Origin of the sequence: Belliella kenyensis (assembly GCF_022549675.1) — a bacterium.
Classification (GTDB): Bacteria; Bacteroidota; Bacteroidia; order Cytophagales; family Cyclobacteriaceae; genus Belliella; species Belliella kenyensis.
In genome coordinates this window covers 173014-230684 of sequence record NZ_JAKZGR010000006.1, presented here as the reverse complement: position 1 = coordinate 230684, position 57671 = coordinate 173014, and the positions used below count along the sequence as shown (strand labels likewise).

Genomic DNA, 57671 nt, shown 5'->3' with positions numbered 1-57671 from the left:
ATCAAAATCAATATTTGTTTTGTGACAGCTTTTTGATAGCCCCAGTCGATAGTCATACCCTTATTACCAAAGTATATCTACCTGAAGGAGATTGGTATTATTTATATGATGACCTTTTTTATAATGGTAAAAGTGAAGTATACATAGAAAGCCCTTTGAGTTACTTACCCGTATTTGTCAAATCTGGTGCAGTTTTCACAATGCAATCGTCCATACAGCATACAGGTGAAGCCAATGACGGAAAACTACACATACATTTGTACCATGGAAAGGGGCAATTTACCTATACCCATTATGAAGATGATGGGGTTTCAAAATCCCATTTAGATGGAAACTATCACATGAGGGAGATCATCTGGGACTCCACAATAAAAGTACTTAGCATCGGTTCATCCGAAGGTGAATTTCCATCAGCATATGATACCTTGGTTATACATCTCCATGGATTTTCTTCAAAGACAATTCAGCATAAAGGCCAGGATATTAAGTCAAGCCAAGGTGAATTTGCATTTTTGGATAAGCTTACAGAATTTGATCCATTACCAGACCATTTTCATCCTTATCACAAAATCAGCGATCTAAAAACATTTATGATCCCAAATCAGCAAGATTCATTTACAATTCAGTTTTAGATTACATTAAGCAATTAACATTTAACCCATAATATGCAATTAGAATACAATAAACCAAAGCTGAGCTTTTGGCAAATTTGGAACATGAGTTTCGGATTTCTAGGCATCCAATTTGGATTCGCCCTTCAAGGTGGTTTTATGTCTAGGATCTTCCAGACTCTGGGTGCTGAAAAAGATGCTATTCCTATGTTATGGATTGCGGCTCCTTTGACAGGACTTATTGTACAGCCCATAGTAGGGTACCTAAGTGATCGTACTTGGCATCCTATCTTGGGAAGAAGAAGACCATTTTTCTTCATAGGTGCTGTGCTTAGTACATTGGCATTATTTTTTGCTCCTTACTCCAGTGCGCTATGGATGGCAGTTGGGTCACTGTGGATTCTGGATGCCTCCATCAACATCAGCATGGAGCCGTTCAGGGCTTTGGTAGCAGACAAACTTCCTGATAGTCAAAGATCTTACGGATTTGTGATACAAACATTAATCATTGGTATAGGGACTTGGATAGCGAGTAATTTACCATGGTTTATGACTCAAATAGGAGTCCCAAACACGGCTGAGCCAGGAATCATCCCTGATTCTGTTAAGTTTGCTTTTGGTATAGGAGCTTTTGTATTGTTTTCTAGCATTTTGATCACCATTCTCACTACCAAGGAATATCCGCCCGAAAATCTAGCTGAATTCAAAGCAGAAAAAGAGAAAAATCAAGGCTTCTTCAATGGGTTTGTAGAAATTTTCAAAAATATCATAGGCATGCCCAAAGTGATGTTCCAACTGGGGCTTGTTCAATTCTTTTCTTGGTTTGCCTTTTTTACCATGTGGAGTTTTGCTACCCCTGCCATTACTGAGCATGTCTTTGGTGCCACAGATCCGACATCCTTAGCTTACAACAATGCCGCAGATAGTGTGGGAAACTATTTAGGTACCTATGGCCTGACCTCCATGTTTTTTGCGTTGACACTAGCTATGATTACCAGTAAAATTAAAATTAATAGAAAACTTGTCCACATGCTTAGTCTCATTGCTGGCGGAATTGGATTTATAAGTATTTATTATGTAGATCAAGCGTGGATGCTTCACATAAGCTTCTCTTTAGTAGGTATAGCTTGGGCAAGCATACTTTCAATGCCTTACGCCATGCTCTCCAGCTCAGTGGATCCTAAGAAAATGGGCGTTTTTATGGGAATTTTCAACATGTTCATCGTACTTCCTCAGATTCTTGCTGCCTTAGGAGGTATCAATTTCTTATACAAACTTTTATTTGGCGAAGATGTAGTATTTACGATGGTTTTGGCTGGCACATCTTTGTTCATAGCAGGTCTATGTACCTTATTGATTACTAACAAAGCTGTGACTCATGATGGGTAAAAAGTCAACTACAAATCTTTAAAAAAATTATTTACACCCTTTGTGAAGGTTGAAAATCAGCATTCGGTCTTTAAATTTTGATTGTATGATACGTTAATGGTATGCTTAATTATAAACACACTATTAACGTATCTATTTAAATAATAATTTCCAATACATAAGATTTAATCCTCTACTATTTCATCAATTTGATACATTCCTGTAGGACTAATCTCTATCCAAGCACCTTCAATTTCCTTGGTTTCAGAGGTACTTTTACTTTTAATGGTAAGCTTATAAGAAACTTTTCTTTTTCTCATTTCTATACTAGTCGAGAATACTGAGTTCCCAGCTGGCGCATCCAAAGTTGTAAGTTGATTTGACAAGTATGGTGCAGTAGCAGGTTCTTTACTGTAAATTCTTTGAACCCCTGAAAAATAAATATTTCCTTCATGTATCTCTGATGGTACTTCCACTTCTAAAGATTCACTTTCAAACCAAACAAAGGCATCAGGACTATCACTCTCAAAATACGAATTTATCAGAACATCTACCCCATTGAATGGAGAGACTTCAACTTGACGAGGTTCCAAAAAGTCAAAATAGTAGCGAAACAAATCATTTCTCATGTATAATGAATCCTCATCATTTTCGCCAAGATAAAACTCAATTTGCTCAAATTCATAACCTGCCGAAGCTTCTTGATCAACAAAAATCCTCCGATTTTGATTCTCATTTTGAAGTGTTACGATAAATCCAAAATGTTGACCAGAGGCATTTTCATTTAGCATAATTTCAAAGACACCAGGGGTTTCATGTCTTATTTCAAAGCCAACTTTTGATCCTGTAAAAACCACATAGCCAAGTCCATCTAAAGCTAACAGCCGGTTTTCTAACAAAATTTCATCATTTAAATCAAAAGCATCTCCAAAAAGCCTATGCATTCCATCTAAACTTTCGATACTCATGGTTTTCCAACCTTCAGCCCCTAAATCCACTACTTCTATCCCTCCTTCACCTACATATTCAAGGTGGACATCAGACACATCTTCTAATGATTCATCATCTGTAACACAAGCTGTAAGCATAAAAATAGTAATACAAATTACCTTAAGACTAAAAGGTATATAACGTAAATTTTTCATTTGAAAGAATTTTAGAGTTGGGAGGTATTGAAATGTAATTATACATAAAATTAAGATTAGTCAATAAATTCTATAGGTTTTTGATTATAATTAGACATAAAACTCATAATATTTAATATTTTTTCAATGTATTGTTAAATTTATTAAAGGTTCCTTTACCAGTGATTTCAATTCATTGGTTAAACTGGTTGGTATTGATCAATTCCATCAGTTTCATTTTAAAATTTTGCAGAATTTGACTTAGATTTACACATGCAAAAAATCAAAATCACTGGAGTTCCTGAGCATTTTAATTATCCTTGGATCAAAGTTATAGAAGAGCAGCCTTTTTTGGATGAAGGTTTTGAACTTGAATGGATAGAAGAGTCAAGAGGGTCAGGTGCGATGAACAAAGCATTGAGAGATGGTAGTACAGACCTAGCATTGGTGCTCACGGAGAGCTTTATCAAGGATCGAATAGAAGGAAACCCAAGTAAAATCATAGGGCTGCACATTGCATCTCCCCTTACATGGGGAGTCCATATTTCTGCAAAATCTCAAGAAGAATCACTTGAAGAACTGAGTCAAGCACCCTTTCTAATTAGCCGATATGGATCAGGGTCACACTTGATGGCTTTTTTACTGGCCAAACAGCAAGGATGGGATCAAAGTAAATTAAATTTTGAGGTTATTGACAACCTTGGAGGTGCTAAAAAGGCTTTTGAAAAAGAAGAAGCTAAAATGTTCCTTTGGGAAAAATATACAACCAAGCCACTTGTGGATGCCGGACTTTTCAAGAGAGTTGGTGAAATTCCCACACCATGGCCCTGTTTTGTAATTGTAGCTACTGAGCAAATCTTAGAAAAGCAACAACACCTGCTTATCAAGTTGAGGAATCACGTTTATGCTTATGCGGATGAGATGGTTAAAAACCCTAATTTTGCTTCACTTATCGCCCAAAATTACGGACTCCAAGAAGCCGATGTAGTCGCTTGGCTAAGTCAGACAAAATGGGCCACTAGCCCATCAATTGAAAAATCAGAACTTATACAGACTATGAAGATACTTTCAGATCTCAACCTTATTAGTGAACAGACAAGCTATGAGCATCTTGAAGCAGATTTATTGTAGGGTTTTGAAATTATGATAAACAATCTTTCAGTAAAAAAAATATTTCATAATTGAAATGAGGAAAAATTCATTTCGATACCCCAATTTTCAAATAGTATAAAACACAAGGACAAGCCTTTTGACTTGTCCTTGTGTTTTAGAATTTCTCCCAATCCCAATCCTCATTCATCAACTTGATGGCATGGTGAGCAGTTAAATCATACTGACAAGGAACAATGGATACAAAATTGTTGGCGATTGCCCATTCATCATTATCTTCTCCTTTATCAAAATTGACAAAATTACCTGCCATCCAGAAATATTTTCGTCCATTTGGATCGTACCTTTCTGAGAATTCTTCTTGCCATTTGGCATGGGCTTGACGGCAGATTTTTACACCTTTGATTGGTTCATTTCTTTTTGGGGGAAAGTTGACATTCAATGCCACTCCTTTGGACATCCCATGATCCAGCACTTGTCTGGCTATTTTATAGACATATTCTTCAACATGACTAAAATCTGCATTGGAAGAATAATCACAAAGACTAAAACCAATAGAAGGATATCCTTCCAGAGCACCTTCGATGGCAGCAGACATAGTACCTGAATACAGCACAGAAATAGAGGTATTGCTCCCGTGGTTGATGCCACTGACGATCAAGTCTACTTTTCTGTCTTTTAAAACGTAATGTTTGGCCAACTTAACACAATCTGCGGGAGTCCCACTCGACTTATAAGCAACAACATCGTCAAAAATATCTTCCTCATATAGTCTGAGTGTTTCACCGATGGTAATGGCATGCCCCATTCCTGACTGAGGACTATCTGGTGCGACTACCACCACGTCCCCTAATTTTTTCATTACATTTACTAGTACTCTTATTCCTTTTGAAGTGATTCCATCATCATTGGATACTAGAATCAAGGGTCTTTTTGACATAAAATTTATTTTATTTGATTGTAATAGGCGGTGATGCGGAGCAAGTCTCCTCGCTTGTCATGTGCTAGCCTGTTTTTTCTCATATACAATTTTACTTCATCTTCTCGGTCATCAAAAAAGTCCATCAAGTCCTTTTTCTTTTGAGAGTACTTCTGGATTTTACCATCCTTAAAAAAGAAAAAATTGAAGGCTAAGCGATGACCTCCCATCATGGGTCCGCCCCACATTGGATTCATCATCATAGGGCCATACATTCCCATACCTCTATTATCCGTGGCGATATATTCTCTACATAGCAACGCTATATCTTCTCCCTGAGTCAAAACCTCAAAGAAAACTGGTGTCTCATAATCCGTAGATTGAGCGTATGGTAAAGAATAAAATGTCCTGATACCTCCATAGACTTCGTCATAAATCTCAAATTGGGTGACATTTGAAGCTCCAAAAGTCTGTACACTTTCTCTTTGCAGCTGTACTACATTATTATCCAAATCATACATCAACAAACCAGAAATCGCCTGACCATCCGTAGTAGAAATTTTTCCCCTGTGCCATACTTGGGATGGAAATTTGTTTTGTGCATCTGCATAAATTGAAATCACAAAACTCAAAAAAAGAAGTATACATGCCTTTTTCATGATTGCTGCTATTTTGGTCTAACTTAAAGAATAACGAATTTCATTTGAATTTGGTTGAAATCCATGGTATAAAATTCAAAGGTAAATATGTGTGAGAAGGTCATTACCAATAGACTAAATGAAAAATCCTCTCTTTGTAGAGAGGACTATTTAATGTAGTTCATTATTTTTTCAAAATACTATGTCCCATTTTATCTCTTTTGGTTTGGAGGTATTTTTCATTGTGAGGATTAGTCTGAATTTCTATTGGCAATTGCTCCACAATTTCCAAACCGTAGCCTAAAAGCCCGACCCTTTTGGTTGGGTTGTTGGTTATTAATTTGATTTTGCTAATATTTAAATCTCTCAAAATCTGAGCACCAACTCCATAGTCCCTTTTATCTTCAGGAAAACCCAAAGCTAAATTGGCTTGAACAGTATCCATGCCCTGTTCTTGAAGTTTATATGCTTTCAGTTTGTTGATCAATCCAATACCTCTCCCCTCTTGATTCATGTATAGAACCACACCTTTCCCCTCTTTCTCCACCATTTCCAAAGCCCTATGCAACTGTGGCCCACAGTCACATCTACAAGAGCCAAATATATCTCCAGTCACACATGAAGAGTGAACTCGAACCATCACTGGCTCATCCGCCTCCCAAGTTCCTTTGATGAGTGCCATGTGAATATCCTCTGTATTGGTCTGACGAAAAGCAATCAGCTCAAAATCTCCAAAAGTCGTAGGCATGGCCACACCAATTTCTCTTTTGATGAGTGATTCGTTTTTGAGTCTATAAGCAATCAAATCTTTGATTGAAACCAATTTCAAATTAAATCTTTTGGCCACTTCAACAAGATCTGGAAGTCTTGCCATGGTTCCATCTTCATTCATGATCTCTACCAGTACACCTGCTGGCTGTAAACCCGCTAGTCTCGAAAAATCTATAGAAGCTTCTGTATGTCCTGCTCTTCTCAGTACACCTCCCCTTTTTGCTTTAAGAGGAAAAATATGCCCAGGTTTACCTAATTCATCTGGATGTATCGAATCATCTACCAGTGCCCTGATAGTCTTTGCCCTATCACTTGCAGAAATACCTGTGGTACACCCATGCCCCACCAAGTCTACAGAAACTGTAAATGGTGTTTCAAAAGCGGCTGTATTGCTACCAACCATCAGTTGAAGGCCCAATTTCTCACACCTATCCTCAATCAAGGGTGCGCATATCAATCCTCTACCATGAGTAGCCATGAAGTTGATGATTTCAGGCGTAACCTTCTCCGCAGCACATACAAAGTCACCTTCGTTTTCTCTATCTTCATCATCTACTACGATGATTACTTCTCCATTTCTAATGGCTTCTATTGCTTCCTCGATGGAATCTAATTGGTAGGGTAAGGATGTCATTTTTGAAGTATACTTTCTTTCGGACTGCAAAATTACGAGATTTATCCCTGAAAAACGCCTTCTTTCTATTTTAAGTTTCTCAATTGCTAATTACAATTCCTAACTGTTTGTCTATCTCCACTTGATATCGCTTCAATTCCATGTAAACGCGCAACTTCTCATCCATTGCCTCTGCACTTTCATTTTGATCCTGCGCTGATTTTATCTTGATCCTTGCTTCTTCTAGCATCTTTTTCACCACCTTTTGCTTCAGCCTGAGAATATTATCATAGACAGATTTGGCAAGATCGTCTGCTTCTGTGGTTGTGAAAATTTGAAAACGCTCTTGCCAAAGTTTTGAAATCTCATGCTTCTTGGTGATCATATTGATCACCTCTTGCTTGACTTCTCGGTCGTTTGATTCAAGAAAATATTGGGGCTGAGGTAGGATTCCTTTTGAAAGTGCTTGTTTGTATATCCCCAGAATCTTATTGAAAACTGGTATGGTAAACTCTAAATCTTCAGTCTCCTGTAGTAAATATTCGCAAACGCTGAGCTCATCAGAAACCATCTCAAAGCCATAGTTTACCAACATCCTCATCATCTCACGCTCTTGTGCTTCAAGTTGGGTGGAATATGGTACTTTTTCCTCTTCAATGGGAAGAAAAAGATCCACTGGTGGTGCCATATCAGCTTGATCATGCTGATCTCTTTGCTCTTTGAAGTATTGATCCTTTTGTACTTTGAGAAGTATCTTATTCAATTCAATATGAATAATCTCCTCATCTATTTCAAGCAATTTGGATGATTGCCTTATATAAACAGATCGAATGATGGAATCAGGGATTTTTGATAAGCTCAGAATCACTGATCGTATCAATTCTGCTCTTTTGACTGGATCTGTAGCTGCTTCTTCTGCAAAAAGTGAAATTTTGAATGCAATAAAATCTTGAGCACTATCACTCAAATAATCCGAAAATACCTGAGAACCAACTTTTCGAGAATAGCTGTCTGGATCATCACCATTAGGAAAAACGACAGCTTTTACATTCAATCCCCCTTCCAAAAGCATGTCAATCCCTCTCAAAGACGCTTTGATCCCAGCAGCATCTCCATCAAAAAGTACAGTGACATTATCTGTAAATCTTTTGATGACTTTGATCTGATTTTCGGTTAGGGATGTTCCAGAGGATGCCACTACATTTTCAATTCCCGCCAAATGCATCGAAATCACATCTGTGTAGCCCTCTACCAAGTAGCAATTATCCTTCTCTCGTATAGATTTCTTTGCCTGAAACATACCGTAGAGTACATCACTCTTATGATATACTTCTGTCTCAGGTGAATTTATATATTTAGGTTGCTTCTTATCTTGGGTCAATATCCTGGCACCAAACCCTATGGGTTTTCCTCCAAGATTGTGAATTGTGAAAGTCACCCTTCCTCTAAATCGATCATATATCCGACTTGGATCACCTTCTTTCTGTAAGACTAAGCCCGCCTTGAGTAAAATATCTTCAGAATGCCCCGCTGCTTTGGCAGCTTTGAGCAAATGATCCCAACCATCCAAAGTATATCCAAGATCAAACTTATCAATGATGGCTTGATTGAATCCCCTTTCTTTAAAATAACTCAGCCCTATCGCACGACCCTCTTCGGTCTGAAGGTTTTTTACAAAAAAATCCTTGGCATAATTCAGTACAATATAAAGACTCTCTCTTTCATTGTATGCTTGCACATCTTCTGGAGTGACAGCTTTATCTTCCTCTACCTCTATCCCGTATTTTTGAGCAAGGTGTCTGATCGCTTCATTGAATCCCACACCTTCGATATCCATCACAAATTGTATGGGATCTCCAGCTTTTCCACAGCCGAAGCATTTGTATATTTGCTTTGCAGGAGACACAGAGAAGGAAGGAGATTTTTCGTTGTGAAAAGGACAACAAGCCCACAAGTTTTGCCCCTTCTTTTTCAAAGGCACATAATCATTCACAACGTCTTCTATATCCGCCCTATCTCTTACTTTATCTGCCGTTGCTCTACTGACTACCATGCTTTATCCAAATCAAAGTTCAAATATAATAAGTATTCAGCTATTCTGAGATTTTAGATTTTAGATTGTAGATTTTTGTCTTGATAGCTCAGGATTAGATTTTAGAAAGGATGAAGGTAGAAGGATGAGGGAGAAATACGCAAAAGCGAAATAAAGTGGAAATATGCCTGCAGCGAAAGGGAGGGGAAATTCTCTCCTATCCTAGGGGGAAACCTATTCATAATTCTAAGTTCTATTGTGTCCCGAGTCTTGTTTCTTGTTTCTTGATTCTTGTTTCTCTCGCTTCTCGTTTCTATTCTCTCGCTTCTAGCCTCTCGTCTGTTTTTTATTGATTTTTGTTAAACCTTAATACATGTTAAAGGTTTTATTTAGAATATTTATAGATTAACTTGCGCACAAATTGAAAAAGCAGTTCATGACGATTACAAAAGAGCAAATACTAAGTGCACTATCTAAAGTTGAAGACCCTGATTTGAAAAAAGATCTGGTGACTTTAGGAATGATTCAAAATATACAAATTGAAGGGAATAATATAAGCTTCAAAGTGGTATTGACCACTCCAGCTTGTCCACTCAAAGAAGTAATCAAAAACAATTGCATAGAGGCTATTGAAGATGAAATTGGAAAGGATATTTCCCTTGACATTTTCATGACCTCTCAAGTAACGACTACCAGAGACAACACACCTCTGCTTCCCAATGTAAAAAACATCATTGCCATAGCATCAGGAAAAGGAGGAGTAGGTAAATCCACTACTGCTAGCAACCTTGCAGTAGCTCTTGCTAATTCAGGAGCAAAAGTTGGGCTGATAGATGCAGATATATCTGGTCCATCTGTACCTACGATGTTTAATGTAGAAGCTGAACAACCAGCTGTAAAACAAGAAAATGGCAAAAACCTTATCATACCTATAGAGCAATATGGCGTAAAATTGATGTCCATTGGATTCTTGACACCATCAGACTCCGCAGTGGTATGGCGTGGTCCAATGGCTAGCTCTGCCTTGAAACAATTTATAGGAGATGTAGAATGGGGCGCATTAGATTACCTCTTGATAGATTTGCCTCCAGGTACTTCCGATATTCACCTAACGATGGTACAAACTATACCCGTAACAGGTGCTGTCATAGTCACTACTCCACAGAAAGTAGCTTTGGCAGATGCCACCAAAGGACTATCGATGTTCAGACAGGCTCAAATAAATGTTCCTATCTTAGGTGTTGTTGAAAATATGGCTTATTTTACACCAGAAGAATTGCCCAATAATAAATATTATCTATTCGGAAAAGAAGGTGGAAGAAGGCTGGCTGAAAAGTTTGAAGTCCCCTTTTTAGGCGAAATTCCAATCGTGCAAAGTATAAGGGAAAGTGGGGATTCTGGCTTTCCAGCAGTGATGAAAGCAGGAATCACAGAAAAGGCATTCTCAGAATTGGCAGAATCAGTAGCTCGTCAAGTAGCGATCAGAAATGCAGAAAAAAGTAAGACTACGGTAGTACACGTTAATGAATAAAAAGAAATCAGTGCACCGAAAAGTGTATTTGAAAAAATAACAATATGGAAATGAATGATAAAATAGAACATGCCTTGGATAGCATCAGACCATATCTCGAAGCTGATGGTGGCAATGTAAAAGTAGTAGAATTGACGGATGACATGGTGCTAAGATTAGAACTTACTGGAGCATGTAGCTCTTGTCCTATGTCCACAATGACACTGAAGGCTGGAGTAGAAGAAGCTATCAAAAAAGCAATTCCGGAGATTGTAAAGGTAGAAGCTATCAATATCACAATGGCCTAAGTCCAGAAAATAATCTTTATGATAAGAACATCTAGCCAACTAAGGGTAAACAATTGTTTTACCCTTTTCTTCTTTCTTTTGAGTTTTTCAATCAAAGCACAAAGCTTTTTTGGTCAACCTCTTCAGCATATTCATGATGAAAAGTGTGCTCATGTTTATTTTGAAAAACTACAAGAAGAAGCGCTAGGTGTGTATGGTTCTAGAGACTACTTCGAAAGTTGGATAAGTGGAAAACTAGAAGAAGTAGCCAAATCTCCAAGGATTCAAAGCAGAATGCAGAATGATCCAAGGGTAATACCTGTAGTAGTACACGTAATTCACGGAGGTACACCCATAGGTCAAGGTTCCAATATACCAGTTTCTCAGATAGAATCTCAGATTAGAATTCTCAATGAAGATTTCAGAAGGGAAAACTTGGACAGAAATCAAACGCCTAGCGAATTCCTGAATGTAGCTGCAGACGCAAATATTGAATTCGTCCTTGCTAAAGTTGATCCTAGAGGACTACCAACAAATGGGATAGTTCGAGTCCTAGGCACAAAAAATCTATACGACCAGACAGATGCTGCATTGATTTCAGAGCTGTCTATCTGGCCACCAGAGAGTTATCTGAATATTTGGGTAGTACCACTTCAGCAACCATTCATAGGTTATGCTACTTTTCCTGTTTCAGATTTACCTGGCTTGAACTTTATACCTACTCAAAGAGAACTCGATGGTATCACGGTTGACTACAGGTATTTTGGACAAGGAGGAAATGCAATCTCGGGGTCTAGAGGCAGGACTGCAACGCATGAAGTAGGTCACTTCTTCGGACTCAGGCACATATGGGGAGATGCTCAAAACCCTGCCAATGGCTGTGATGTGGATGACTTTGTAGAAGATACTCCAAACCAGCAGAACGCAAACAACTCCTGTAGAATCAACATTCCAATTTTTTCATGCGGTAGCAGAGATATGACTGAAAATTTTATGGATTATAGTCCTGATGCTTGTATGAATTTATTCACACAAGGTCAAGTGAATAGAATGAATGCAGTGCTTGAATTTAGTCCAAGAAGGAATTCTCTCATAAATAATTTTGCCACTCAAGATCCAAACCTATTTGGACTCGATCTATCCATTGAAAGAATTATCGACCCACAAGACCTCATTTGTGAAAGTACAATCGTACCAAGTTTAGAAATTCTTAATAGAGGGACTACAACTATAACGTCCGCAGTTATTGAAATTAGGCTGAATGGTGCCTTACTTCAAAGTAGAAATTTCAGTTTCAACCTAGCTATAGGTGAAGTAGCTTTAGTAGAATTCAATCCAATTACTTTGACTGGAAATGGGCAAGACCAGTTCCAAGCTATCATCACGCAAGTGAATGGGCAGGACTCTGATGACAATACATCTAACAATGTGATTAGTAGTCTTCCAGTATTACAGACAGCGCTTACACTACCTTATGCATTGAACCTATCGAGCGATACAAATAATTGGATCATAAGAAATCCTGACAATTCTTTCACTTGGGAAAAAATTTCTCTCCCAATTTCTGGAACAAATCAAGATCTGATGAGAATACAAAACTTTTTATATGAAGCCACAGGTGCTTTGGATTTCTTTATCTCACCTTCGATCAATCTCAATAATTTCCCAAACGCACAATTAACCTTCAACATGGCCCATGCGCCTTATAACTCCGCAGGTATATCCGACGCTATGTTTATCGCTGTGTCAACTGATTGTGGCAATACATTCAATATCCTTGATGCTCCATACAGCAAAGAAAGCTTCCAACTTCAAACAGCTAACCCTACCCTGAATGAATTCATCCCAAGTTCAAACGCACAATTTAGAAGGGAGATCGTAAATCTGGAAGCATACAATGATTTTGACAATGTAAGAATAGCTTTTATTGCTAGAAATGGTTACGGCAACAATATATACCTAAAGGATATTGAAGTCTTAACAGAAGAGACATATAGCTATAAACTTGATCTGATTAAGCTAATCAGTCCAGGCCCCATAAATAATGGTACACAGAGTGAGGAAGTACTTCAAGTTTTCAACTCGGGTAATCTCAGTATCAATTCTTTTACTTTAAATAGACAAACTAATAATAGTACAGTACAATCATTTGTAGGGACAGGCTTCAATATTGGTCCCAACCAATCTTTTGACTTAGAACTTGACAATTCCTTGAATAGTAATGGAACTTCGAGGATCTCTTACGAAATTACATCTCCGAATTTTGACCAAAATCCTGGAAATGAATCTTCTTTGATACAATTTAATGTCAGAAATACCAACACCATCACCGTACCATGGCGACAGAATTTCAATAATTCTACAGCTTTGGAACCTTGGACTAGTGTAAATATCAATAGCAATCAAAATAGTTGGGAAGTAATACCTCTTCAAAGTGAAACCCAAAACAACCTGATCAGGTTGAGAAATGATAATGCAAATGAAGAGCATTGGTTAGGATCTCCAACTTTTGACCTCTCTGGAAGCAGACAAGCTAGTGTATTCTACAGAATAGCTGCAAGTAACCAATCACCAAGTACCATATTCAAAATTATGGGAAGCATAGATGGTGGTGTGAACTACACCGAGTTAGACAGAAAATCTGGAGAAGAAATCAACACACTAACTTCTGGCATAGTAAATCCAAATATGAGAGAGCATTTTAGTAGAGGATTCGTAGATTTAAGTTCTCTCACTGGAAGCGGCAGGACAAATGCAAGAATAGCTTTTGTGGCTGAAAATGGAAGCACTACCAATGATCCTATATACATAGATGATATTGAACTATTCCTCTCTGCAAATCCAGATCCTGTTGACCCAGGTCTAGGAAATACGGTGATCTATCCCAATCCAGCAAGAGATGTGTTTAATGTAACGTTTAACTTAAGAACTAATGAAGAAGTAAATATCCAAGTAATTTCTTCTACTGGAGCTATGGTACAGGATATTAATTATCCTAATACCTTGAACCAAACCTATACTTTCAGTACCAGTTTATTCTCCAAAGGTGTATTTATTGTAAAGATCACGAGCAATTCCATTACAGAAACACGAAAACTGATCATTCATTAAGGAATTTCAAAAACATTGGCTCCCATGATGGATTTATATGATTTTTGAAACGCGTCAAACTTTTTGAAGGTTGAAAAAAATAATCTTAAATACAAATTGTATGTCTGAACTGTTGGAAAGTGATCGATAGTGAAAAAAGATTGACATACATTTTTAGATCAAAAGGGCACATTTATTGGAGAAGGTTAAATATAATTTTACCTTTATACGTTAGCTTAAAAAAAATCTATCTTCATGAGTGAAATCAAAGGTTCCATAAAAAAAATTGGGATACATATACTGATCATATTTGGGGTGATCACCCTGTTTTCATTTTTATTTTTAAAAGTATTTTTACCATCTTACACGAATCATGGACAGACTGTATCAGTGCCTGACTTAGAGGGCTTTGGACACGACGAATTAGAAGACTACTTAAAAAGTAGAAACTTGCAATATGAAGTTGAGTTAGACAGTGGATTCAATGCTGACTTACCATCCTTGACAGTTTTGAAACAAATCCCAAAAGCAGGAAGTCAAGTTAAATCTGGGAGGAAGATTTATGTCACGCTGAACTCAAAGAATGCACCTATGATCAAGATGCCAAATTTGGTACATAGTCAATTGAAAAATGTCCAAGAAATTTTGGCCAACATCGGCTTAGTTAGAGGTGAGATAAAATACGTTCCAGATATTGGAAACAACGTCGTTTTAGAGCAAAAGTATAGGGGTAGAAATATCCCAGAGGGCTTCGAAATCCCAAAGGGATCTCAGATTGACTTGGTCGTGGGTGATGGATTGGGAAATCAAATCCTAGATGTACCAAACTTGATCGGGATGGATGAAGTAGATGCAGAATTCTTGATCATAGGATCAGGGTTGAGAATGGGAAGGATCAATTATGTAACTACTGATTCTGTACCTCAAGGTACTATAGTGAGGCAAATTCCTCCAGCAGGTGCAGAAGTAAAAACAGGTGAACCACTTGATCTATGGATTTCTGAAATATCAAAAGAAAGAGATTTTGAATGACAAAGCTTAAAACAATCTTTATTTTTTCACTTATACTACTTTTTCAAAGTACAAGTGACCTACTTGCTCAATTTAAACAACTCGGTATTCCTAATCCTACTGACCAAAATCAATTACAAAATGCTAGAGTGAGAGAAGACATAGTTTTGAATCTTCCATTTTGGGATGATTTTAGCACCAGAGGGATAGATGATACCAAATGGATCAATCAAGGAGCCTCTCATTCATATACCGTCGCCAATTCTGCACCTAGTATAGGAGTGGCATTACTTGATGGAATTGGTTCAGATGGTCAACCTTATGCAGATAGTCCATTGACTCAAGGCGTTGCTGATAGGTTATCATCTCATATGATTGATTTGAGTGACTTAACAGACTCAGAAAAACAAACAGTCTTTTTGAGCTTTTATTGGCAACCAGCAGGGAAAGCTGAAATGCCAGATGCCAATGATTTTATCACATTGGAATTTTTGAACGCCAATGGAGACTGGATGGAAGTATGGAGGCAAAATGGAGAATTGGAAGCTAATCGCCTCTTTTTTACGCAAGAGATGGTTCAGGTCACTGAATCATACATGCATGAATCCTTTCAGTTTAGATTTCAATCACGTGGAAGACTGTCTGGACCTTTCGATACTTGGCTAATAGATTATGTATATTTGAATAAAAACAGAAGTTCACAAGACCTAAATAGACTTGACCGGGCTTTGACACAGGCAAACACTCCCATATTCAATCGATACAGTTCCATTCCTCTGTTTGAGTTAAAAGCTAATCCAGAGATCTATCTGAACAGAACTGGGAATGAATTTAAAAATCTAGAAAATAGATTCCGAGCGATGGAATACTCTGTAGAAGTAAGAAATAAAGAGACGCAGACCGTATTGCAAAGGATCAATAACAACACACCGATCAACCCTGTACCTTTGGCTTTGGAAAGGAGGACAATTTCTTCGAACCTGATCACCTCAGAAGCACTACCTGAAGGAGAGGCGGATCTTGAGGTGCTTACTTATCTGAGTACTGGTGATCGATCTCTGTTTCAATTGATAGAAGGTGATAGTATAATTTTTCCAGAAGTAAATTTAAGGATCAACGATACGGTAAGAACAACTGTGGCAGTTAGAGATTTTTTAGCTTATGATGATGGAGAGCTAGACTATTCAGCTGGTATCAATCAACGATCTGGCATGCTTGCTGTAAGATTTGAAAAGATTCAAGAAGCATTTCTCAAAGGAGTAAGCATCAATTTCACTAACTTCCGACAGTTTGGAAGAGGTATAGACATTATGGTATGGACAGATCTAAATCAAGCACCCATATACGTTTTGGAAACAGTTATTCCATCAAAAGAAAGCTTGGGAGACTTTAGTTATTTTGAGTTTGATGAAAATATTCAGTTACCAGAAGAGTTTTATGTAGGATTTATGCAATTTTCCAATGATTTTGTATATGTAGGTTTAGACAAAAACAGAGATAATGGAGACCAAATTTATTACAATGTTACAGGAAGTTGGCAGCAAAATGAAATTGTCGAAGGCTCATTGATGATTAGACCACATTTGAGCGAATCAGCACCTTTCGAATCTGGAGAAATTATCCCAAGAGGTGGTATAAAAATCTATCCAAATCCTGCTACAGAATATGTGCTAATAGAAGGTGATTTTCAGCTGATTAGTATTATTGATCAATATGGCAGATCAATTAATGTTCAAATGGAAGAAGCTGAAAAGGGTAAAATCCTTAATTTTGGAAATCAAATGAGGGGTATATATTTGATCAATGTATATGAACAAGGAAAACCTCAATCTTATAGAATAATCGTAAAATAATCATGGAAGATATTCAAGTAGAAGAATTAAAAGAAAGATTGGAAAATCAAGAGAACTTTGTATTCATCGATGTCAGAGAAGAATGGGAATATGAAGAGGACAACTTAGGCGCATTGAACATCCCTTTGGGAACTTTGCCTCATCAACTTGATGAAATAAATCAGTACAAAAATCAGGAGATCATCATTCATTGCAGATCAGGTGCAAGAAGTGGTAATGCTAAGAAGTTTTTGGAAACGAAAGGATTCTCCAAAGTAAGAAATGTAATCGGAGGTATCAATGCTTATAGAGCCTTAGAAGATTAAGATAAAGTAAATTCGAACCCATTAAAAAAAGGTGTCCGATCAATCGAGACACCTTTTTTATTTTTCATCAAAATGGAGCTGGCTCATTGTTACCGAAGCCTCCAGGAAAGGGACTATCTTCATCACCTCCATTAGCTTTAGATTGTACCCTGATCATATTGCCTGAATCAAAGCCTTGTCCACTTGCACTACTTGGGAATTTGCTCCCATACAAAGCATCTTGGGGTTTGTATGGAACATTAAGTTCCAAATCTGTAAATCGGGTATACTTACCTATAAACCTCAACTTCACGGTCTCTAAAGAGCCATTTCTATGCTTGGCTATGATAACCTCACCCACACCCATGGTTGAGTTACCATCTTCATCCTCATTGATTCCATAGTATTCAGGTCTGTAGAGGAACATTACCATATCGGCATCTTGCTCTATGGCTCCAGATTCTCTCAAATCAGATAATTGTGGTCTCTTATCTCCTCCCCTAGTCTCTACCGCCCTTGAAAGCTGAGACAAAGCTATCACTGGCACTTCCAATTCTTTGGCAATCATCTTAAGTGATCTAGAGATGCTGGCGATTTCTTGTTCTCTGTTTCCACCTCCACTCGACTTTGAATCTCCAGACATCAGCTGCAAGTAGTCAATGACAATCATTTGAATGTCATGCTGCGCCTTGAGCTTCCTACACTTTGCCCTAAGTTCAAGAATGGAAAGAGCTGGTGTGTCATCTACGAAAAGTGGCGATTTGGAAAGTTTTGCTGTTTTATGAACTAATTGCTCCCACTCATAATCCGCTAGATTACCCTTCTTAATTTTCTCTGAATCAAGTTCTGCCTCAGAAGAGATCAACCTATTGACCAGCTGTACAGATGACATTTCTAGAGAGAATATGGCTACTGGTCTATTGTGGTCTACAGCGGCATTTCTCAATACAGAAAGTACAAATGCGGTCTTACCCATCGCTGGCCTAGCTGCAATAATCACCAAATCTGATTTTTGCCAACCTGAAGTCACCCTATCCAAAGCAGTAAATCCACTCGGAACACCAGTAAGCCCATCTTTCTGGCCTTTTTTAGACTCCAACTCCATGATAGCAGCTTTCATGATGGATCTCATATCTGAATAATTTTTTCTGATGTTTTTCTCAGAAATCTCAAAAAGTGAGGATTCCATTTTATCCAAAAGCTCAAAGACATCAGTAGTATCCTCAAAAGCCTCCTTTTGTATCTCTGAGGCAATACTGATCAGATCACGCTTCATCGCTTGCTCTGTGATAATCCTCGCATGATATTCAATATTGGCAGCAGAAGAAATCTTGGATGTAAGTTCTGTGATAAAAAATGCTCCTCCTGCAATTTCCAATTTACCATTTTTCCTGAGCTGATTCGTCACAGTCAACATATCAATCGGTTGACTATCTCCAAAAAGATCTAAAATGGCTGAATAAATCACTTTGTGAGATTCTTTGTAAAAACTCTCTGGACGCAAAATATCCACTACTTGTGTCAGTGCATCTTTCTCAAGCATCAACGCACCTAATACTGCCTCTTCCAATTCAATAGCTTGAGGGGGCAATTTCCCTACTCCTGAGATACTTGCCAAATCAGGCTTCTTTCTTCCTAAAATTCTATCTTTTCCCTGTGATTTTTGCTCTGCCATAATAACAAATGTAAGCTGTTTGTTTCAAAGGTTTTAAACAAATTATACACCAGTTATCAACAGCTCTCTTAATCTCCATAAAATCAATACCATAGAACATTACTTGGTTTGAGAATAAAAAAAGCCAGAGAAAAATCTCTGGCTTCTGCTTAGCTAAGAAGTATATCAAAACAAATATACAATGCAAAATAAAAATCTATAAATCACTATATATCATTTACTTACGAATCACTTTATCCTTATTAGTTACTCACTCCTAACTTTGATTGATGATTTAGCTGAAAGACTTCATCTGGCAGACCATCAGTACGTACGGTCAGTTTCAGATTTTGATTTGCTGACTTGATTTTGATATAAGCTTTTACTTTGCCTTGGTAGGTATATCTACTTGAAGCTTGGTATTTTTCATGGCTACTCAAATCCCCGCTTTCCATGGCCAATACTTCTGCTCCTCCATCTATTTCTATAGAGACCAGATGAGATCCATCTTCTATCAAGTTTCCATTGCGATCTACAATCTGCAAGTTCAATTCTATCACTTCTCCTGCTTTTTCATAGGTTGGAGTAGAAAGTTGACCTGTTACTTTTGATGGATCACTTGGAGTATTTAGGATGTAGGTGGCTACTTCGTGATCATCTTTATAAGCTATGGCCTTCAAACTTCCTTTTTGAAAAGGAACTTGCCAGCCAGGCATAAGATCTACTTTATAGCTCATCTTTTGCTTACCGAGTGATTGATCATTGAGAAAAAGCTCAACTTCATCTGCATTGGAATATACGACCACCCATTTTGACTCACCTTCTGCACCACTCCATGTGTTTGATATCCCCGCTCTACGAGTGACTTGCCTTTCATTTTGAGCTATTCCGATATAAACCATAGGTTCATCTGACCAAAGACTTTGTCTAAAATAGAAATCAGGCTTAGGATTGCCAGCCAAATCTATAATTCCAGCCCCACTACTTCTCGAGGGCCATGGTCTAGCTTCGCCGATGAAATCAAATGCTGTCCACAAAAATTGTGAAGAGATAAACTCATTCTCTGTCACTGCAAACCAAGCATCCAAACCATCTCCATTTTCACTTCCATAAATCACCCGATCAGGAAATGTTTCATGATCTTCTTTATACCTATACTCTTGATAATTGTACCCTACAATATCCAAATTGTCAGGATAATCTGTAAAATTGGACATGGCTACTCCTGCAAGTGCCGCAGTCACTGGTCTTGTCGTATCCCATTTTTTTACCGCTTTAGCGAGTATAGCTGATATTCTTCCCAATTCAGCAGCTGGGGGATTACTGGGCTGATATCCTTTACCATATATCTGCGGATTCCTGCCTTCGTCTAGGATTGGATGGCTATAAGGGTCATTAGGATAATCGATTTCATTACCAATACTCCACATGATGATCGAAGGTCGATTCCTATTTCTCCTTACCATATCCTCCACATCTCTCTCAGCCCATTCTTCAAAAGCATTATGATGCCGATCATTGCCTGGAGTTCCTGCATTCCATCCTTCTATCCATTTATTTTTCCCAAGCTCCCATTCATCAAAAGCTTCATCTTGAACCAAAAAACCCATTTCGTCACAAAGCTCATAGATATAATCCTGGTGCGGATAGTGGCTCATTCGAATAGCATTGCTGCCCAAAGCTTTTAATGTTTCCAACCTATTTCTCCATACTTCTTCAGGTACGGCCGCTCCAAGTGCACCTGCATCATGGTGTATGCAGACTCCCTTGAGTAGCATGGTTTCTCCATTGAGTGAAAAACCTTTTTCTGCATCAAAATTAAAACTCCGAACACCTACGTTTTCATTCCACTCATCTAGCTTCTTGGATCCATCCCAAATAGAAACTTGCAAAGCATAAAGATTCGGATCAGCGGGAGACCAAAGTTTTGGAGTAGGTATATCGAAAGACAATTCCTGTATACTGTTGGAATTTGAAGTCAAATCAAACTCATGATGCTCACTGATGACCTCCTTTCCAGAAGGGTCACGTAAAGAAACCTTCAATTGGATCGGATAGTCAGCATGTTTCTGATGATCAATTGTTACTTCAAGTAAGGCCTCAGCTGAACTATGACTAACTTCTGGTGTATGAAAATAAACTCCCCACTGAGCAAAATGAATGGGTGAAGATTTGATCAAATATACATTGCGGTAGATTCCAGAACCAGTATAATACCTTGCGTCAGCAAATTCACTGTGATCTACTTTGACGTAAAGCGTGTTTTTTCCAGTATTCAAATGGCTTGTGAGTTCATATTGGAAAGGGATAAAGCCAAAAGGCCTCTTTCCTAAATGCTGACCATTGAGCCATACTTCACTGTTTTTGTAAACTCCATCAAAGTATATTGAATAAACCTGATCTGCATCAAAATTCTCAATTTCGAATTCTTTCTTATACCATCCAATGCCACCTGGCAAATATCCTGTGCCACTTGCCCACTCCGAGCTAAACGGCCCTTCAATACTCCAATCATGTGGCAAATCTAAAGTTCTCCAGCCTGCATCTACTTTTTGAATTTGTTCCCAGCTTGCATCGTTGAGTTGAAACTGCCATTGATCATTGAACAGCTCTTTACCCGATTGCTGAGCCTTTGCTAAGGAGAAGAAAAAAAGAAAGAAAATGATTAGATAAACTTTTTTATTCATTTTTCTAGTCATGAGTTTTAGTTTTGGGTGATCAAAGTAAGTATAGATCTTGCTGGCAGCTTGATTGGTTCTCCTGCAATTATTTCATATGATGCCAAGTCATGCTCATGGTCTGTCAAATAACCTTGCAATTCACTATTTGAGTAGTCGCCAGATAAAGGAAGTTCTATATTCACTTCATTTGTCGAGGAATTGATAGCCACTATCACTAGTTCGCCTGTCTGTGGATTCTTATAGGCTGAGCAAAGCAAGTTCTGGTCTTGTGCTTGCTGCTGCTCTATAGTCAATCCCACACGAACAAACCCCGGTCTGATAAACTTGCTATAATTTCCCAAAGCCCAAAGCATTTTGCTTGTTTCATAGGTTCCATCAGTCTTTGATTTAGAAATATAAACCAAGCCATCTTTATAATCATATGGAGAAATCCCAATCCACCAATGCCACGCAGAAGCTTGAGCAATCGTAAGATCATTATGAATCACCCTTGCCATGTACAAGGCTGGTGTTATTCCTAAATCTTTTCCGTTTCCTTGAATTTCACCATCATTATCACCCAAGATACAGTATTCAGACATCCAGTATTTCAAACCTGGAACACTTGACATGGCTTGAGCTAGCTGATTCCTTTTACTCACTGCCATCTGAAATGGAGAAGTAGTAAAATAGCTATGCCCAGAAATATTATTACTCAAGTGCTTGAGGTCAGCAATATAATTATCAGATCCTGGTGTGAAAAAATCAGCTATCTGATTGGATCTTCCCGGTCTATTATGAACCTCATACAAGTACTCAATTTGACCAGACTCAGCAATATCAATCTTGGTAGAAAGTCCATTTTCTTCTAACTTCTTATCCAAAGCTCTCACAATTCCCGCAATTTCATGGTTCCAAAAAGGTGTACCCTCTTGTCCTCCATCTATCCAATCCCACTGAGGTTCATTGATTGGAGAAATATAGTCTACTTTTAATCCTTCTTGTTCTATACCCTGAATAGCCTTGGCCATGTATTCACCAAAAGCATCGTATTGCTCACTTGCTAAATTAGATTCGTTGGCATTGGATGCAAAGGCTTTTCCATTCCTAGTCAACCAAACTGGCGGGCTATTGAGAAATACAAGCAAATGATCTACTGACCTTTCTTTGGCAGCTTGAGCAAGCCATAACTGAGCCGCTTGTCGCTCGGGACTGAATTGCCCTTGAGCATCCATAACTGATGAAGCCCTTCTCCATTCGTCTCCGATACCACTGTCAGATCCCTGCGCTGCACTTCCAGCTCCAAGGTTGAATCTCCAAAGTGAAAGACCAATCCCTTTTGGATTTCCTTGTGCGTCAATCTCTTGGCTAAATAAGAGATCCGCAATGGCATTTTTCTTGGCATCTGACCAAGCACCAACAAACTGTCCAGACCAAGCATCTGATGCTCCAAAGTGATCAATTTGTTGGAAAGTTTCATTAGGCTCTAGGTTAAGCTTAACTACATTCCCCTGTTTGTCATTGTCTTGATCTTGGGGATTATTGTCATTGCATGAACTGAAAGAAAGCATCATCCATGAAGTAGCAAGAAGTAACTTAGTGCTGATTTTTTTATTAAGTCTATTTTTCATGTTCGTTGGATTAAAAAAAGAAAGGGGGAAAATCCCCCTCCCGTTGGTTGCTGAAGCCAATTTAATTATATCCTGGATTTTGCTCCAATGCATTGTTTGAAGCTAAGATCTCTTGTCTAGGAATAGGTAGCCAATAATGTCTCTGTAAGAACCTTCTACCTTGTAGAGCAATTTTTCTTTGATAAGTGAAAGTACCATCTGATGCCCTTCTGATATCAATTCCGTATGCAGGTTCGTTTTCTGTATCCTCTGCAATCATCCATCTTCTGACATCATAGAATCTATGCTCTTCAAATGCCAGCTCGATTCTTCTTTCATGTTGGATTCTTTCTCTCATTTGATCCTTGGAAAGTCCGGCAGGTAAAGGAGGCATGTTCACACCATTTCTTCCCCTGATGCTGTTAATAGCTTCATACACCGTAGCGTCAGGCCCACTGGCTTCGTTTCTGGCTTCGGCATAGTTGAGAAGGATCTCAGCGTACCTGAAATATAGCCAGTTTTGAGTACCAGCTACTTGCCATGGATTCTGAATAGGAAGAGATTCATCGATGAATTTTCTCATGTAATATCCCGTTCTGCTAGTATTCCAGTTGGAAGGACCATCTTGACTATCCCTTCCACCGGGAAGGAATGTTTCCACATTCCTTCCGCGATAGGGAGCTCCATTGTGTAGAATGGTCTCATAGAATCTAGGGTCACGGTTTGCATATGGATTAGCTGCATGAGTTGGGTTATCCCAATCAAATGAAGAACCATCCATCATTTCATAATCATCTATCAGGTTTTGAAGAGGTGCATTTCCACCCCAAGCATCATAGCCATTTGGGCCATTGGCAATCTCTAATGCAGTATGCCTCTGGTTCAAGTTGTAAAATCTCGCAAAAATCACTTCTTGATGACTTCCTGATGCAGTAAACATCTCACCATATCCTTGCTGATACAAAGAATATTGACCTAGGTTCATCACATCTTGTGCAGCTTGTGCTGCCCTCTGCCATTGCTCTGTAGAGCCAGTTGTACCTCCGTTATAAAGAGGACTAGCAGCATAAAGAAGTAATCTGGACTTCAATGCCATAGCCGCACCTCTTGTAGCTCTACCTTCAAGCCAAGACCCACTATTTTGCGATGGAAGTCCAGCAATAGCTTCATCTAACTCAGCAAGCACGTAACTTAAGCCTTCTTCTATACTGGCTCTTGTAAACAATGCAGGATTGCTAAAATCATCTCCAAGCATAGATACTTCATCACCTCTCAAGACAACTCGACCATAATTTCTGATTAGGTCATGATACCTGTAAGCCCTGATGAATTTCAGTTCTGCTCTAAGACGTGATTTCCCAGTCTCTGACATGTTAATGTTTGGAAGATTGACTAAGGCAAAGTTACACTCCCTGATACTTCTATAACTTCTGCCCCACAGAGTACCAGCAATACCAGTATTTTCAGGAGAAAGTAGCCCTTGCTGTATTACCCAAGTGTTGTCATCATTATTGTAAACTGATTCATCTGTAAGAGAAGACCAAAGTGCATATTCAAATCCTCTACCAAAACCAGGCACAGAACCATCTCCTTCTTTGTCTCCTAACCTAACGCCCAAATATCTATTGATCACATAGGCTTCAAACAATGTCGTATCCGAAAGAATAGAGGCATCTGAGACCCTATCTGGTGGTACAATATCAAGAAAATCTTCATTACATCCAGCTAAAGCGATACCGATAACAAGGATGATATAGTACTTTAAATTTTTCATTTTGTAAATGGCTTTTCGGGTTTAAAACTGAATATTGACACCTAAATTGAGAATCCTCTGCTGAGGGTAGAATTGACCGCTGTTGCTTGAACCTTCTGGGTCAAAGTCCTTCACCTTGGTTATGGTCAATAAGTTGAATCCATTAGCATACACTCTTAGATTTCCTACTTTATATCTTTCCAATAAGTGCTTTGGAATATTGTATCCTACTTCCAAGTTTTTCAATCTCACGAATGAAACATCTTGGAGCCAAAAATCAGATGGAAAAAGTCCACCACTTACAGCAGAAGAAGATCTTTCACTAACTCTTGGGAATGTTCCATTAGGATTGGTTGGACTCCATCTGTTGTCTGACCATGAGCTGTAATAGTTACCTACAGTTCCAGACTCAGGAAGGACATATTGTCTTGCACGACCTTGACCAGAGAATAGCATCGCAAAGTCAAAATTCTTGTAAGTCGCATTCAGGTTCAGACCAAAAGTGATTTGAGGAATATTACCCAAATTGGTTCTATACATGTCGTCAGCAGTGATTTCACCATCTCCATTGATATCTTCATAGATCAAGTCGCCTAGACGTGCTCCAGGCACATGAGGAAACTGATCAAATTGCTCTTCTGAGGTGAAAATTCCAATTGCTCTGTACAACAAGTAAGTATTCATCGGTCTACCAGTCAGCCTTTGATAGTCAAGTACACCTGCTGCCTCATCCATGAAAATGATCTCGTTCCTAGCAAATGTAAAGTTACCTGCTGCTCCGAAAGTAAAATCCTTGCCTCTGTGCTCATACCCTAGAGTAGTCTCAACACCGCGACTTTTAACCCTTCCGATATTCTCTGAAGGAACCAATGATTCACCACCATATGGATTAACTATTCCAGAAGACCATGGGATTGAAGCATTCCTAGTTGTCAAGATATTTGTTCTGTCTTCATAGAAATAGATCGCTTCAAAATTGAATTTTCTTGCAATAACTGCATTCAATCCAATATCTGTTTTGTTAGCCGTCTCCCAAGTAATGTTTGGATTCCCAAGTCTAACCAAATCTATCCCTGGTCTTACGACATCACCCAGTACATAGCGATTGTTGAATGTATAATTGTCAAAAAACTGGAATTGCCCCACATTGTCGTTACCTAGCTGACCATGTGAAACCCTGATTTTCAAGTCATCCATGAAGCTAAAGCTATCTCTGAACCAATCCTCTTCTGATATCCTATAACCTGCTGATACAGCTGGGAAGAATCCGTATCGATTACCTCTTGGGAAGATCGAAGATCCATCTACCCTAGCTTGGAATTCCAAAAGATATTTCTCGTTGTAGTTGTAGTTAAACTTACTGATAAAAGATCTTCTGGTAAAATTGTAGCTTCTTCCCCAGTTGTTGTAGTCCGTAGCTGCTGATCCACCTTGAGATAGCTCTGGAGTTTCCGCAGTAGGAAAGTTAATCCTCGCTGCACCAAATTCTTGCTCTTTGTTTTCACTTTGCTCAAAACCTACAAAAGCATCTACGAAGTGATTTCCAAACTGCCTGTTAAAGTTCATTTTGATGTGACTTACAATCATAGACGTATTGGTATGTCCTTGATCCAAAGAAGGTCTTTGATTTGGCCCACCGCCAATTACAATAGGGTCAAAAGTATCCGCTGTCCTATTGTAGTTGTATAAAGTGTAAGGCACTCGGAAAGTTCTATACCTATTTGAGCTTTCATCCACAGAATAAAAACCATCTACGGAAAGTCCTTCTAGTACTGGAAGATCATATTTCGCTCTCAAAATACCATTGAATACATATCGTGGGTTATCATTTGTACCTCCAAGATCTGTTGCTAATATCGCTGGATTGGCATTTTCAATGCCCGATGATGGGAGTCCGTTAGGATAAAATGCATTCACTGTAGGATATGCACGATAGATAGATCTAAAGATTTGACCTGCTCCTTCAGTTGGGAACATTCTTGCTTCTTTTCTTCCTGCCAAACCCAGTCCTACTGTCAAACGCTCGTTTACAGTTGCATCGATGTTTGATCTAAAGCTATACTGATCAAATTTTGCAGCGCCATTTCTATAGAGACCATCCTGAGACAATTTACCCAAAGAGACGAAATAATTCACATTATCGCTACCTCCTCTGATGCTCAGGTTATGTTGATTTTGCAATGCAAAATCTTGTAAAGTCTCTCGTTGCCAATTCGTGTTCGGGTAATTAAGAGGATCAGAACCATTTCTAAAGCGCTCTATTTCTTCTTGGCTATAGACTTGATTCATTCCATTCTGATTGTTATTGTAGAATGCAATCTCGTTTCTGATCGTAGCATAAGTAGCTGCGTCAGCCAATCTTGGTAGCCTAGTTGGAGAAGAGAAACCTTGGTTATAGCTGTAAGAGATCACAGGCTTACCTGATTTACCTCTTTTGGTAGTGATGAGGATCACACCATTAGCTGCTCGGCTACCATATACGGCAGCAGAAGCATCCTTAAGTACAGAGACACTCTCAATATCATCAGGGTTCAACCTTTCCAATCCACCGATCTGACCTGGTACACCATCGATTACCACAAGGACATCATTATTACCGGTAGTAGCAAGACCCCTGATAGAGATACTAGATCCATCATAGCCTGGCTCACCACTTCTATTGCTAGCTATAAGTCCAGAGAATCTCCCTGCAAGTGAATTGGAAACGTTGGGCTGAGGGCTTCTTGTAAGTTCCTGACCATCTATTTGAGAAACAGAGCCAGTTAGGGTCACTTTCTTTTGCTCACCATAACCCACTACTACAACTTCACTTAGATCATCCATATCGGATTCCATGTTTATTGTAAATTGGGTTTGAGACCCTACAGAAACTTCCTGGGTCTTGTATCCTATAAAGGAGATCCTTAAAACAGATTGGGGGGTGACACTGGCATTGATTGTAAAGTTCCCATCAATGTCCGTAACTGCACCTGAGGTGGTGCCTTTGATAATTACAGATGCCCCTGGTAGGGATTCACCAGTTTCATCTAGTACTTTTCCTCTAATGGTCGTCTGCTGAGCAAACGCCATTTGGTGAAAAGTGAAAGTTAGTATCAATACCATAAATGATACCCAGCTAGTATAAGCTTTTTTCATCTTTCTTTTGGGTTAAATTGTTAATAAGATAAATTTGAAATGTAAGAACGAACACAGAAATTTCTCCCTGAGATTGATTACAATATTCCTCATTGTACATTTGTATGTGGGGTGATAAACCGACAAAAAAAGGGGTATAAATCGTCCAAATCCTCTCAAAATTATCAAATTCCATCATATGAGGGAATTTTCTATAAAAATATCATCATGTACAAGCCCTTCATCCTAATCTTGATCAGTATAACATGTAGCATATTTATAGCTAATGGTCAGGATGAAAACACCATAATCACCAAGCCCCAAAATCCACTAAATTTTTACCTTTTAGATATGGAGCTTGGACTAGCTCATAATGTCATCAACAGTATCACACAAGATGAATTGGGCTATATTTGGATAGGTACCAATGAAGGTATGAGCAGATACAATGGAAGCAAATTCCAGAATTTCAAACAGAACTTAGATAATCCTGAATCTTCTCTTGCCAATAATTTTGTCCAACAAATCAAAGCTATCGGAAACAACAAACTTATGATGGCTACCGATGGTGGGCTTATCACCTATGATATTCTAAAAGAAAAGTTTGATGTCTTACAGCAAAAAGATGGACTTATAAGCAATAGCATCAGTGCATTCCAGCATACACCTGAGGGTAAACTTATCTTGGGTGGATACAGGTACGGTGTACAAGTGATCAATAAAAATGGGAAAATAGAACATACCATCATCCACAATCCCAATAGTCAGTCAGGACTTTCATCGAATCAGATCTCTTCAGTAGCACTTCAAGGTGATTCCATTGCATGGATTGGGACATACGATCAAGGGCTAAACAAATTGAACCTGATAAACAAAGCGAACCAGAGGGTTAATCTTAGCATTTTGGGCAAAAAGGTTTCTCAAATAAATTCCCTTTATTCAGACATTGATGGGAATATATGGATAGGAACTAATGAAGGTCTTCGTGTAATTACTGTCAAAGGTGATACGTTGGCTTTGAAAGCAGGTAAAAATCAAAACTCTGGACTATCAGATACAGATGTATTGTGTTTTGAAGAAGATGGTGATGGCAATATATGGATAGGCACTAGAAATGGTGGCTTGAATATCCTTGAAAAATCTCATTTTTTGCAAAGTAAACATTTAAATCTGGTATGGCATCTTCCAAAATCAGATGGCTCAAGTGTCTACAATCGTACAGTATCTGCAATAAAAAAAGATGAAGATGGAAATATGTGGCTCGGAACCAGTACTGGGCTCAATTTCGTAAATCCAAAAGGAGAAGCCATTACTTTAATACAAAAAAATCCAATGGCAGACCACTCGATCTCTCATGAAAGGATCGGATCTATAGCCACGAGCATGTTTTCGAATAGGATTTGGATAGGCACCGATGGAGGTGGTTTGGACAAATACAATCCAGAAGACCGAAGTATCTCTAATTTTCGAAGCCATCAGGCTAACTCCAATAGTCTCACCAGTGACTATATCATTGCGCTAAAAGAAGACTCTAAAGAAAGGCTGTGGATAGGCACTTACCAAGGAGGATTGAACAAGCTGGATGTCAAAACTGGTAAAATAAAACGGTACCTTCAGGGTCATGTTCGAGACGGTGCAGATGTAAGGGTGATTGCTGAAGATGTATTGAGCAATATATGGGTAGGGACCAACCAAGGAGGTCTTTACAAATATGATGAAATTAATGATACGTTCGAATACATCAGAGAGCTTGGCAAGCTGGATATCAGAGGAATTGCTTTCGATGAAAAGGGCAATCTATGGTTGGCTACTTTTGGCTCAGGAATCATACGCTATGATCCAAATAGTGGGTCATCTAAATCTTTTCTAACCAAAGAGTTAGCAGCGATCAATGTATACTTTGGAATAGCAATTCTTCCCAATCAAGATGTACTTATTGGAAGCAGGTATGGTGGATTGATAAGACTTGACCCTAAAAATGAAACTTACAAAGCCTTCACAGAAGCTGATGGATTGAGCAACAATACCATCGTCAGTATGCAGATCGATGATCAGGGTGTGGTATGGCTCGGAACAAATAATGGCATAAGTTATTACCATCCAACTAGCAATCAAATCGGTCATTTGAATGCATTTGACAATATCCAAAAAAGCGAATTTAATATTGGGGCAGTTGCATTGAGTAGAGATGGAAATTTAATTTTCGGAGGAAATAAAGGAGTGAACATCATTCATCCGCAAAAAATCACACAGAAATTAAATCAACGCTTGATTATTGAGAATCTAAAACTCTTTAATGATAAAATTTATGCTGGAGATGTCTTCCTAGATTCAGCAATTTCTTACAAGCAAAAACTCCAATTCAATTACTTACAAACACTCATTTCTATTGACTTTTCACTTTTGAAATTCCCTTTTGCGCAGCAGGTCAACTATGCTTATAAACTTGAGAATTACCACGACCATTGGATACAGGTACAAGGTAACGGCTCCGCAAATCTGAGTAACATCCCACCTGGAAATTATACCTTGAGGGTAAAAGCAAGAATCGGAAACGAACAAGAAGTGGAGCGTAAGATACTATTAACCATTACCCCACCCTTTTGGAAAACGCCCCCAGCATACTTTTTATACTTTGTGTTGATTTTGATAGTCATCATTTTAAGTCTCAGGTATTATAATGACAGACTGAAGCTAAAAAACTCCCTTGAATTAGAAAGACAACAGCGTATACTAGAACATGATGTGAATGAGGAAAGGATAAGGTTCTTTACGAGCTTTTCACATGAACTCAAAACACCACTCACGCTGATATTGGCTCCGATAGAAGATCTAATCGGTCAAATAAAGTCCAAAAGTCAGCTCTCTAAATTATCCATTGTCCAAAAAAATGCAGCATACCTTCATCAATTGATAGGGAATCTCTTGGAGTTTCGAAAAGCTGAAACAGGACTAAGCCAACTAAATGTAGGCGAATACAATCTTTCAATGTATCTGGAGCAATGGGTTCAGAACTATAAACCGCTCGCAAAAAAACAACACATAGAACTTTCATGTGTACTTTCAGAGAGAAACATGATGGTAAAATTTGATTTTGAAAAACTACAAATCATATTCAACAATCTGGTATCTAATGCGCTAAAGTATGCCCAAAAAGATGATAAAGTTTTAATTAGCCTAAGCTCAGACCAAGAATATTTTCGACTATCTGTAGCCGACTCAGGCCCTGGAATCGCACTAGAGGAGCGCAAGCGAATTTTTGAGTGGTTTTATCAAACGGGCAATAAACATAAAAAAAGTGGCACTGGTATCGGATTGGCATTGGTCAAAAGCCTTACTGAGCTACATCATGGAACTGTAGAAGTAGACAGCGAGCCAAAAAAAGGAACAATATTCACCATCAGTATTCCCAAAACACTTGAGATTTCAAATACTGATTATCTCCCAATCAATCAAACGAACATGGATTTCGATCATATGACTGAAATGTTACTTATTGAAGATCAGCCCTATCAAGAAGTGTTGGTAAATGCAGATGAAGAGAGACCAATAGTGCTTTTGATAGATGACAATATTGACATTTTGTCCTACTTGGATAGCCTGCTGAAAAAACATTATGATCTCATACATGCTCAGAATGGAGAGGAAGGTGTAGAGAAAGCACTGAAATATGTACCTGATTTGATCATTTCGGATATCATGATGCCCCTCAAAGATGGACTGGACTTGTGTATTTACCTCAAGCAAAATGACATCACTTCGCATATTCCCATCATCTTGCTATCAGCAAAGGGAAATATTGAAAGTATGCAGACAGGATACAAAGAAGGTGCTGATGACTACATCACCAAGCCATTCAATAGCATGCTACTTCAAACAAGGGTTCAAAATTTGATTGAAAACCGGAAAAAGTTAAGAAAACATTTTGCCGCTCAGGAACAAGCAGTAGACACTTCGCCTCTTGATGCCAAAGATCATGACCTGCTGCATGTAGAGAAAAAATTTCTTCATAAACTGGATCAAATCATCCTAGAACAAATCGGAAAAGAAGAGACACAAGTAGACAACATAGTCGCCGAAATGGGCATGAGTAGAACTTCTCTTTTCAGAAAAATAAAAGCTATCACAGGATACAATATCAACGCCTATATTCGAATGATCAAAGTAAAAAGGGCCGCTCAGCTCATTTCTGAACATAAAATACCTGTGTCTCAAGCTGCATACGAAGCCGGATTCAATGACATCAAGTATTTCAGAAAAGTCTTCAAAGAGCACTTTGGCGAATTACCTTCGAGTTACAAAAGTTAAGCTTTTCGATAGATATTTAGTATTTTTGATCAAATGCCTAGGTAATCAATCTTTTTGGCAAGCATGACTTACTGGCCATTAAAGCGAGTTATGCCTCAAAACTATTGTTTCCTGCCCAGTATTTGATCTCAAACCTACCAATAAAACCTATCAAATGACCTACAAAAATCCATTAATTTACGTTTTTGGCATATTCTACTTTTGCTGTGCCTGCTCTCAAGAAAACCAATATGAATTCCCCTATCAAAACCCTGATCTCCCTGTCTCTGAACGAGTAGATGACCTAGTCTCTAGGATGACGCTGGAGCAAAAAGTCAGTCAGATGGTGAATGAATCTGTCGCTATTGATGAGTTTGGAATTCCAGCTTACAACTGGTGGAACGAAGGACTTCATGGGATGGCTCGAGCTGGTATTGCCACAGTGTTTCCACAAGCCATCGGAATGGCAGCATCATGGAACACAGATTTGATTTTTGATGTGGCTACAGCAATCTCAGATGAAACGAGAGCAAAACACCATGATTTTGTAAGAAAAGAAAAGCGATATCTTTACCAAGGACTCACACTTTGGTCTCCAAACATCAACATTTTCAGAGATCCACGCTGGGGAAGAGGGCAAGAGACTTATGGAGAAGATCCATTCTTGAGCGGTTCACTTGCAGTACCATTTATCAAAGGACTGCAAGGTGATGATCCTGAGTATTTCAAAACCATTGCCACCATCAAGCATTTTGCAGTGCATAGTGGTCCAGAGCCAGAACGGCATGAATTTGATGCTAAGGTGAGCTTGAAAGATATTAGGGAGACATATTTACCACAATTCAAAATGGCCATTGAGCAAGCCCACCCCTATTCTGCCATGTGTGCTTACAATAGGCTTAATGGTGAAGCCTGCTGTGGAAGTGAATGGTTGTTGCAGACTACTTTGAAAGATGAGTTGGGTTTTGATGGGTTTATTGTATCTGACTGTTTTGCGATCACAGATATTTGGGAATTTCACAAAATAACTGACTCTGAAGCTGAGGCCTCCGCACTTGCAGTCAAATCTGGAACTGACTTGAGCTGTGGAAACGAATACCTGTCACTTGTCGAAGCTGTAGCTAAAGGCTACATTACAGAAGAGGAAATAGATGTCTCCGTAAAAAGATTACTTACAGCAAGGTTCAGGCTCGGCATGTTTGATCCCATAGAAAAAGTGAAATATGCTCAAATTCCATATGAAGTAGTCGATCAAGATTCCCACCGGAAATTGGCCTTACAAACAGCAAGAGAATCAATGGTACTCTTAAAAAATGATAATCAAACATTGCCTCTATCCAAAGACCTCCATAACATTGCTGTCATTGGTCCCAATTCAGATCAATGGCTTATGCTTTTAGGTAACTATAATGGTGTCCCTTCGGAAGCAATCACTCCACTTCAGGGGATCAAAGATAAGGTCGGTAATGGTACAAAAGTTGAATTTGCTCAAGGTTCAGAGTATGCAGATGGCTTGCCGATGTTCTATACCATAGAGAAGTCAGCGATAAAAGGAAGGATTCAAGCAGAATTCTTCGACAATAGCAAGCTAAAAGGAAATCCACTATTCACAGAGGAATTTGCAAACATTGACATCAATTGGAGTGACCGAGCGCCGAGGAAAGATATGGACGATGATGATTTCGGTGTAAGGTGGAAAGGTGAATTGATAGCCAATAAAACGGGTTACCACCAAATAGGTGTCATCACCACTTGCAATACACAGCTTTATTTTGAAGGTGAATTGGCAGCCAAAACCAGTTATCATTTTAGAGATGAATATGGAGATCCAAGGCTAGTTCATGGAGAATCGATCTGGCTCGAAAAAGGACAGACTTATAGTTTCCGAGTAGATGCTGGAGAAACTTATGCAGATGCGATGGTTCAGTTGGTATGGGCAGAGCCAAAACCTGATTTAGAAAAAGAAGCCATTGAAGTAGCCAAAGATGCTGACGTTATAGTCATGTTTATGGGTTTGACACCTCGTATGGAAGGTGAAGAAATGGACATTCAAGTCGACGGCTTCCGAGGTGGAGACCGTACCAAACTTGGATTACCGGAAACCCAGCTGAAACTGATTAAATCCATGCATGCATTGGGTAAACCTGTTGTATTGGTCTTGTTGAATGGCTCTGCTATTGCCGTAAACTGGGAAAACGAACACATTCCTGCCATCTTGGAGGCCTGGTATCCAGGACAAGCAGGAGGTGCCGCTATAGCCGACATCCTTTTTGGTGATTATAATCCTTCTGGGAAGCTGCCGATTACATTTTACAAGTCTGAAAAAGACCTTCCTGACTTTACTGACTACACCATGAGTAATCAAACATACAGGTTCTTCAAAGGTGAAGCACTGTATCCTTTTGGGCATGGATTAAGTTATACAAGTTTTGATTTTGCAGATTTGAAAACCAACTCAAAAGTCAAAGTTGGCCAATCACTAGACTTAGAAGTTACACTTCACAATACTGGTGAGAAAGATGGTGAAGAAGTGATTCAAGTATATGTAAGTGATCAAAATAGAAAATCAGACGACCCAATCAAGAACTTGGTGGCTTATCAGAAAGTATCGTTGAAATCCGGAGATAAAAAAACTGTAAAGCTTAAAATAGATAAAAGTGCATTTCAGACATTTGATAAAGACTTCAATTATGTCAACCTACCCGGAGAATTCGAAATTTCAATAGGAAACTCTTCTACTACAGACAACTTGAGAACTTCTATAAAAATCGAGTAATTTTAACAGGCTGCCTCCGCTTCTACGTTTCAACAATTGGTCTACCTATAATCAGGTTATTCCATTGATTAGATTAGAGGCAGCCTGTTTCCTTACAATTTTATGAGGTTTTACCTTTGAGTGAAGCATAAATAGCCATTGCATGACCATGGCCTAATTCGTATTCTTCCTTCAACCAATCGGTAACTTGAGTGGCTTTTACTACGACTTGACCACTAGAGACAAATCCCTTTTCCTCTGCCAGTTTTTTAAAATCCTCAGGCGTTTTGCCTGTTTTTTTCTGGATATTATCTATATATGCTTGAAATGACATGATTAATGTTTTTTTAAATTAAGACCTTCCTTCTTGATAATTGACCATCCAATTGATACCATATTTATCCTGAAAACTTCCATAATAGGCACCCCAAAACATGTCTTGAATGGGCATTTCCACGACTCCTCCTTCCGAAAGTTCATCAAAGATTCGCTTAGCTTCTTCCCTAGATTCAGGTTCTAAATTGATATGCATATTGTTCCCTTTGATCACTTTCATCCCGAATTCCTCTGGCGCATCAGTTCCCATGAGTATGTGACCTCCGAGAATAGGAAGCTCTATATGCAAAACCATTTTCTTAACTGACTCAGCCATGGGTGGTTGATTGGGATCTTCAGGGACGTCTCCAAACCGCTGAATGCCATTGACAAATTCAGATTGGAACACATTCCTATAAAAAGTAAAAACCTCTTCCGTATTTCCCCCAAAGTTTAAATAACTTGAAACCCTAGCTTTATTGCTAGTCTTGTTTTGGTGTCTCAACTTGAATTGAGATTCGATATATTGGTCTAGATTTTCGAGTCCTGCGGCGAATCCTTCTTTGAATCCCATCTCTATAATTTTCTCTAAGTCTTCTAAAGAGTCAAAACTCAGAAGCATATCGACCAAAGTTTCATCACCACGGTCTTGAAAATCATTTTCCCACTTATTCCGGGGCAATGAAGCATTAAAGTCCCCATCCTCATCACAAAATCCATCAATAGCTGTAAAGTGTTCCTTTGGTGTGATTTTGATATAATCTACTCTACTCCAATGCTTCTCTCCCTCGGGGCTGACCATGGCATAAATCCAATACCCACCCTCTCTAAAATCCATGGATTTGGTCTTAGCATTCCATGGCTTAGGCGCCCACCACTGGTCCAAAATTTCAGCTTCAGTCCATGCAGTCCATACAAGGTCTCGAGGAGCATTAAAAGACCGCTGTACTTTGATTTGATTATTGGCTTTATCAACATCAAAGTTAAATAAAATAGCTTTTTTCATTTGTTATTGGGTTTAAGTTGTTCTAATACCTGGTCTAATTGATCAAATCTCTTTGCTAATAGCTGCTTAAATTGCTCAAGCCATTTTTCTACTTCCTTCACCTTTTCTGCATTCAAATGATAAAAAATCTCTCTCCCTTGTTGGACTTGCTGTACGATTTCACACTCAGACAATATCTGAAGATGCTTGGAAACAGCCTGTCTGCTGGACTCAAAATGTTCTGCAATTCCATTGGGAGTCAAAGCTCCTGCTGTCAAAAGCATGATAATTGCCCTTCTTGTGGGGTCTGCAATTGCCTGAAACACATCTCTTCTAATCTTCATACCTCTATTTGCTATCATTTGATTGCAAATATATACGCAATTATTTGATTGCGCAAATAATTGAAAAAAAAGCGGCAAAAACCTAGATTTTTGCCGCTTTGAAATTAATTCTAGTTAACTCAATTATTAAGGTTAATAACCAGGATTTTGATATTCATTTCTTGCTGTTTGATCTAGGGGCTGACCGTTTTGATCGGTCAATTGAATAAGATAATTGAAAGGCCAGGGTCTGAAAGTATGAAATCTTTGCATTTGACCCTTTCCATTACCATTTTGACCATTTCCTCCTGCTGTATTAGCTGCTACGGGCCACAGCCCCGTCCTATTGGAAGCCATTTGATTAAAATGCATAACCCTGTCATATAGGATGCCAGCGTTATGTAAGTCTTCCCACATGATTCCTTCTCCTAGAAACTCTCTATTTTTTTCATTATAGATAAAATGGATAAACATATCTCTTTTAGTACTTACAGTAGGTATATACCCTTCTCTATTTGCTTCTATAGTACCTGGCGTAAAGTGGTTTTCAGTAACCATAATTCGATCATATGAATCACCAAGCGCAGCATAAGGAGCTTCAAGCTCAGAGTTATCCAATTCATTAGCCTCAGGATACCATTGCACAATAGAAGAAGGTCTGTTTTCCCCACCTTTGAATGCCGCCCTTTGTCTTAAGACATTGATATCAGCCACAGCGGAGGCATAATCCCCGCGTCTACCATATGCCTCTGCTCGTATCAAGTAAGTCTCTGCTAATCGCATAAGAATAGCATCTCTAGTACCATTCTCTGAGTTAAAATTACTTTCATCTGTTGAGCCTCCTCTAGTTGGATCAGTAAACTTCTTTACTGAAAGATAAGGTGCTGTCTGAGTAGCCAAACCTAAATTAGCTCCATTAATGAATAACCTATAGTAATAATTTCCAGTAGCAGCAGATCTCACCCATCTAACCAAAAACTGAAACGGTTGGCTCATTACTTCCATCGAATCAAGAGCATTTTCCTTATCATTTTCAAGGTAAATTATCGCTCTTCTACCGTTTTGAATTCTAATATCCCCTGATCTTACTTCAGGTTGGTCTGCTGGTTTATTGGCATTCCACCATGCTGCAGTAGCATCTGTCCATCTAAATGAGGTGGTGTTTGACCCCATATTCCCTATGTATTCATGTTGGAAAGTTTTGGCATACCTTGAGTCATGCATTTTATCTTTAAAATTATCATATCCATGATCTGTTGGCTTAAAAGTACCAAAAGGTCTTCCATAAATCATCGATCTATTCACACCAGATTGCTCTGTATAGTTTCCTATGTGGTAATTTACAGACCTATTACCCCCAAATCTGCCATTCAAACCAATGTTAGTATCAAATTGTGCAGCCCACAACACTTCCGGATGTGGGTTTGACTCAGACACTGCCGGATCAAAAAGCGTCCAATAATCTGGAGCCAACCCTCCTACTCCATTGATTACTTCAGTGGATATGGCTATTGCATTATCCAAATCATTCGCATTAGTACCCTTGTACAACATTCTCAAAGACTCTTCAGAACTATTTTGAAATTCAGCACCTTGAGCTCGATTAAGATAAAGTTTTGCTAAAAAATGTCCTGCGGCCCATTTCGTCACTCTTCCACGGGCGGAACTCGTCGGAAGGTTATCATAAGCAAATGTCAAATCAGTTATCATTTGGTTATAGACATCTTCCATAGACGACTTTGGATAGTAATAAATCCCATCATCTTGTCTCCTAGGAGTCAAAAGCAATGGAATATCGCCTAGTTGATTCGAAACCAAATAAAATGCCCAAGATCTCAAAAACAATATCTCAGCTTTTCTTTGATTAGCAAAAGACTGATTGGTTCCAAATACTCCTGGAGCAATATTTTCTAGTACATCTAAAGCAATATTGCAGTTATTGATATGAGGATATGCACCCATAGGAGCAAAAGAGGCATTGGCATTTCCAAGGTAATTAAACATGTTATTCGCAATATTACTCAAATCGTTACCATAGACACCTACTTCCATTCTAGCCCAAGCAGGAGCAGAAGTCATGTAAGCGTCAGTTTCTGCAAGTGTAAGTCGCGCACCGTTAGCCTCCCACTCGTGTTTTACCCTTGCGTAAACATAAAGGCCATTAATAAGGGATTCAAGACCATTTTCATCATTGAAATAATCTTGGGTCAAGTTTGAAACTTGTCTTTCATCCAAGAAATCTTGACAGGAATAGAACAATGTCATCGCTGTCAGAGTAATTAATTTTATATATTTTTTCATTTCAATTCTCTTTTAAACGATTAAAAACCAGCTCTCAATGTAAAAACAAAACTTTGAGGCAATACCCTGTTGTTGTTTAATCCACCAAGTGGATCACCTTGGCCATTTCTCAATTCCCATGAAGTATCATCATCTGGATTGATCCCCCATCTGACAAGGTCACCTCCAAAGATGAATGGGTTTACCACTTGTACATTAATGTTCAAATTACTCATTCCGAATCTTTGAGCTGCTGTCACTGGCACATCATACCCCAAAGAGATGTGTCTGATAGTCACAAAGGAAGCAGTATTGAATTGCAATGGGTTGACAATATTTTCCACATTCGCACCAATCACAGGCAGCGGCCATCTTCCATTCGGGTTATTCCAATCCCAAAAGTCTGTCTCAACTCGACCATTTGGCCATGGACCACCAATGTTTGGCATACCACCAAAGTAAGTTTGTCCAAACCTACCAAAAGCCATCATACTCAATGTCCAATTTTTGTAACCTACTGTATTGGTAATACCTCCAGTCCATCGAGGCTGCCTAGAACCTACCACTACCCTATCATCACTATTGATTCTGTAATCTCCATTTTGATCTACTACTCTTACAGTTCCAGGATAAAATCGATGACCATTCTCATTGAACCTTGCCATTTCTTCTAAATCTTCAGGTGTGTTTTGCCAAATCCCCAAATGCTGAAAATCAAAAAATGAATGAATTGGGTGTCCGATAAACAAATTGTTGGCAATCATATCCTCTGCACCATTTACAAGCTCAAGGATTTGCTCTCTATTTGCTCCAAAGTTAAAATCTGTCTGCCAAGTCCATCCATTTCTCTCCACATTGACAGTAGACAGTGTCAATTCAACACCTCTATTTCTAGTACTACCAATATTTTCGAACTTTTGGACATAACCAGTAACTGCTGGTAAAGATCTTCCAAAAATCAAGCCTGTAGTAGTCATATCATAAACTTCCAATGCACCTTTGACCCTACCATCAAAAAAGCCAAAGTCTAAACCAGCATTCCATTGTGCTGTCTTTTCCCATCCTAGACCTGGATTTTGAACAAGTTGAGGGAGAAATCCTATCGCAGGTACTGCACCGAAGATATATGGATTTTGACTTAAAGGACCTGTGGTAGTATAAGGGTTGACTGAAGAGTTTCCAGTAACTCCATATCCAAAGCGAGGCTTCAATTCATAAATCCAACTAACGTCTCTTAAGAATCCTTCTTCTTGCATCTTCCATGCTGCCGAGAACGAAGGAAAAAAGTCCCATTTGTTTCCGGGAGCTAGCACTGAAGCACCATCATACCTCCCTGATGCAGTGAGCAAATACTTATCCTTTAAGGAATAGTTCACTCTTATCATCCATGACTGTATGGTATTTTCTGTGAAACTAGTGTTGTATCCATCCGGCCTTCCGTTGGTGTTTGATCCTAAGCTATACCATAAACTTGCTGGAATTACAGTATTAGAAACATTCATACCCATACCTTCCCTTCTTGAGTATTGTGAAGATTGTAACAGGGTCACTCCTAAAGTGTGAATATCATTAAATGTTTTATCAATGAATAAGAGGTTTTCAGCAACCCATGAAAAGTTTTCATCTCTAGACATTCCTGCCGTGTTTCTCCTCAATGTCAAGTGATTGGAAGAGTTTGGACCAGTCCAGCTCCCATTTCTGAAATTTCTCACTTGACCACCAAAATTCAACCTATACTTCAACCAAGGTGTGAAAGTGATTTCTGAGAAGATATTTGCCATAATTGAAGCTGTTCTTCTTTCATTGAGTGCTTGATCTATGTCCATCAAAGGATTCCATAAATTTAGATTCCCCCCTGGGTTTGGAATCAACTCTCCTGAATTATTTCTTGGTAATGCAAACGGAAATTGTTCTGAAGCTCTAGAATACAAATCTTTAGACCCAGTATTGCTTGTGTTCGGCCCCATAAACCCAAAGTTCTGAGTAGAAAAAGAACCAAGCACTGAAGAACCTAAGGTCAACCATTTGTTTGGTGTAACATCACCATTTAAGTTTAGTGTAAATCTTTCAAAATCCTGATCCTGTTGAACACCAGTTTGATTAAAGTATCCTAAGGACAAATAAAGTCTAGAACTTTCTGTTCCTGCTGACAATGATACTTGATGTACATTTGTTATTCCCTGCCTGGTCACATCATCTCTCCAGTTGTGATTACCTACATTTGCTGAATTGTAAATTGGGATTTGATCTGGCCAACCCAAGGCCCTTTCCTCTGCTGTAGTAGGTCTTGTTCTTGGAGTAACACCAAATTCTTCCCATTCATAACCTTGCCATACCATGTCTCTTGCAATAGGATCCTGTCCCAAGCCCATCACTTGTTGGTCTAAAAAAGGATCTGGAAACCATGGCTGTGCAGGAGTATTCAGATCTTGGTTGCTAGCATCACCATAAAGCCGGCCGTTAATCAAAGATCTTCTCCAAATATCAACATACTCTCCACCAGACATCCAGTCTGTCAAATCCCTGAAAGAGTCTAGCGAAACGGTGGCAGTATAATTCACTTTTAACTGCCCTTTTTTACCTTTTTTTGTCGTCACTAGAATTACTCCATTTGCACCCCTAGAGCCATAAATTGCTGTTGCCGAAGCATCCTTTAATATCTCTATAGATTCTATATCATTAGGATTGATATCATTAAGTGAAAAAGAACTCACACCTAATTGAGAAACTACTGGTATACCATCGATAACGTATAATGGATCATTTGACGCATTGATAGACCTGTTACCTCTTATTCTTACTGTTGGCAACTCTCCAGGTCTGTTATTAGTAGAAACATTCAATCCTGCAGCATTTCCTTGTAAAGCTTGAGCAATATTGGTGATTGGACGCTCTTCTAACGTTTTTGAACTTACACTGGTGATAGCTCCTGTCAAATCACTTTTCTTTTGAGTGCCATACCCTACTACCACTACTTCTCCAAGCTGTTGTAAATCTGCTGATAACGAGATATTTATTGTGCTTGAAGTACCTACTCTAAACTCTTGAGTAACATATCCAATTGAAGAGAAAACCAATACAGCATCATTGTCTGGTACTGAAATGGTATATGCACCATCAATATCTGTAACTGTCCCATTGGTAGTACCCTTGATCACTACATTTACTCCTGGAAGTGTGGAATTATCATCCTTATCAGTTACGATACCAGAAATTGTAATGTCCCTATCCAGATTATCTGGAGTTGCATAAGATTCGAATGCTATCAATGGTACTAAAAAGACCATGATAAGTACCATTCGAATCCTGTAATAAAACTGCAGGAATAAAATTTGTTTCATAAGATTTGGTTTTATTTTAGGTATATTGTTAAGGAAACTCTTAGTGATACTTTGATCCAACTATTAATTGGAAGTCAAGGCATTTTTAAGATTTTTAAATTTAAATGAACGAATACCTAAATCAATCCTGTTCTGTCATGCCTGACTGGATTTTAATCATTCTTCACCTCAAAAGATCAGGATACAGCAGGATACAATAAATTCAACTTTAACATATTTTTCAATCTGAATTTATCTGTCAAAAAAGTAGCAAATCTTATCAAAACCACGCCGTCATTCACCACCCATGAAACGACTGTAGCTTAATCATTTGGAATAAAATAAATCAAAAATCAATGGTAAAAATTAATTCTACTACATACTTCATTAGTTTTGTAGTAATTGCCATCCTTTTCAGCTCAATGAGGACAGCTTTAATTCAACCTACTCAAACCAATATATTCCTCATCGGAGACTCTACAGTGCGCAATCAAAGTGGAACAGGTGGAGCTGGACAATGGGGATGGGGCACTTTTCTGCAAGAGTTTTTTGATAGCACTGAAGTAGTAGTACACAATCACGCTATGGCAGGAAGGAGTACACGAACATTTATAAAAGAGGGTCGTTGGGACAGTGTACTAGAATCTATTAAACCTGGTGATTTTGTCATTATGCAATTTGGACATAATGAAGGCAGCGATCCTGACACTACTAGATCAGGATATAGAGGTGTACTACCAGGCATCGGCTATGAAACCAAATCTTTAACTTGGCCTGATGGGACACAAGAGACTGTTCATACTTATGGTTGGTATTTGATGAAATTTATACAAGAAACCAAAGCAAAAGGAGCATACCCTATCGTTGCATCTATGATCCCAAGAAATAAATTCCACAATGATAATGTAGAAAGGGCAAATAAAGATTTTGGACTATGGGCAAAGGAAGCTGCTAGAAAAGCTGGTGCATCATTCATCGACTTGAACAGCATTGTTGCGGACCAATATGATAATTGGGGTCCACAAGTAGTGCAAGGATTTTTTGAAAAAGACCATACCCACACCAATGAAGCTGGTGCGAGGATCAATGCCTGGTCAGTAATCAAAGGACTCCAAACGATTGAAAATAAAAAACTCCAAGCATTACTTCCTAAGAGAAAACCTCGACTTCTCCTAGTTGGTGATTCCACTGTCAAAAACGGTCAAGGTGATGGAGCTGGCGGTCTTTGGGGATGGGGTGATTTTATAGCTCCATTTTTTGACAGAGAGAAAATTAGCGTAGAAAATCACGCACTGGGTGGAACTAGTTCTAGGACATTCCAAACCTATGGAAACTGGCAGAAAGTTGTAGACAGGATAGAGCCAGGAGATTTTGTGATCATACAATTTGGACACAACGACAGTGGTCCTCTAGACGATGAAGCTAGAGCCAGAGGAACAATCAAAGGTTCAGGGTTAGAAGCAGAATTCATCTTCAACCCTATCACCAAAAGACATGAGACAGTTTACTCTTACGGTCAATACTTACGAAATATGATTTCGGATACTCAAGCAAAAGGCGCGACTCCGATTGTATGCTCCCCCATTCCACGCAACAACTGGAATGAAGAAAAAGTATATAGATCCAATGAAAGCTATGGCAAATGGGCCAAAGAGGCCGCTACAGGTACAAATGCTATATTCATTGACCTTAACGACATCATTTCAAATGGCTACGACTCCCTTGGTTCTGAATATGTCAGCAGTCATTATTTCAATGATCAAGACCATACACACACCATACTAAAAGGTGCTAAGTTCAATGCTGAAGCCCTTGTAAAAGGTATCAAAGATCTAGAAAACAGCACTTTGCATTCATTTTTGAAGTAAAATAAAAAACCACAGATGAACACCGGAAACACGGTCATTTTCTAACTTAAATAAATCACTTCACCCAATGGGTGCATATTTGAATAAAGTAAAGAGAAATAGTGCGAATTGTTCGTCTGTGGCTGATTTTATTTTTCGATCACAAACTCTTCTGTTGGAATTCGGACTTTTTTCATTGAGGCAATCCAGTCCTCTTCAGGGTTGGCATAGCCAACATACATTAAGGATACACTTTTTAAGCCATGCTTCTCCAGCTCTAAAACTTCATCTACAACATGGGTATCAAATCCCTCGGCAGGTGTAGAATCTACCCTCAGCTCTGCTGCTTGTGCCAAAGCCAAGCCTAAACCAATATAAGCCTGTCGGGAAATATGAGCAAAGTTTTCTTCGGCAGATTCTTTGAGATAGATGGATTTCAACATATCTGTGTAAGAACTGAACCTTCCACGAGGTAATCCTCTCTCGTCAGTGGTGAAATCATAGACTTTATCAATCCTCTCAGCAGTATACCTATCCCAAGCTGCAAACACAATTACATGCGAACAGTCTCTCATGCAATCTGGATTCAAAGCTCCCTTGACGAGTTTTTCTTTTGTTTCTTGATCTTCTACCACGATCAACCTGAATGGCTGCAATCCAGAGGAGGTTGGAGCCAGACGGGCTGCTTCAACAATTTTATCAATATTTTTTTTACTTACTTTTTTGGTAGGGTCATATGCTTTCACAGCGTGCCTCCAATTCAAATCTTCAATGAGTGACATCTTGTTTATTTTGAAATGATGACAAACAGCATGGCCAACAAAGCCGGAACTGCCTGTATAATGAATATTATTTTGCTTGCTGTCAAGGTCCCAAATATTCCTGCAACTGCTACACAGCCCAAGAAGAACAAGCGCACATTCACAGCCCATTCGGGATCACTGATCAAGAATGACCATACCAATCCCGCAACCAAAAAACCATTGTACAAACCTTGGTTTGCAGCCAAAGACTTGGTGGGCTTGAACAAATCATGGGGCATAGAAGCACCAAAGGTTTTTTTCCCGGCTGTTTCCCAGGCAAACATCTCCATCCAAAGTATGTAAAGATGTTCGATGGCTACAATTACGGTCAGAATAACGGCTATAATGTTCATGGTGATGTCTTTAAATATTGATTAGATTGTTGAAACCCCATTAATATAACTGTTATTGACATGAAGATCAAGATTTGGGTTTAGCTTTTAGATATCAATTACCAGCTTAGTAAAGGCAACCCATCTGCTAAAAGACAAACTTAACAGCAACACAAAGATAGCGTAAAATTAAATTGTATACAATCTATTTTTAACTAATTTTCTAACTTCACTTTTTTGAGAAAAAAAGAAATAAAGCACTTCGATACAAAATAAAGCGGGTGTCTTCTACTTTGACTGTAAATATTCCTTCAAGCTTTGCTTGATAAAATAAGTCCATCCCGCTTCGCAGCTTTCACGTGAAAATTCGGGAATCTCATCAGAAAAGTCCTCTAAAACTGTGTGGGTTAATGTCAGTTTGGATTGCTCTCCCGATCCAAACAATTCAAAAGTCACATCAGAATCACCTTTGTACCCTTCATACTTCCAATTATATGTTATTTTCCTAAATGGATCCACCTCGGTGATTTTCCATAAATGTGGAAATATCCTGCCTTTATTTTCTACGACAAACCTTGTCTCAAAACCCAACACTTCCTCAAAGGTTTCTATATTCACAAAGAACCACTTTTTCATCTGATCCAGTTCCGTAATCGCTTTCCAAAGCTCCAACACAGAAACATCAAAAACTTGCTCGACGACAATTGCTTGTTCTGATTTTTTCATAATGCACTTAGATATCCATTTGCTTCATCGCATTTACGTGTTAGATTAACTGTGTTTTGATTGTAGGTACTCGATGGTCGATTTCATCAATTTTTTAAGGGTTTCTTGATTGATGTCTGATAGTTTCTTAATGTAAATACAAGACTTTCCCATCTTGAACTTCCCCAAATCTTGCAGCAATTCTTCCTGGCCCGAACAACCAGAATAAACATACAGTGAAATTGCCGCTTTGCGTGGCGAGAAACCTACCAGTGGCCAATCACCTTCTTGACTGCTTCTTTCTGACTTATAATGATATTGCCCAAACCCTATGATTGAACCGCCCCACATTTTCGGCTCAAAGCCTGTGAAATCCTTCATGAGCTGTAAGATTTCAAAACTGTCCTTTCTCTTCTGCTCAGTGTCTGCAAATGAATTGATAAAATCGTGAACATTCGCATCATTTTGTTTTGTCTTTAACTCAGCCATTTCGGTAGGATTTATTTCTAGTATAAAGCTAAAATAATAAAAATTCAGAATTTCAAGAGTCAAACTCAATGCAAATGTTGATTTACCCTGCCTAACTATTGGCTGGTTTTTTAGTAGGTTTTAAATCAATCGTTTATGGTGCTATTGTCATTTTTTTCGACTCTTTTCTCTTGTTTCTCTCTCATCTTATCGGCTCATCATTACGCTAACTCGCCATTCCCTCCTCCCTATTCATTCCAGTTTAGATTCATGCATCCAGTTTTGTCGCTTGTGCATATGGTACTTGATCTCTCACTCTATAATTTTTCCTTGGGTTGAAACCCAAGGCTAGAATGTCGCTCGTGCCTATGGCACTATCGCTTTTCCCTCTCACCTCTATTCTCGTAACTCATCTGCCCTGATACTTGATCGTCTTGATAGCTGGTAGTTTTGGCTTTTCCATTCCATGCCCAAAAAAATAATCTGTGTGAGGTGGTTGATTATAAGCTACATTTTGCCAAGCTATACTCATGCGATACTGTGGATTATGCATCAAGGTATAAATCCTGTGCTTGGTAGGTATGGTCGTAGAAAATATCCGAAGCTCTTTACCATCCTCTGTACGAGTGATCAACTCCTCTCTCCAGTCTCCAAAGATATCAGCAGACAAATTGGGGTTAGATTTTGTCCCGTTATTTTTGACTAGATTGAAATCTGCTCCTGATAAGATCCTTACCGTCTTACTATTCTCGTAGTCCCATTTGTCAATATTGACCCCATCAAGAATCTCTCTAAGCAGATCTCCGTCCCACCATATGGCCATATTGCAAGATGAAGGTTTGACTTCTGAAATAATTTCCCCGTGAATATTCCACAATCCCTTCAATCCATCACCAGAAGCCCAACTTTCAAATCCATCATGTCTGGGATCAATATCTATAGCCAAACCTCTACCTACATCTTTGGAAGGATATGACCATATGATTTCACCTGTGAGCGCATCTCTCAAGTTTGCTCCATGAGGGTGTCGGGCATTTTCATGTATGCCAAAGATTTCCATCCCTTTTCTATTAGGATTCATATTGCTCACATGCATCGCATCACCATGACCTAAGCCTGATGAATATAGACCTTTGCCGTCATGATTGATCACCATAGAGCCAAATACTACTTCATCTTTTCCATCATTATCCACATCAGCGATGGTGAGACTGTGGTATCCTTGACCTGCATATTTTCTATTCTCTTCATCACCGCCATGACTATCAAAAGTCCACACATGAGAAAGTTCACCCCCCCTCCAGTTCCATGCGGAGATAACTGTGCGTGTATAGTACCCTCTACTCAGTATCAAGCTAGGTTTCTCACCATCTAAGTAGGCTATTCCTGCAAGAAATCTATCAATTCTATTTCCGTAACCGTCTCCCCAAATCTCCTTCATCTCATCGGGACTTGGATCTTGGATATCAGGATGCCTAGCAGGCACATAATCTGTAGTAGCTAGGGCAGCTCCTGAAAGCCCATCAAAAACCGTAAAAAACTCAGATCCCTTCAAAATATAACCATCAGCGTTTCTATGATCAGCATTTGCATCACCGATGATTTTACCCTTACCGTCTATGGTACCATCAGCCGTCTTACATGCCACCTCAGCCCTACCATCACCATCCAGATCATACACCATAAATTGTGTATAATGTGCTCCCTCTCTGATATTTTTACCTAGGTTTATTTCCCATAAAAATTCTCCTTCCAATGTATACGCTTGTAAGATGGGGGCTGTAGTTATACCTTTTTGTGAGTTATCTTTTCCAGAGCCTAGCATATGAACGACTATCTCATATCTACCGTCTCCTGTCAGATCCCCTACAGATGCATCATTGGCATGGTACCCTTCAGGAGTTCTCAAAGGGATGGAAAGGTAAGGCTTATCCCAAGCCTGATATGCCTCTCCTTGTTTCACTTCTTGACCATCGATGATAGCGGTGACATAGTAGCTGTTTTCTTGAATGGGATCAGCTGAGGTATCAAGGTAGTTATTACTGTCTTTGATGGGGCTGCTATTTACTTTGACAGGTTGCTCATCGTTTTCGATCCTATAGAGATTGAACCCAATATCATCGGGCTCTGTACCCAACTGCCTCCAACTGACAAAAACCCCATCTTCAGATTGAATGGCTACTAAGCCTCTGTCGAGATATTCCATTTGTCGGTCCTGAGGATACGCTGTCAATGAAAAGGAAACTAAGATCAGCAGAAATAAAAAGGGCTTGCTTTGCTTTAATAGAAACATGGTTATTTGATTTATCAATTATTCTTTGGAATAGGTATCACACAAATGTTCATTGTCCGATCATCTTCTGAAAGCATCGCCGATTGGATTTGGATTTTGGTTCCTTGTGGATTGAAAGTAGGATGAGGATGATCAGCCGCTGTGACTTTATGTCCTGTAGATAAGACTTTCATCTCTTTGGTCTGCCTATCGATGAGGTAAATTGTTCTTGAAAAATCATCCCCTACAGCCCATTTACCATCTGGGGAGCCGTGAACATGCCATAAGCCACTTCCACTTTCAGTTTGTCCTTCTATCCTCATCTCACGTGTTCGTAAGTTAACTATAGCCAGACCAGTCGGCTTTTCTCTTGTCCCAGATTTGCCCCAAGACGCTTCTTGACCTGGGTTGGTTGATGAAGAACTTGATACATTTTTCACATCTACATCCATTTCTACATCCCTATGCCCCATGATTGCCATGGCAACTTCATCTTGGCTGATGACTGCTTCGTGTGTCACCCATTCATATTCAGACTCTGGATACAATGGCCTCAGCCCAGTACCATCAGCCATTACTGTCCATGTCCTTTGAGGTGCTTTGCCTCCTGTTTCCCAACAAAAAACCAACTCCCCTGGAACCCAAGGATTGACTTGTACATGACCAACTTGAAAAGGTACAGAAATCACATGGCTGACCTCCCCAGACTTCAAATCCAAACTTGCTATTCCCCCGGGACCTGCCCCCATCCCTCTTGGCCCAAAACTAGATGCTACAATTGCGTCTTCCGGAAGGTGCTTGGCCGCTGCTTCTTTGTTCACTTTGAAATAAATGCGAGAATCATCAGCATCAAGAGCCATATCTCCACCATTTTGTATCGCTTTGGGAACTATCCCATGGATGGTTTCATAGTGATCTTTTTGCTTCAAAACACCCGATTCGCTATCAGAAAACAATCGCTGTAGGTTAACTGATACGACTTCCATATCCTCAGAGGGTAATTTTCTCATATAATACAATCGCATCTCCTTCTGAGACAAGGTCAGCATACCATCATACCCCCCCTCTGTCACTTGTACCATTTCACCTGAATCCTCATTCACCGCAAGTGCCTCTCCTTTGATCCTATTTGATCTGAATACAAGCCATTCACCATCTGCTGTCCATTGCGGATGCGTAGGGTAGATTTTAGAATCTCCTCCTGCTGTACTTGTCAAAAATATCAAGTCTACACCAGTAACAGGATCTTGCACGACCTTTCTTTCAGAAGGTAGCCTTTTCCCAATCTGGGCATTTACTAAGCTTGTGGGAAGTGCAACTCCTAGAATAAAAAGTAGCAATGGTACTTTCAAAATGTTTTTCATAACCAGCTTTCTGTGCATGTTTATAATTTAAAATTCGTCTTTGCAATGAATGTATTTCAGGTGGATGGTGATCTGATATCCTACTGGATAGAAACCGAAACTTCAGCTTCCAAATGGGCTACCAAATCTCTTAGGTACTGTTCAAAACCTGCTGCTTCCATGAACCTATCTTCACTTAGTTCCCATGCACCTACTGCATAGTATTCGATAGTTTTCCCACTTTCAGATTTCATTTTTGCCAAATAAGAATCAGTCAACTTACCTGACTTGGGAGCTTCTATCATTTCTAAGTATTGTCCTTTTGGAAGGATCAATGCCATACCTATGATCCATTCCTTATCATACCCTTGCGCATCATGTGTCATCAATATCACCCAATCATCAAAATCTGTGATTTCTTTGATTCCTTTATCATTGTGTATATTCACCAGACCGACAGCTATGTGCTCATCGCCCTGTAAGCCCTCAAACATCACTTCGTTTTTATAAGCGTACATACCTGGAACAATACTTACCCTCTCTACTATCCTTGGATACTTTCTATCAAATGCATCCCAATCCCTATATTCAAATTCCATGATAGACCTTACAGGACCTTCTGTCATAATCTTGAAAGATGATTGATAGATATTGCTCATTTCCTCATCGACCAACACTCCTAACCTAGCGGGTTGATCATCTTTTAACAGTGTGATACCACCAAGACCCACTGAGTTTCCTACTGCAAGTATATCCCTACCCCAGTCTTTCATGACGTGATAATTGTCTTCAACTTCACCCTTTTCATTCACGCCAACATCTTTGGGGCTCATTTTGGAAGTTTTTTTACCGAAAAGATCCTTGGAGTTTCTGCCATCAAAGTAATGCCTAAAGCCTACCTTATCATTTTCCCAAGAAGGGCCATCCGTTTGATATGGTTGATAACCCATACTCTTGGGTAATTCATGAGAAAAAAACAAATCTTCTTGTATAGGTGTAACAGGCTGATCGATATCATCTCTTTTCCCAAACCTGACAGCTGTCCGCTGTTCAAATTTAGGCTGACTATCCACCCAAGTGATGTCCAGTGATTTTTCTTCATCAGCCTTGAGATCTACTAATATAAAAAGTTGATCAGGTGTACCATCTCCATTGACATCGTCGATTTGATAAGCTACTAGATTCCCTTCAGCATCAGCTATCTGTAGGAATTTATTAGCTTCTGATTTCAAATCCTTGAATTCAATTATTACACCTTTATCTTTAAGATCTATGGAACTTTGGTTTTTTAGTACGATTTGAGGAGAGGATTCTTCTACAGCAGGATTGCATGCAAACAGAACAAATACTAAAGCTGAAAGTCTGATGGAATTGGTTTTTAACATAATTAGGTTGAAGTTGGGTTAATCAGATAAATTTGGTCGTTAAATTATGAAATTCATATAATCATCAATAAATCAACCAGCGCTAGAAAGCAGGTAAAATACTATCTAACTAAACTGATCACGAATAATGATTTGACACAATGTTTTCAAAATCAATCATTTAAACATAATTTCCCTATCAAATGCTTGAATCACTTTGTTGATAAGACATTATTTGCACGATTTAGATGAACAATATACCTCATATCATCCAGACAACATCCCTGTAGTGTCTTGCATCATAAAATAACTTTATCTACTAAAGACCTAAAAAAACCATACCTTATTGCGGTATGGTTTTCCAAACTAATTAACCCTATATATTAAAACGCGTATTTTAATTTTTCCTTAAAAACTCCTTTAGCTTGATCACTTCTAAGCCCGCATCAATCACTGAACCGACACCATGCTTCTCATTGGGGCTGGCTGGTCGTGTGTAGTAAAAAACCAAATCATCACTGATACCAGTCCCTACACAGATTGCTCTTACTTGTCCATCTTCCTCAATCATATGCTTGCGTAGCCCTTCCCATCCTCTCAAAGCCACTGATGCAAAACGCTTATCAATCCAACCTTCTGTGATGGCTTTGGCAAAGCCTTGCACAAACATGGCTGACGCAGAGGTCTCTTGGTAGGAATCATTTTTATCCAATAACTGCCTCCACAGTCCATCCTGATCTTGATATCTTGATAGGCCTATCAATTGCTTCTCTAAGTTTTTTCTTACCTTTTCTTTCCTAGGATAGCCCTCTGGCAATCGCTCAAGCAAATGCAACTGAGATAATACCAACCAACCATTACTTCTACCCCAGTGTGCTACACCGTTTTGCTCTGTATCTGTGTAATAACAATGGAAATACAGCCCATTATGAGGATTCCAAAGGTATTTGTCAAAGCTCAGTACTTGATTGATCGCATCATCAAAGTATTTGGCTTCTCCTGTATAAAGAGCTGCCCTTGACAAAAATGGAACACTCATGTACAAATCATCCGCCCACAAAGTCATGTTTTGAGGAAAAGTCCTTACTAAAGTTTTATCATACAATCTTTCTTGACCATAAGAAAGTCTTTCTAATCCATTTTTAATGTATGTCTCATACCGAGGATCATTGTCACGTTCCATTACCTCCAGCATACTTGCTGATATCGCTCCAAAGTCATCCAGTTCCAACATAGTCCATAGTTGCCCCAATGGATACCTATGGTGAGGCCTGTCATTCGTAAAGCGCTTTTGAAAGAACTCATAATTGTCAAAACCATGGGCAATATGGTTCTTAGCATAAGCAAAATACTTATCATCCCCTGTTTGATTAGCAAGATGAGTCATCGCCAAATTGATGACTCCATTGGTATAATGCCATTCCCCATACTTAGAAGCAAATGACACCTCCTTATCTTTTGGAATATCTTTGGTTGAGGCATATGACTTCCCATTAGCATCTATAAAGCCTAACTTTGTTTCAGAGAGAATGTAATCAGCAACTTTTCTCACCACATCCAAATCAGAAAGGGCCTCGTCTTGCTGAGCTTGAAGAAAACTAGATTGAAATAGGATTAAAAAAGAAATTATAATGGTTTTTAATGATTTGTCAAATTGATTCATTGGGGATCTATTAATGGGTTTAAATGATGAATTCTATAAGTTTCAATAATTATATTTTCTGATTATAAGCTTTTTGCCAGCAACTTCAATTCATTGGCTCAACCGGTTCTTAATAGTCAATATCCATAAGTATCCAATATCAATTTATATCGGAAGTTAGATAAATCGGAATTTTGTAAGGTTATTGGCAAAGTTCCGTATATCCATATTATATTTTTATCGAAATTAGTCTCTTGACAGGAGTATCCTATCCTGTACCTACCCGAAAGAAAATTTCCCAACTGTAAGTCAAAGGCTCTATAAAAATCATTTCGCATCCAACTCATTTCATTTAATGATGTCAAAAATGGGTTCTAAGCAGCAAAGGATAGGCATACTGTTGTGATGTAAAGACATCAATAGCTTTACTGGTTAGTTCCAATTGACTTAGACCCCACCCTGTACTATCCTGTAGCAATAGCTTTTCTCAAAGACCAAATTTGCCCAATTCAAATTATTGACCTATCCTTATGTCCTCAAACAATCCCCGAAATGAAGTACCTATCATTATTCAGCCTTAGCATTTGCGCCATAATCATATTATGTAGTGCCCGCATAGTAACAGAAGAACCTAAAGTGTACATGTTCTCATACTTCATAGGCAATGGAGAAGATGGCTTGCACTTGGCGTATAGCATGAACGGCTTGACTTGGAAGACTTTGAATGATGGGAAGTCATTACTCGCCCCTACAGCGGGAGGAGATAAACTCATGAGAGACCCATGTATCATAAAAGGTGGAGATGGAAACTATCACATGGTATGGACAGTCAGCTGGACAGAAAAAAGTCTCGGCTATGCCACCTCTGCAGACTTGATCAATTGGAGCGAGCAGCGAACTATCCCCGTGATGGCTCATGAAGAAGATGCAAGAAACACCTGGGCTCCGGAGATCTTTTACGACGAGAAAGATGACATCTATATGATCTTTTGGTCCACAACTATTGATGGATTGTACCCTGAAACCCAATCCAAAGAAGAAAGTGGCTACAATCATAGAAAATATTACACCACGACCAAAGACTTTGAAAACTTCAGCCCAACTGCATTGCTTTATGAGCCAGGATTCAATGTGATCGATGGGACCATCATCAAGGAAGGCAAAGAATACATCATGTTCGTCAAAGATGAAACCAGAGAGCCTGCCCAAAAAAATATCCGAATCACGAAAAGTAATAAGCTTAGCTCGGGCTATGGAAAAGCATCTCAACCTATCACAGGAGACTACTGGGCAGAAGGCCCTACAGTAGCTAAGATCGGTGATCAATGGATCGTATATTTTGACAAGTACATAGAGAAAAGTATGGGGGCTGTCATGTCCTCAGATTTGGAAAACTGGACAGATATTTCTGACCAAATCAGTTTTCCAAAAGGAACTAGACATGGAACTGTATTCAAAATATCAAGTTCTGAGTTGGAAAAATTGAAGGAGGAATTTGAAAAAAAATAGAGAGTAGAATCTAAAAACAGTAAAAATAAAGGCGTAGAGAAGAGAAGCGAGAGATTAGAGATTAGAAATTAGATACAAGAGCCAAGAGTCAAGATACAAGAGTTAAGATACAAAGGAGGAGAGTAAATACTAAGTACAAAGTACAATGAACCAAGTACAATGAACTCAGTACCATGTAAATTCAATACACACTTTCTTAGAAGCTTGAGTCAAAAGACAAGAGGGTGATTAATAAGGTCACCCTTGCTGCTTTAACCCCAAGGCCTTGTCACTTAAATTTGAGGAGGGAAGTGAGAAATTTTACAAGTGCCAAAGTACAAAAAACAAGAGGGACATTTAAAAAGACATGAGTTTGACCTATGACAAGACAAATTGCATTCCGAATGAAAATTAAGCCTGGAGCTGAACAAGAATATCAAAAAAGACATGATGAAATCTGGCCAGAATTGAAATCATTACTCAAAAATGCTGGGGTAGTTTCCTACAGTATTTTTCTAGATAGAGAGACCTCTACCCTATTTGCCATTCAAGAAGTCACAGGAGAAAATGGCTCTCAAGAGCTGGGTCAGGAGGAAATCGTGCAGAAATGGTGGTCTTATATGGCTGACATCATGGATACCAACGAGGACAATTCACCAGTATCGATTCCTTTGGAGAAGGTTTTTGAACTGTAATAAGCTATGCTGCTTTACAAATGTATCAAAGCCCAAGTCGACTAACAATGAAACCCCATCACCTTTACCTCTTCAAATTCTTCCATTTGTCCCTGTCAATCACATTGATTCTAGCGTGTGATTCCTCGGATCAATATGGCTTGGAATCAAATTTGGAATCGTATAATATTCCAGCATCTCAATGGCCAGAAGTCAGCAAAGAACACAAGCCATGGGCTAGGTGGTGGTGGATGGGAAGTGCTGTGGATAAGCAAAATATAGATTTTTTATTAGAAGAATATGCAAGAGTAGGAATCGGTGGTCTAGAGATAGCACCGATATACGGAGCAAAGGGATATGAAGATAGGTACTTGGACTTTTTATCTAAGCCATGGATAGCAGCATTGAATCACACCGTATCCAAAGCACATCGCCTAGACATGGGCATAGACTTAACTTTGGGTACAGGCTGGCCATTTGGCGGTCCTCAAGTCAAGATGGAACATGCCGCTTCTAAAATGATCATTCAGGATTATATCATCGAAAAAGGTCAAAACACCTTAGAGATCAAACAAAAAAAAAGCAACGAAAATGAACCAGATGGCATCTTAATTCATTTGATTGGTATCTTCAGAAATGGCGAGAGAAGGGAAATCTATGACCTTCTTGAGGACTTTAAGTTAAGCAATATTCCAGCAGACCTACTACAGGTTCAGGCAATGTATTTTGCCAAAACAGGTCAGAAAGTGAAAAGAGCTGCACCAGGGGGTGAAGGTTTTACCTTAGATCATTTTTTCCGCACAGCTGTCAATAATTACCTCGAATCATTTGACAAAGCTTTTGATCTTAACTATCCTGATATCAGGGCTTTTTACAATGACAGCTTTGAAGTTTATGGTGCTGATTTCACAGCGGACTTTTTAGATGAATTTGAAGAAAGAAGAGGATATGATTTGAAGTTTATGCTCCCTGAGTTGATTTCTGATAATGGCGATGATGCATCTGTTAGAGTCAAATCAGACTATAGAGAAACTTTAAGTGAGCTTTTGATTGAAAATTTCACAGAAAACTGGAGTGAATGGGCAAAATCAAAAGGCAAAAAAACCAAAAACCAGGCTCATGGATCACCCGGAAATCTGCTTGACATCTACGGTGCCGTGGATATTCCAGAATGTGAGACATTCGGGTCAAGTTTTTTTCCCATTCCAGGCTTACGCAGAGATAGTGCAGACGTCCGCAATGTAGACCCTGACCCCATCATGCTGAAATTCGCCTCATCTGCGGCTCATCTTACAGGAAAAAACCTGGTATCGTGCGAAACTTTCACTTGGCTCGGTGAGCACTTCAAGTCTTCATTTTCTCAAATGAAACCAGAGCTAGACCAAACATTTTTGGCAGGAGTCAATCATGTATTCTACCATGGAATTACTTACAGTCCTCAAGATGTGCCTTTCCCTGGTTGGATGTTTTATGCGTCCCTCAACCTCACACAGCACAACAGCTTGTGGGATCATCTTCCCGCATTCAACAAGTACATCACCAGAACACAGTCAGTGCTGCAAGCCGGACAGGCAGACAATGAGCTATTGGTTTATTGGCCGATATATGATGTTTGGGCTAATCCCAAAGGGACAATGGAACTGATCACCGTGCACCACGTAGATGAATGGCTTCATCCTACTGAATTTTACAAGCAATCCAAGAAACTAATCGAATCAGGGTACTCAGTAGATTTTATTTCAGACAAAATGATAGGCTCGGCTGAAGTGGAAAAAGGCCAAATCAAGCCACATCCCAACTCAAACTCTGCCAAAGCACTTCTTATTCCTAAGGTTGATTTCATGCCAATCGCCACTTTAGAACACATACTTGAATTAGCCCATAATGGTGCCAAAGTCATCTTTCAGGCTAAGCCTCATGATATCCCTGGCTATCAAGATGTGCAAGAAAACAGAGAGAGATTGGCTAGCTTATGGAAGAAAACTGGACTTGATAAGCACAGCCAAGTTCGTTGGGGCAAAGGTAAATTAATCTTAGCTCCAAGCTTTGCACCTGCCCTCGCAGCTGAAGAAATACTTCCTGAAGGAATCAGCAACTCAGGCTTGAAATTTATCAAAAGAAAAATAGGTGAGGATAAATACTATTTCCTTGTCAACCATAGTGCTAAGACAGTAAGTCAATCTGTTGATTTTTTGACCAATGCCAAAGACGCTGTGATCATGAATCCAATCGATGGTAAGATTGGAAAAGCAAAATCAAAAACAAAAGGAAATTACCTAAGCGTAAAATTACACTTGGAACCTGGAGAATCACTGATAGTAAGAACTACTAACCAACCGACTGCAAATCTACCTCTCTGGACATATTTTGACAGCCCAAGTGTCATTACTGAACTCAAAGCTGATTGGATAATCACCTTTGACAACAATGGCGGTCCTAGCACGCCAAAAGATCAA

At 39.0% G+C, this 57671-nt stretch carries 38 protein-coding genes (2 of these 38 only partly in view); 15 read left to right on the top strand and 23 right to left on the bottom strand.

All coding sequences use genetic code 11. The annotated features are described in order from the left end of the window. Together MM214_RS08470 and MM214_RS08465 are read left to right on the top strand one after the other, a co-directional pair. Window positions 1-632, top strand: partial view of a glycoside hydrolase family 31 protein gene (locus tag MM214_RS08470; protein ID WP_241294322.1) — the 3' portion only. It extends 1786 nt beyond the left edge of the window; the window shows 632 of its 2418 coding nt (coding positions 1787-2418); its start codon lies off the left edge, out of view; it ends in the stop codon at window positions 630-632. Between the two features lie 84 nt (window positions 633-716). After that, window positions 717-2000 (top strand): MFS transporter, encoded by a 1284-nt coding sequence (locus MM214_RS08465; protein WP_241294321.1) that lies wholly within the window; start codon window positions 717-719, stop codon window positions 1998-2000. A 164-nt stretch (window positions 2001-2164) separates the two neighbouring features. Here MM214_RS08465 and MM214_RS08460 read toward each other — a convergent pair whose 3' ends face one another. Further along, a complete protein-coding gene (locus tag MM214_RS08460; protein ID WP_241294320.1) occupies window positions 2165-3124 on the bottom strand; it encodes a hypothetical protein in 960 nt (319 codons plus the stop codon). A gap of 252 nt (window positions 3125-3376) precedes the next feature. Between MM214_RS08460 and MM214_RS08455 the strand changes: the two genes are divergently transcribed. Further along, complete coding sequence (locus MM214_RS08455; RefSeq protein WP_241294319.1) at window positions 3377-4234, top strand: substrate-binding domain-containing protein; 858 nt, start codon at window positions 3377-3379, stop codon at window positions 4232-4234. 136 nt (window positions 4235-4370) lie between these two features. Here the strand turns inward: MM214_RS08455 and surE are convergent, their stop codons facing one another. From surE to dnaG, 4 genes are all read right to left on the bottom strand, one after another. Continuing rightward, window positions 4371-5153 (bottom strand): 5'/3'-nucleotidase SurE, encoded by a 783-nt coding sequence (gene surE / locus MM214_RS08450; protein WP_241294318.1) that lies wholly within the window; start codon window positions 5151-5153, stop codon window positions 4371-4373. Window positions 5154-5158: 5 nt separating this feature from the next. Then, on the bottom strand, window positions 5159-5791 hold the full coding sequence (locus tag MM214_RS08445; RefSeq protein WP_241294317.1) for a hypothetical protein: 633 nt from the start codon (window positions 5789-5791) through the stop codon (window positions 5159-5161). A 163-nt stretch (window positions 5792-5954) separates the two neighbouring features. Continuing rightward, complete coding sequence (locus MM214_RS08440) at window positions 5955-7175, bottom strand: bifunctional 3,4-dihydroxy-2-butanone-4-phosphate synthase/GTP cyclohydrolase II (RefSeq protein WP_241294315.1); 1221 nt, start codon at window positions 7173-7175, stop codon at window positions 5955-5957. 79 nt (window positions 7176-7254) lie between these two features. Next, window positions 7255-9207: a DNA primase gene (dnaG, locus tag MM214_RS08435; protein ID WP_241294313.1), complete on the bottom strand. Its 1953-nt coding sequence runs from the start codon at window positions 9205-9207 to the stop codon at window positions 7255-7257. Between the two features lie 415 nt (window positions 9208-9622). On the opposite strand from dnaG, the gene MM214_RS08430 reads away from it, so the two are divergent. The 6 genes from MM214_RS08430 (at window position 9623) to MM214_RS08405 (ending at window position 17242) form a co-directional block, all read left to right on the top strand. Beyond that, entirely contained in the window at window positions 9623-10717 is a 1095-nt protein-coding gene (locus tag MM214_RS08430) for an Mrp/NBP35 family ATP-binding protein (RefSeq protein ID WP_241294403.1), read from the top strand. Window positions 10718-10761: 44 nt separating this feature from the next. Beyond that, on the top strand, window positions 10762-11004 hold the full coding sequence (locus tag MM214_RS08425) for a NifU family protein (protein WP_241294311.1): 243 nt from the start codon (window positions 10762-10764) through the stop codon (window positions 11002-11004). Window positions 11005-11022: 18 nt separating this feature from the next. Continuing rightward, entirely contained in the window at window positions 11023-14094 is a 3072-nt protein-coding gene (locus tag MM214_RS08420; protein WP_241294309.1) for a M43 family zinc metalloprotease, read from the top strand. A gap of 234 nt (window positions 14095-14328) precedes the next feature. Next, a complete protein-coding gene (locus tag MM214_RS08415; protein ID WP_241294307.1) occupies window positions 14329-15105 on the top strand; it encodes a PASTA domain-containing protein in 777 nt (258 codons plus the stop codon). Beyond that, window positions 15102-16937, top strand: coding sequence for a T9SS type A sorting domain-containing protein (locus MM214_RS08410; protein ID WP_241294305.1), 1836 nt, complete (start codon window positions 15102-15104; stop codon window positions 16935-16937). Before MM214_RS08415 ends, MM214_RS08410 begins: the two co-directional genes overlap by 4 nt. Window positions 16938-16939: 2 nt before the next feature. Then, a complete protein-coding gene (locus MM214_RS08405) occupies window positions 16940-17242 on the top strand; it encodes a rhodanese-like domain-containing protein (RefSeq protein ID WP_241294303.1) in 303 nt (100 codons plus the stop codon). A 67-nt stretch (window positions 17243-17309) separates the two neighbouring features. Here MM214_RS08405 and dnaB read toward each other — a convergent pair whose 3' ends face one another. The 5 genes from dnaB to MM214_RS08380 all read right to left on the bottom strand — a co-directional run bounded on the left by dnaB (window position 17310) and on the right by MM214_RS08380 (window position 28033). Then, entirely contained in the window at window positions 17310-18896 is a 1587-nt protein-coding gene (dnaB, locus tag MM214_RS08400) for a replicative DNA helicase (RefSeq protein WP_241294301.1), read from the bottom strand. Window positions 18897-19138: 242 nt separating this feature from the next. Beyond that, window positions 19139-21574 (bottom strand): glycoside hydrolase family 2 TIM barrel-domain containing protein, encoded by a 2436-nt coding sequence (locus MM214_RS08395; protein WP_241294299.1) that lies wholly within the window; start codon window positions 21572-21574, stop codon window positions 19139-19141. Between the two features lie 5 nt (window positions 21575-21579). After that, entirely contained in the window at window positions 21580-23166 is a 1587-nt protein-coding gene (locus MM214_RS08390) for a glycoside hydrolase (RefSeq protein WP_241294297.1), read from the bottom strand. A 61-nt stretch (window positions 23167-23227) separates the two neighbouring features. Continuing rightward, a complete protein-coding gene (locus tag MM214_RS08385) occupies window positions 23228-24919 on the bottom strand; it encodes a RagB/SusD family nutrient uptake outer membrane protein (protein WP_241294295.1) in 1692 nt (563 codons plus the stop codon). A 21-nt stretch (window positions 24920-24940) separates the two neighbouring features. Beyond that, complete coding sequence (locus tag MM214_RS08380) at window positions 24941-28033, bottom strand: SusC/RagA family TonB-linked outer membrane protein (RefSeq protein WP_241294293.1); 3093 nt, start codon at window positions 28031-28033, stop codon at window positions 24941-24943. 207 nt (window positions 28034-28240) lie between these two features. Between MM214_RS08380 and MM214_RS08375 the strand changes: the two genes are divergently transcribed. Further along, window positions 28241-32320, top strand: coding sequence for a two-component regulator propeller domain-containing protein (locus tag MM214_RS08375; protein ID WP_241294291.1), 4080 nt, complete (start codon window positions 28241-28243; stop codon window positions 32318-32320). 154 nt (window positions 32321-32474) lie between these two features. After that, complete coding sequence (locus MM214_RS08370; RefSeq protein ID WP_241294289.1) at window positions 32475-35075, top strand: glycoside hydrolase family 3 C-terminal domain-containing protein; 2601 nt, start codon at window positions 32475-32477, stop codon at window positions 35073-35075. A gap of 100 nt (window positions 35076-35175) precedes the next feature. Here the strand turns inward: MM214_RS08370 and MM214_RS08365 are convergent, their stop codons facing one another. The 5 genes from MM214_RS08365 to MM214_RS08345 form a co-directional block, all read right to left on the bottom strand. Further along, complete coding sequence (locus MM214_RS08365; protein WP_241294287.1) at window positions 35176-35388, bottom strand: DUF4287 domain-containing protein; 213 nt, start codon at window positions 35386-35388, stop codon at window positions 35176-35178. A gap of 18 nt (window positions 35389-35406) precedes the next feature. Beyond that, window positions 35407-36375: an SRPBCC domain-containing protein gene (locus MM214_RS08360; RefSeq protein ID WP_241294285.1), complete on the bottom strand. Its 969-nt coding sequence runs from the start codon at window positions 36373-36375 to the stop codon at window positions 35407-35409. Further along, on the bottom strand, window positions 36372-36692 hold the full coding sequence (locus tag MM214_RS08355) for an ArsR/SmtB family transcription factor (RefSeq protein WP_241294401.1): 321 nt from the start codon (window positions 36690-36692) through the stop codon (window positions 36372-36374). Before MM214_RS08355 ends, MM214_RS08360 begins: the two co-directional genes overlap by 4 nt. A 138-nt stretch (window positions 36693-36830) precedes the next feature. Beyond that, entirely contained in the window at window positions 36831-38978 is a 2148-nt protein-coding gene (locus tag MM214_RS08350) for a RagB/SusD family nutrient uptake outer membrane protein (RefSeq protein WP_241294283.1), read from the bottom strand. A 20-nt stretch (window positions 38979-38998) separates the two neighbouring features. Then, on the bottom strand, window positions 38999-42298 hold the full coding sequence (locus MM214_RS08345; RefSeq protein WP_241294281.1) for a SusC/RagA family TonB-linked outer membrane protein: 3300 nt from the start codon (window positions 42296-42298) through the stop codon (window positions 38999-39001). A gap of 335 nt (window positions 42299-42633) precedes the next feature. Between MM214_RS08345 and MM214_RS08340 the strand changes: the two genes are divergently transcribed. Next, complete coding sequence (locus tag MM214_RS08340) at window positions 42634-44145, top strand: rhamnogalacturonan acetylesterase (protein ID WP_241294279.1); 1512 nt, start codon at window positions 42634-42636, stop codon at window positions 44143-44145. Window positions 44146-44273: 128 nt separating this feature from the next. Here MM214_RS08340 and MM214_RS08335 read toward each other — a convergent pair whose 3' ends face one another. The 8 genes from MM214_RS08335 to MM214_RS08300 form a co-directional block, all read right to left on the bottom strand. Then, a complete protein-coding gene (locus MM214_RS08335; protein ID WP_241294277.1) occupies window positions 44274-44906 on the bottom strand; it encodes an NAD(P)H-dependent oxidoreductase in 633 nt (210 codons plus the stop codon). A gap of 5 nt (window positions 44907-44911) precedes the next feature. Next, window positions 44912-45280 (bottom strand): DUF1304 domain-containing protein, encoded by a 369-nt coding sequence (locus tag MM214_RS08330; protein WP_241294275.1) that lies wholly within the window; start codon window positions 45278-45280, stop codon window positions 44912-44914. A 267-nt stretch (window positions 45281-45547) separates the two neighbouring features. Further along, window positions 45548-45985, bottom strand: a complete 438-nt coding sequence (locus MM214_RS08325; RefSeq protein WP_241294273.1) for an SRPBCC family protein — start codon at window positions 45983-45985, stop codon at window positions 45548-45550. A gap of 45 nt (window positions 45986-46030) precedes the next feature. After that, a complete protein-coding gene (locus MM214_RS08320; RefSeq protein ID WP_241294271.1) occupies window positions 46031-46453 on the bottom strand; it encodes a DUF1801 domain-containing protein in 423 nt (140 codons plus the stop codon). A gap of 388 nt (window positions 46454-46841) precedes the next feature. Next, window positions 46842-48725 (bottom strand): rhamnogalacturonan lyase, encoded by a 1884-nt coding sequence (locus MM214_RS08315; RefSeq protein ID WP_241294269.1) that lies wholly within the window; start codon window positions 48723-48725, stop codon window positions 46842-46844. A gap of 14 nt (window positions 48726-48739) precedes the next feature. Then, window positions 48740-50068, bottom strand: a complete 1329-nt coding sequence (locus MM214_RS08310) for a TolB-like translocation protein (RefSeq protein ID WP_241294267.1) — start codon at window positions 50066-50068, stop codon at window positions 48740-48742. An 80-nt stretch (window positions 50069-50148) separates the two neighbouring features. Further along, the gene (locus tag MM214_RS08305; RefSeq protein WP_241294265.1) at window positions 50149-51432 is read right to left on the bottom strand and encodes a DUF4861 domain-containing protein; all 1284 of its coding nucleotides are present in this window, start codon (window positions 51430-51432) and stop codon (window positions 50149-50151) included. A 376-nt stretch (window positions 51433-51808) separates the two neighbouring features. Next, on the bottom strand, window positions 51809-53074 hold the full coding sequence (locus MM214_RS08300) for a glycoside hydrolase family 88/105 protein (protein WP_241294263.1): 1266 nt from the start codon (window positions 53072-53074) through the stop codon (window positions 51809-51811). Window positions 53075-53605: 531 nt separating this feature from the next. Here MM214_RS08300 and MM214_RS08295 point away from each other — a divergent pair. From MM214_RS08295 to MM214_RS08285, 3 genes are all read left to right on the top strand, one after another. Continuing rightward, window positions 53606-54562: a glycoside hydrolase family 43 protein gene (locus MM214_RS08295; RefSeq protein WP_241294261.1), complete on the top strand. Its 957-nt coding sequence runs from the start codon at window positions 53606-53608 to the stop codon at window positions 54560-54562. Between the two features lie 359 nt (window positions 54563-54921). Further along, window positions 54922-55236 carry an L-rhamnose mutarotase gene (rhaM, locus tag MM214_RS08290; protein ID WP_241294259.1) on the top strand — a complete coding sequence of 105 codons (315 nt, stop codon included), beginning with the start codon at window positions 54922-54924 and terminating at the stop codon, window positions 55234-55236. Window positions 55237-55388: 152 nt separating this feature from the next. Then, on the top strand, window positions 55389-57671 hold the 5' portion of the coding sequence (locus MM214_RS08285) for a glycosyl hydrolase (protein WP_241294257.1). The gene runs 432 nt beyond the window's last position; 2283 of the gene's 2715 nt are visible here — the first part of the coding sequence; the start codon lies at window positions 55389-55391; its stop codon lies off the right edge, out of view.

Excerpts from the sequence above, each read along its gene's own strand:
- MM214_RS08465 (WP_241294321.1), top strand. The coding sequence starts at position 717 with ATGAGTTTCGGATTTCTAGGCATCCAATTTGGATTCGCCCTTCAAGGT.
- MM214_RS08460 (WP_241294320.1), bottom strand. The coding sequence starts at position 3,124 with ATGAAAAATTTACGTTATATACCTTTTAGTCTTAAGGTAATTTGTATT.
- MM214_RS08455 (WP_241294319.1), top strand. The coding sequence starts at position 3,377 with ATGCAAAAAATCAAAATCACTGGAGTTCCTGAGCATTTTAATTATCCT.
- surE (WP_241294318.1), bottom strand. The coding sequence starts at position 5,153 with ATGTCAAAAAGACCCTTGATTCTAGTATCCAATGATGATGGAATCACT.
- MM214_RS08445 (WP_241294317.1), bottom strand. The coding sequence starts at position 5,791 with ATGAAAAAGGCATGTATACTTCTTTTTTTGAGTTTTGTGATTTCAATT.
- MM214_RS08440 (WP_241294315.1), bottom strand. The coding sequence starts at position 7,175 with ATGACATCCTTACCCTACCAATTAGATTCCATCGAGGAAGCAATAGAA.
- dnaG (WP_241294313.1), bottom strand. The coding sequence starts at position 9,207 with ATGGTAGTCAGTAGAGCAACGGCAGATAAAGTAAGAGATAGGGCGGAT.
- MM214_RS08430 (WP_241294403.1), top strand. The coding sequence starts at position 9,623 with ATGACGATTACAAAAGAGCAAATACTAAGTGCACTATCTAAAGTTGAA.
- MM214_RS08425 (WP_241294311.1), top strand. The coding sequence starts at position 10,762 with ATGGAAATGAATGATAAAATAGAACATGCCTTGGATAGCATCAGACCA.
- MM214_RS08420 (WP_241294309.1), top strand. The coding sequence starts at position 11,023 with ATGATAAGAACATCTAGCCAACTAAGGGTAAACAATTGTTTTACCCTT.
- MM214_RS08415 (WP_241294307.1), top strand. The coding sequence starts at position 14,329 with ATGAGTGAAATCAAAGGTTCCATAAAAAAAATTGGGATACATATACTG.
- MM214_RS08410 (WP_241294305.1), top strand. The coding sequence starts at position 15,102 with ATGACAAAGCTTAAAACAATCTTTATTTTTTCACTTATACTACTTTTT.
- MM214_RS08405 (WP_241294303.1), top strand. The coding sequence starts at position 16,940 with ATGGAAGATATTCAAGTAGAAGAATTAAAAGAAAGATTGGAAAATCAA.
- dnaB (WP_241294301.1), bottom strand. The coding sequence starts at position 18,896 with ATGGCAGAGCAAAAATCACAGGGAAAAGATAGAATTTTAGGAAGAAAG.
- MM214_RS08395 (WP_241294299.1), bottom strand. The coding sequence starts at position 21,574 with ATGACTAGAAAAATGAATAAAAAAGTTTATCTAATCATTTTCTTTCTT.
- MM214_RS08390 (WP_241294297.1), bottom strand. The coding sequence starts at position 23,166 with ATGAAAAATAGACTTAATAAAAAAATCAGCACTAAGTTACTTCTTGCT.
- MM214_RS08385 (WP_241294295.1), bottom strand. The coding sequence starts at position 24,919 with ATGAAAAATTTAAAGTACTATATCATCCTTGTTATCGGTATCGCTTTA.
- MM214_RS08380 (WP_241294293.1), bottom strand. The coding sequence starts at position 28,033 with ATGAAAAAAGCTTATACTAGCTGGGTATCATTTATGGTATTGATACTA.
- MM214_RS08375 (WP_241294291.1), top strand. The coding sequence starts at position 28,241 with ATGTACAAGCCCTTCATCCTAATCTTGATCAGTATAACATGTAGCATA.
- MM214_RS08370 (WP_241294289.1), top strand. The coding sequence starts at position 32,475 with ATGACCTACAAAAATCCATTAATTTACGTTTTTGGCATATTCTACTTT.
- MM214_RS08365 (WP_241294287.1), bottom strand. The coding sequence starts at position 35,388 with ATGTCATTTCAAGCATATATAGATAATATCCAGAAAAAAACAGGCAAA.
- MM214_RS08360 (WP_241294285.1), bottom strand. The coding sequence starts at position 36,375 with ATGAAAAAAGCTATTTTATTTAACTTTGATGTTGATAAAGCCAATAAT.
- MM214_RS08350 (WP_241294283.1), bottom strand. The coding sequence starts at position 38,978 with ATGAAAAAATATATAAAATTAATTACTCTGACAGCGATGACATTGTTC.
- MM214_RS08345 (WP_241294281.1), bottom strand. The coding sequence starts at position 42,298 with ATGAAACAAATTTTATTCCTGCAGTTTTATTACAGGATTCGAATGGTA.
- MM214_RS08340 (WP_241294279.1), top strand. The coding sequence starts at position 42,634 with ATGGTAAAAATTAATTCTACTACATACTTCATTAGTTTTGTAGTAATT.
- MM214_RS08335 (WP_241294277.1), bottom strand. The coding sequence starts at position 44,906 with ATGTCACTCATTGAAGATTTGAATTGGAGGCACGCTGTGAAAGCATAT.
- MM214_RS08330 (WP_241294275.1), bottom strand. The coding sequence starts at position 45,280 with ATGAACATTATAGCCGTTATTCTGACCGTAATTGTAGCCATCGAACAT.
- MM214_RS08325 (WP_241294273.1), bottom strand. The coding sequence starts at position 45,985 with ATGAAAAAATCAGAACAAGCAATTGTCGTCGAGCAAGTTTTTGATGTT.
- MM214_RS08320 (WP_241294271.1), bottom strand. The coding sequence starts at position 46,453 with ATGGCTGAGTTAAAGACAAAACAAAATGATGCGAATGTTCACGATTTT.
- MM214_RS08315 (WP_241294269.1), bottom strand. The coding sequence starts at position 48,725 with ATGTTTCTATTAAAGCAAAGCAAGCCCTTTTTATTTCTGCTGATCTTA.
- MM214_RS08310 (WP_241294267.1), bottom strand. The coding sequence starts at position 50,068 with ATGAAAAACATTTTGAAAGTACCATTGCTACTTTTTATTCTAGGAGTT.
- MM214_RS08305 (WP_241294265.1), bottom strand. The coding sequence starts at position 51,432 with ATGTTAAAAACCAATTCCATCAGACTTTCAGCTTTAGTATTTGTTCTG.
- MM214_RS08300 (WP_241294263.1), bottom strand. The coding sequence starts at position 53,074 with ATGAATCAATTTGACAAATCATTAAAAACCATTATAATTTCTTTTTTA.
- MM214_RS08295 (WP_241294261.1), top strand. The coding sequence starts at position 53,606 with ATGAAGTACCTATCATTATTCAGCCTTAGCATTTGCGCCATAATCATA.
- rhaM (WP_241294259.1), top strand. The coding sequence starts at position 54,922 with ATGACAAGACAAATTGCATTCCGAATGAAAATTAAGCCTGGAGCTGAA.